The sequence below is a fragment of the Pseudomonas caspiana genome, assembly GCF_002158995.1.
Taxonomy (GTDB): domain Bacteria; phylum Pseudomonadota; class Gammaproteobacteria; order Pseudomonadales; family Pseudomonadaceae; genus Aquipseudomonas; species Aquipseudomonas caspiana.
Window position 1 is genome coordinate 57,672 of sequence record NZ_LOHF01000006.1, and the last position, 54,197, is coordinate 111,868.

At 58.5% G+C, this 54,197-nt stretch carries 49 protein-coding genes and 3 pseudogenes (1 of these 52 only partly in view); 18 read left to right on the top strand and 34 right to left on the bottom strand.

Going from position 1 to position 54,197, the window contains the following annotated elements:
- Together dusA and tal are read left to right on the top strand one after the other, a co-directional pair.
- Window positions 1–407, top strand: partial view of a tRNA dihydrouridine(20/20a) synthase DusA gene (gene dusA / locus AUC60_RS09560; RefSeq protein ID WP_087266132.1) — the 3' portion only. Its footprint begins 604 nt before the window's first position; the window shows 407 of its 1,011 coding nt (coding positions 605–1,011); its start codon lies beyond the left edge, outside the window; its stop codon occupies window positions 405–407.
- Between the two features lie 165 nt (window positions 408–572).
- Window positions 573–1,499, top strand: coding sequence for a transaldolase (tal, locus tag AUC60_RS09565; protein ID WP_087266134.1), 927 nt, complete (start codon window positions 573–575; stop codon window positions 1,497–1,499).
- 77 nt (window positions 1,500–1,576) lie between these two features.
- Here tal and rssC read toward each other — a convergent pair whose 3' ends face one another.
- A complete protein-coding gene (gene rssC / locus AUC60_RS09570) occupies window positions 1,577–2,059 on the bottom strand; it encodes an anti-sigma factor antagonist RssC (protein ID WP_087266136.1) in 483 nt (160 codons plus the stop codon).
- A complete protein-coding gene (gene rssB, locus AUC60_RS09575) occupies window positions 2,059–3,240 on the bottom strand; it encodes a two-component system response regulator RssB (protein ID WP_087266138.1) in 1,182 nt (393 codons plus the stop codon). The genes rssC and rssB overlap by 1 nt, the downstream gene beginning before the upstream one ends.
- Window positions 3,241–3,504: 264 nt before the next feature.
- On the opposite strand from rssB, the gene AUC60_RS09580 reads away from it, so the two are divergent.
- Window positions 3,505–3,804 (top strand): PilZ domain-containing protein, encoded by a 300-nt coding sequence (locus AUC60_RS09580; protein ID WP_087266140.1) that lies wholly within the window; start codon window positions 3,505–3,507, stop codon window positions 3,802–3,804.
- Between the two features lie 78 nt (window positions 3,805–3,882).
- Here the strand turns inward: AUC60_RS09580 and AUC60_RS09585 are convergent, their stop codons facing one another.
- Window positions 3,883–4,584, bottom strand: a complete 702-nt coding sequence (locus tag AUC60_RS09585; protein WP_087266141.1) for an MlaA family lipoprotein — start codon at window positions 4,582–4,584, stop codon at window positions 3,883–3,885.
- Window positions 4,585–4,793: 209 nt separating this feature from the next.
- Here AUC60_RS09585 and AUC60_RS09590 point away from each other — a divergent pair, with 209 nt between their 5' ends.
- The gene (locus tag AUC60_RS09590; protein WP_087266144.1) at window positions 4,794–5,402 is read left to right on the top strand and encodes an HAD superfamily inactivated hydrolase PcrP; all 609 of its coding nucleotides are present in this window, start codon (window positions 4,794–4,796) and stop codon (window positions 5,400–5,402) included.
- 223 nt (window positions 5,403–5,625) lie between these two features.
- Window positions 5,626–5,889, top strand: coding sequence for a DUF4404 family protein (locus tag AUC60_RS09595; RefSeq protein WP_087266146.1), 264 nt, complete (start codon window positions 5,626–5,628; stop codon window positions 5,887–5,889).
- Between the two features lie 93 nt (window positions 5,890–5,982).
- Here the strand turns inward: AUC60_RS09595 and AUC60_RS09600 are convergent, their stop codons facing one another.
- From AUC60_RS09600 to AUC60_RS09610, 3 genes are all read right to left on the bottom strand, one after another.
- A complete protein-coding gene (locus tag AUC60_RS09600) occupies window positions 5,983–6,951 on the bottom strand; it encodes a L,D-transpeptidase family protein (RefSeq protein ID WP_087266148.1) in 969 nt (322 codons plus the stop codon).
- 84 nt (window positions 6,952–7,035) lie between these two features.
- Window positions 7,036–7,329, bottom strand: a complete 294-nt coding sequence (locus tag AUC60_RS09605) for a hypothetical protein (protein WP_087266150.1) — start codon at window positions 7,327–7,329, stop codon at window positions 7,036–7,038.
- A 56-nt stretch (window positions 7,330–7,385) separates the two neighbouring features.
- Window positions 7,386–7,991, bottom strand: a complete 606-nt coding sequence (locus AUC60_RS09610; RefSeq protein WP_087266152.1) for an arylesterase — start codon at window positions 7,989–7,991, stop codon at window positions 7,386–7,388.
- A gap of 10 nt (window positions 7,992–8,001) precedes the next feature.
- On the opposite strand from AUC60_RS09610, the gene AUC60_RS09615 reads away from it, so the two are divergent.
- Genes AUC60_RS09615 through greB form a run of 3 tightly spaced genes read left to right on the top strand, consistent with a single transcriptional unit; the run spans window position 8,002 to window position 11,726 of the window.
- The gene (locus AUC60_RS09615) at window positions 8,002–8,685 is read left to right on the top strand and encodes an ABC transporter ATP-binding protein (RefSeq protein ID WP_087266154.1); all 684 of its coding nucleotides are present in this window, start codon (window positions 8,002–8,004) and stop codon (window positions 8,683–8,685) included.
- Entirely contained in the window at window positions 8,685–11,192 is a 2,508-nt protein-coding gene (locus AUC60_RS09620) for an ABC transporter permease (protein ID WP_087266156.1), read from the top strand. Before AUC60_RS09615 ends, AUC60_RS09620 begins: the two co-directional genes overlap by 1 nt.
- A 36-nt stretch (window positions 11,193–11,228) precedes the next feature.
- Window positions 11,229–11,726, top strand: coding sequence for a transcription elongation factor GreB (gene greB / locus AUC60_RS09625; protein ID WP_087266158.1), 498 nt, complete (start codon window positions 11,229–11,231; stop codon window positions 11,724–11,726).
- A 264-nt stretch (window positions 11,727–11,990) separates the two neighbouring features.
- Here the strand turns inward: greB and AUC60_RS09630 are convergent, their stop codons facing one another.
- The 3 genes from AUC60_RS09630 to AUC60_RS09640 form a co-directional block, all read right to left on the bottom strand.
- Complete coding sequence (locus AUC60_RS09630; protein ID WP_087266160.1) at window positions 11,991–12,293, bottom strand: hypothetical protein; 303 nt, start codon at window positions 12,291–12,293, stop codon at window positions 11,991–11,993.
- A 275-nt stretch (window positions 12,294–12,568) separates the two neighbouring features.
- Window positions 12,569–13,003 carry a DoxX family protein gene (locus tag AUC60_RS09635; protein WP_087266162.1) on the bottom strand — a complete coding sequence of 145 codons (435 nt, stop codon included), beginning with the start codon at window positions 13,001–13,003 and terminating at the stop codon, window positions 12,569–12,571.
- Between the two features lie 97 nt (window positions 13,004–13,100).
- Entirely contained in the window at window positions 13,101–14,525 is a 1,425-nt protein-coding gene (locus tag AUC60_RS09640) for an MltF family protein (protein ID WP_087266164.1), read from the bottom strand.
- A gap of 191 nt (window positions 14,526–14,716) precedes the next feature.
- Between AUC60_RS09640 and AUC60_RS09645 the strand changes: the two genes are divergently transcribed.
- The 4 genes and pseudogenes from AUC60_RS09645 to AUC60_RS09655 all read left to right on the top strand — a co-directional run.
- Complete coding sequence (locus AUC60_RS09645; RefSeq protein ID WP_087266166.1) at window positions 14,717–15,538, top strand: TatD family hydrolase; 822 nt, start codon at window positions 14,717–14,719, stop codon at window positions 15,536–15,538.
- Window positions 15,539–16,086: 548 nt separating this feature from the next.
- Window positions 16,087–16,239: pseudogene (locus AUC60_RS28490) on the top strand (HAMP domain-containing protein); the annotation flags it as partial.
- Between the two features lie 114 nt (window positions 16,240–16,353).
- Window positions 16,354–17,109, top strand: coding sequence for a methyl-accepting chemotaxis protein (locus tag AUC60_RS28495; protein WP_420800728.1), 756 nt, complete (start codon window positions 16,354–16,356; stop codon window positions 17,107–17,109).
- 285 nt (window positions 17,110–17,394) lie between these two features.
- A pseudogene (locus AUC60_RS09655) lies at window positions 17,395–17,619 on the top strand (terminase); the annotation flags it as partial.
- Window positions 17,620–17,636: 17 nt separating this feature from the next.
- Here the strand turns inward: AUC60_RS09655 and AUC60_RS09660 are convergent.
- The 6 genes from AUC60_RS09660 to AUC60_RS09685 all read right to left on the bottom strand — a co-directional run bounded on the left by AUC60_RS09660 (window position 17,637) and on the right by AUC60_RS09685 (window position 24,023).
- Window positions 17,637–18,431: an acyl-CoA thioesterase gene (locus AUC60_RS09660; RefSeq protein ID WP_087266170.1), complete on the bottom strand. Its 795-nt coding sequence runs from the start codon at window positions 18,429–18,431 to the stop codon at window positions 17,637–17,639.
- Window positions 18,432–18,846: 415 nt separating this feature from the next.
- Entirely contained in the window at window positions 18,847–19,611 is a 765-nt protein-coding gene (locus AUC60_RS09665; protein ID WP_087266172.1) for a CHAD domain-containing protein, read from the bottom strand.
- Between the two features lie 10 nt (window positions 19,612–19,621).
- On the bottom strand, window positions 19,622–21,634 hold the full coding sequence (locus AUC60_RS09670; protein ID WP_087266174.1) for a transglutaminase TgpA family protein: 2,013 nt from the start codon (window positions 21,632–21,634) through the stop codon (window positions 19,622–19,624).
- Complete coding sequence (locus tag AUC60_RS09675; protein ID WP_087266176.1) at window positions 21,631–22,587, bottom strand: DUF58 domain-containing protein; 957 nt, start codon at window positions 22,585–22,587, stop codon at window positions 21,631–21,633. The genes AUC60_RS09670 and AUC60_RS09675 overlap by 4 nt, the downstream gene beginning before the upstream one ends.
- Window positions 22,584–23,501 carry an AAA family ATPase gene (locus AUC60_RS09680; RefSeq protein ID WP_087266178.1) on the bottom strand — a complete coding sequence of 306 codons (918 nt, stop codon included), beginning with the start codon at window positions 23,499–23,501 and terminating at the stop codon, window positions 22,584–22,586. The genes AUC60_RS09675 and AUC60_RS09680 overlap by 4 nt, the downstream gene beginning before the upstream one ends.
- A gap of 243 nt (window positions 23,502–23,744) precedes the next feature.
- Window positions 23,745–24,023 carry a hypothetical protein gene (locus AUC60_RS09685; protein ID WP_027901763.1) on the bottom strand — a complete coding sequence of 93 codons (279 nt, stop codon included), beginning with the start codon at window positions 24,021–24,023 and terminating at the stop codon, window positions 23,745–23,747.
- 186 nt (window positions 24,024–24,209) lie between these two features.
- Here AUC60_RS09685 and AUC60_RS09690 point away from each other — a divergent pair, with 186 nt between their 5' ends.
- Window positions 24,210–25,268 carry a patatin-like phospholipase family protein gene (locus AUC60_RS09690; RefSeq protein ID WP_087266180.1) on the top strand — a complete coding sequence of 353 codons (1,059 nt, stop codon included), beginning with the start codon at window positions 24,210–24,212 and terminating at the stop codon, window positions 25,266–25,268.
- Window positions 25,269–25,446: 178 nt separating this feature from the next.
- Here the strand turns inward: AUC60_RS09690 and AUC60_RS09695 are convergent, their stop codons facing one another.
- The 6 genes from AUC60_RS09695 to kdpF all read right to left on the bottom strand — a co-directional run bounded on the left by AUC60_RS09695 (window position 25,447) and on the right by kdpF (window position 33,421).
- Window positions 25,447–26,136 carry a response regulator gene (locus tag AUC60_RS09695; protein ID WP_087266182.1) on the bottom strand — a complete coding sequence of 230 codons (690 nt, stop codon included), beginning with the start codon at window positions 26,134–26,136 and terminating at the stop codon, window positions 25,447–25,449.
- Between the two features lie 31 nt (window positions 26,137–26,167).
- Window positions 26,168–28,828 (bottom strand): sensor histidine kinase, encoded by a 2,661-nt coding sequence (locus tag AUC60_RS09700; protein WP_087266184.1) that lies wholly within the window; start codon window positions 28,826–28,828, stop codon window positions 26,168–26,170.
- Between the two features lie 9 nt (window positions 28,829–28,837).
- A complete protein-coding gene (gene kdpC, locus AUC60_RS09705; RefSeq protein ID WP_087266186.1) occupies window positions 28,838–29,410 on the bottom strand; it encodes a potassium-transporting ATPase subunit KdpC in 573 nt (190 codons plus the stop codon).
- A 121-nt stretch (window positions 29,411–29,531) separates the two neighbouring features.
- A complete protein-coding gene (kdpB, locus tag AUC60_RS09710) occupies window positions 29,532–31,613 on the bottom strand; it encodes a potassium-transporting ATPase subunit KdpB (RefSeq protein WP_405624386.1) in 2,082 nt (693 codons plus the stop codon).
- 10 nt (window positions 31,614–31,623) lie between these two features.
- Window positions 31,624–33,318, bottom strand: coding sequence for a potassium-transporting ATPase subunit KdpA (gene kdpA, locus AUC60_RS09715; RefSeq protein ID WP_087266188.1), 1,695 nt, complete (start codon window positions 33,316–33,318; stop codon window positions 31,624–31,626).
- A gap of 13 nt (window positions 33,319–33,331) precedes the next feature.
- A complete protein-coding gene (gene kdpF / locus AUC60_RS09720; protein WP_087266190.1) occupies window positions 33,332–33,421 on the bottom strand; it encodes a K(+)-transporting ATPase subunit F in 90 nt (29 codons plus the stop codon).
- A 448-nt stretch (window positions 33,422–33,869) separates the two neighbouring features.
- Here kdpF and AUC60_RS09725 point away from each other — a divergent pair, with 448 nt between their 5' ends.
- The 4 genes from AUC60_RS09725 to AUC60_RS09740 all read left to right on the top strand — a co-directional run bounded on the left by AUC60_RS09725 (window position 33,870) and on the right by AUC60_RS09740 (window position 38,103).
- Window positions 33,870–34,622: a response regulator gene (locus AUC60_RS09725; protein WP_144443247.1), complete on the top strand. Its 753-nt coding sequence runs from the start codon at window positions 33,870–33,872 to the stop codon at window positions 34,620–34,622.
- On the top strand, window positions 34,619–35,680 hold the full coding sequence (locus tag AUC60_RS09730) for a sensor histidine kinase (RefSeq protein ID WP_087266192.1): 1,062 nt from the start codon (window positions 34,619–34,621) through the stop codon (window positions 35,678–35,680). Before AUC60_RS09725 ends, AUC60_RS09730 begins: the two co-directional genes overlap by 4 nt.
- A 115-nt stretch (window positions 35,681–35,795) precedes the next feature.
- Entirely contained in the window at window positions 35,796–36,524 is a 729-nt protein-coding gene (gene xopAW, locus AUC60_RS09735) for a XopAW family type III secretion system calcium-binding effector (protein ID WP_087266194.1), read from the top strand.
- Between the two features lie 316 nt (window positions 36,525–36,840).
- Window positions 36,841–38,103 (top strand): arsenic transporter, encoded by a 1,263-nt coding sequence (locus AUC60_RS09740; protein WP_087266196.1) that lies wholly within the window; start codon window positions 36,841–36,843, stop codon window positions 38,101–38,103.
- Window positions 38,104–38,115: 12 nt separating this feature from the next.
- Here AUC60_RS09740 and AUC60_RS09745 read toward each other — a convergent pair whose 3' ends face one another.
- The 11 genes and pseudogenes from AUC60_RS09745 to AUC60_RS09790 form a co-directional block, all read right to left on the bottom strand.
- Entirely contained in the window at window positions 38,116–39,600 is a 1,485-nt protein-coding gene (locus AUC60_RS09745) for a chemotaxis protein CheW (protein ID WP_087266197.1), read from the bottom strand.
- On the bottom strand, window positions 39,597–40,205 hold the full coding sequence (locus AUC60_RS28500) for a methyl-accepting chemotaxis protein (RefSeq protein ID WP_420800729.1): 609 nt from the start codon (window positions 40,203–40,205) through the stop codon (window positions 39,597–39,599). Before AUC60_RS28500 ends, AUC60_RS09745 begins: the two co-directional genes overlap by 4 nt.
- A 33-nt stretch (window positions 40,206–40,238) precedes the next feature.
- Window positions 40,239–41,735, bottom strand: a pseudogene (locus tag AUC60_RS09750) (PAS domain-containing protein); the annotation flags it as partial.
- A 514-nt stretch (window positions 41,736–42,249) separates the two neighbouring features.
- On the bottom strand, window positions 42,250–42,648 hold the full coding sequence (gene pcaC / locus AUC60_RS09755) for a 4-carboxymuconolactone decarboxylase (protein WP_087266202.1): 399 nt from the start codon (window positions 42,646–42,648) through the stop codon (window positions 42,250–42,252).
- Window positions 42,649–42,668: 20 nt separating this feature from the next.
- Window positions 42,669–43,451, bottom strand: a complete 783-nt coding sequence (gene pcaD / locus AUC60_RS09760; protein WP_087266204.1) for a 3-oxoadipate enol-lactonase — start codon at window positions 43,449–43,451, stop codon at window positions 42,669–42,671.
- A gap of 135 nt (window positions 43,452–43,586) precedes the next feature.
- Window positions 43,587–44,951: a 3-carboxy-cis,cis-muconate cycloisomerase gene (locus tag AUC60_RS09765; protein WP_087266206.1), complete on the bottom strand. Its 1,365-nt coding sequence runs from the start codon at window positions 44,949–44,951 to the stop codon at window positions 43,587–43,589.
- 16 nt (window positions 44,952–44,967) lie between these two features.
- Window positions 44,968–46,317 carry a 4-hydroxybenzoate transporter PcaK gene (gene pcaK, locus AUC60_RS09770; protein WP_087266208.1) on the bottom strand — a complete coding sequence of 450 codons (1,350 nt, stop codon included), beginning with the start codon at window positions 46,315–46,317 and terminating at the stop codon, window positions 44,968–44,970.
- A gap of 164 nt (window positions 46,318–46,481) precedes the next feature.
- On the bottom strand, window positions 46,482–47,084 hold the full coding sequence (gene pcaG, locus AUC60_RS09775; protein WP_087266210.1) for a protocatechuate 3,4-dioxygenase subunit alpha: 603 nt from the start codon (window positions 47,082–47,084) through the stop codon (window positions 46,482–46,484).
- Between the two features lie 12 nt (window positions 47,085–47,096).
- Window positions 47,097–47,816, bottom strand: coding sequence for a protocatechuate 3,4-dioxygenase subunit beta (pcaH, locus tag AUC60_RS09780; protein WP_027898127.1), 720 nt, complete (start codon window positions 47,814–47,816; stop codon window positions 47,097–47,099).
- Window positions 47,817–47,927: 111 nt separating this feature from the next.
- Window positions 47,928–48,857, bottom strand: coding sequence for a pca operon transcription factor PcaQ (gene pcaQ / locus AUC60_RS09785; protein WP_087266398.1), 930 nt, complete (start codon window positions 48,855–48,857; stop codon window positions 47,928–47,930).
- A gap of 126 nt (window positions 48,858–48,983) precedes the next feature.
- Window positions 48,984–49,853, bottom strand: coding sequence for a helix-turn-helix domain-containing protein (locus AUC60_RS09790; RefSeq protein WP_087266212.1), 870 nt, complete (start codon window positions 49,851–49,853; stop codon window positions 48,984–48,986).
- A 121-nt stretch (window positions 49,854–49,974) separates the two neighbouring features.
- On the opposite strand from AUC60_RS09790, the gene pobA reads away from it, so the two are divergent.
- Window positions 49,975–51,159, top strand: a complete 1,185-nt coding sequence (gene pobA / locus AUC60_RS09795; protein ID WP_087266214.1) for a 4-hydroxybenzoate 3-monooxygenase — start codon at window positions 49,975–49,977, stop codon at window positions 51,157–51,159.
- Window positions 51,160–51,495: 336 nt separating this feature from the next.
- Here pobA and fahA read toward each other — a convergent pair whose 3' ends face one another.
- Complete coding sequence (gene fahA, locus AUC60_RS09800; RefSeq protein WP_087266216.1) at window positions 51,496–52,794, bottom strand: fumarylacetoacetase; 1,299 nt, start codon at window positions 52,792–52,794, stop codon at window positions 51,496–51,498.
- Window positions 52,791–54,110 (bottom strand): homogentisate 1,2-dioxygenase, encoded by a 1,320-nt coding sequence (hmgA, locus tag AUC60_RS09805; protein ID WP_087266218.1) that lies wholly within the window; start codon window positions 54,108–54,110, stop codon window positions 52,791–52,793. Before hmgA ends, fahA begins: the two co-directional genes overlap by 4 nt.
- Window positions 54,111–54,197: the final 87 nt, after the last annotated feature.

A 54,197-nucleotide genomic window follows, 5' to 3' on the forward strand; every position in this document is an offset into this window, starting at 1 on the left:
TGGCCGCTCAGTTGAAGCGGGATTTTCCTGATCTGGAAATCATCCTTAATGGCGGTATCAAGACTCTGGAGCAATGCCAGGAGCACTTACAGGTATTCGACGGCGTGATGCTGGGCCGCGAGGCGTATCACAACCCTTACCTGCTGGCCGAAGTTGATCAGCAACTGTTCGGCAGTGATGCACCGGTGATTTCCCGTGCCGAAGCGCTGGCGGCGATGCGTCCATACATTGCGGCGCATATTCAGAGTGGTGGCTCCATGCATCACGTCACCCGCCACGTACTAGGGCTTGGCACAGGTTTCCCGGGGGCGCGACGCTTCAGGCAGTTGCTGTCGGTGGATATCCACAAAACTCAGGATCCGCTGGCTCTTCTGGATCAGGCTGCCGGACTGCTGGAAGGTCGCTGACCGTACGGAACAACACAGGCGGATCGCGCTCCAACCAGTCTGGATCGAGTTTTCGCCCACCCGGCAGCAAGCCGCCCCGTTCTGGCGCAGCGTTATACTTTGCGCCCTTGAGTGGGCGGCGGCGCTCGGGTAATGTCATCTAACCGCACAGGACAGAGCACACTCATGACTTCCAAGCTGGATCAACTCAAAGCATTCACTACCGTTGTTGCCGATACCGGCGATTTCGCAGCCATCGAAAAGCTCAAGCCGGTCGATGCGACTACTAACCCTTCTCTGCTGCTCAAGGCCGGCTCAAGCGACAGCAATGCTGATCGCCTCAAGGCTGCCTTCAGCGGTGCCAATGGCGATATCGGTCTGGCATCTGATCGTTTTGCGGTCGCCATCTGCCAGGAAATCCTCAAGGTTGTGCCGGGCCGTGTTTCCACTGAAGTCGACGCCCGCCTCTCTTTCGACACCAACGGCTGCATCGAACGCGCCCAGCGTCTGATTGACATGTATGACCAGGCAGGCATCAGCAAGGATCGTATCCTGATCAAGCTGGCGTCGACGTGGGAAGGTATTCGCGCTGCCGAAGTACTGGAAAAGAAAGGCATCCAGTGCAACCTGACCCTGCTGTTTTCCTTCGCCCAGGCCCAGGCCTGTGCCGATGCTGGCGTGTTCCTGATCTCGCCGTTCGTGGGCCGGATCTACGACTGGTACAAAAAGGCCGAGGGCAAAGACTACGTTGGCGCGGAAGACCCAGGCGTAAAGTCTGTAACCCGCATCTACAACTACTACAAGGCCAATGACTACAAGACTGTGGTCATGGGTGCCAGCTTCCGAAACCTGAGCCAGATTGAGCAGTTGGCCGGTTGTGACCGCCTGACTATCAGCCCGGATCTGCTGCAAAAACTGGCGGAAGATAACGGCACACTGGAACGCAAGCTGTCGCCAGGCAATGCCGGCGAGCCACGCGTGACGTTGAATGAAAGCCAGTTCCGCTGGGCATCGAACGAAGATGCCATGGCAACCGAGAAACTGGCCGAAGGCATTCGCCAGTTCGCTCGTGATCAGGAAAAACTGGAAGCGCTGCTTAGCGCAAAAGTCTGATCGGTAACTCTGAAAGACTAAAAGGGCGGCATCCTAACGGGTGCCGCCCTTTTTGCTGCCAGCGAATCAGGGAGTGATCAGTGACGCTCGAGGGCATTGACCAGGTCATGGAAGGCTTCGCGATTGGAGTCATTGAGCCCCATGAGGATCTTGTGCGCTTCCAGCACCTTAGACTTGACCACTTCTTCGCACTGATCCTGGGACGGCAGGTCCGTCAGGCACTCAGGGCACGGTATCGGTCGGTCAACGATGTTGAATACCTGATCGAAACCCATCGACTGCAAGAGCCGGGTGATGTCTTCATGGGTGGTGACCAGCGTTGGCAACAATCCAACTTTTTGACGCGACAGGATCGACAACTTGGCCAGCAAGCCGAGTGTCGTACTGTCGATGCTTCGGGTTTCGGTCAGATCGATCACAACTGCTGAAAAATTCAGTGCAGTGAAAATCCGCTCAATAGTCGCATCCAAAGCCGAACATAAGGTCAACCGCACTTCCCCAACAAACTTGAGGACAAACGTGCCTTCCTGCTCGGCGAACTGGATTCTACCGGTACTCATTAAAGGTTCCTGCTCAGCACTAACAAGGCGATATCATCCGGCATCTCCCCTAGCGTGGCCAATCCAAAACTCTGGCGCAGACCATCCAGGCTGCCACCCGCCGCCTTTACCAGTTCAGGTAGTGCGGCCTCTTTCTCTTTGAGTGTATCACCGGGAAGAAGATCCAGAATGCCATCAGACAACAGGGTCAGACTAAACGACTCAGGCAAGTCGATCACATGATCCTGATAGGTGGCTTCGTTGAACAGCCCTACCGGCAAGCCACGCCCCTCAAGATAACGCGCTTCACCTGGCGTATACAGCACAGGCAACGGCAGATGACCGCCGACAGCGTACGTTAGTTGACCCGATTCTTCATCAATCACACCGCCGACCATGGTTACATGCTTGCCCAGCTTGCAGCTGATCAAACCGCGATTGATGTGGCCCAGAACATCCGAGGGCTTGAATTCCGGCAGCGTACCACCGCGCTTTGACTCGAACAGCAAGCGCGTGGTCATGAACTTGAGCAGCACCGTAATGAATGCCGACGACGCGCCATGCCCGGAAACATCCGCCAGATAAAACGCTACCCGGCGCTCATCGACGCGGAAGTAATCAACAAAATCACCCGACAGGTAGAGCGACGGAATGATTTCATGGGCGAAATTGAACTGATCAATCGACCACGGGCTGGTCGGCAGCATGTTCATCTGCACCTGGCGCCCGGCATCCTGGTCTTCCTGAAGCAGATGCAGACTGGCCTCCAGCTCGCGATTCGCCGTTTCAAGCTTCTTGCGATAGAGCTGGTTTTCCTGAAGCAGACGCGCACGATCCAGAGCCCGACGCACTGAATGCTCAAGCACTGCGAGGTCTTCAAGCGGCTTTATAAGATAATCGGCGGCCCCCAGACGAAGTGCCTCGACGGCGTCGTTCATGACGCCCGCCCCCGACACAACGATTACCGGGGTCTCGGGCGCTATGGCCGTTACCTGACGAATAACCTCAAGCCCACCCATCTGCGGCATGCGCAAGTCGCAGATCACCAGATCGGGCTTGTCTTGCTCGAATATCTGTATGCCCTGCAAGCCATTGTTAGCTTGCAGGACGCTGAAGCCACTGTCTTCCAAATAGGCGGCAAGACTCGCTCGCACTACTTCGTCGTCATCGATTATCAGCAGCGTGGCACTGGTTTTCTGCATGTGGGCAAACGGCGCCAGATTAGGTTGGCGTAGGCAACCCGGTTCTCGGGTCTGCGTACTGGATTCGCTTCTAGCCTCTCTGACCGCTCGACTGGACTTTTGATCCTGTGGGAAGCGTTTCAGAGGTGCCCTTCAAGGCGCAGACGGTACTCCCATCCGACGGGCGTTTCAAGCACGCGCCAGCGCCCACTTTGCGTCTTTACACGGCAAATCGCTCAGAGTTATAAGAACTGTGAATTCAGCAACGAAAACGAAGGACTGGACATGAGTCTAAATGATCGAAGCTACGAGGAGAAACGAGACTACATCCGCATGCGCGTGGAAGCCGACGTCAGCTTGATCTACGCAGGCCAGATCATTCCGGCTGTATGCATTGATTTATCGAGCTCCGGGATGCAGGTACAGGCACCCAGAACGTTCAAGGTAGGCGATAAGCTGAGCGTACGTATCGATTCAGACCATGCTGCACTCAAGGGGCTTGAAGCAGACACAGAGGTTGTCTGGGTGACTGACGAAGCCGATGGCGGACAGAAACTGGGCCTGACAATCGTCAAGATGAACTGATCTTCGACGGAACTGGTTCACAAACGGTAAAAAAATAAAGGCGACCACAGGTCGCCTTTATTCATTAAGCCCGGCTAATCAGAAATCGTCAGTGACCTGACCGTCCTTGACCCGGAACTCACGGTTCTGCAGATACGCGTTGCGGATGAAGATGTACTTGTCACCGTTGATCAAGCGCTCCGCCGACAACAGGCTAGCGCGGGTATCGACCAGGTTGATGCCCAGTGCCGTGTTACGGGTGGGTACGTGATCAATGTAGCGGTACGGCGAGGTATAGGTGTCCGGGTACTTGGCAACGGCGTCACGCACGGTGCTCGGGCCAAACAAAGGCAGCACCACATACGGACCGCTTTGCACACCCCAGTAGCCCAGCGTCTGACCGAAGTCTTCGTCGCTGCGTTGCAGGCCCATTTTGGTGCCTACGTCGATGAAGCCCAACAGGCCAAAAGTGGTATTGAAAATCAAGCGAGCGGTATCAACACCGGCAGCGGCAGGTTTGGCCTGCAGCACGTTGTTGGCGAAATTGCCGACATCGCCGATGTTGTTGAAGAAATTATGAACGCCATCTTCAACAAACTGCGGAGCAACGAATTGATAACCCTGCGCGATAGGTTTCAAAGCATAGGTATCGATGGTGTCGTTGAAGCGAAAAATCACCCGGTTAACGCTTTCCCACGGATCTTCTTCAGCGGCCTGTGCAGCCATTGGCGCCAGCGCCATACCGGCACAGACACACAGCTGAGCAAGACGATTGAACACACCTGCACCGGTCACGGGCATAGCTGAAACTCCTGGCAAAAGTAATGAAGCGGGCGCTACGCCCCCATACGTCAAGGCTGGGAGTATAAGGCCATATGACAGGAATTAGGCAGCACCTTGGCTATTGAAGTCCGTAAGACCCGCGAAACGCCTTTAAACATCATCACCAGATATTCATCTTACTGTCACAAATGCTCAGTAGCGTTCAGCGTTATTTCAGAGATATCGCCATGCTCGCGCCTGTGACAGCCCCACTGCCCGCCTTTACTGCCGTCCTTTTTGGCCTGAGCGGCTGTCTGGTGGATTTCGGCGCGCAAGCGCGTAACGCTCGCGAACCGAGTGATGAACACTCGCTGATCACCCCAGGGGCGCTAAAAGCCTTACAGCGACTGCATCAACAAGGCATACCTTGCGCCTGGCTGGATGAGTTGCCAGAGAACGTCGCCACTCGAATAGCTCAATCAGTCAGCCATTTGATCAGAGCCTCCAGGACTACCGAGACACGCTGGCCTGCCCCAGATGCATGCTGGCAAGCGCTGATGACCTTGAATGTCAGCCAACTGGACGGCTGCGTACTCGTCAGCGGCGAGCCAGACCTTCTGAAAGCCGGCCTTAACGCTGGCCTCTGGACCGTAGGCCTTGCGTCATGTGGATCGCTGTGCGGCCTGTCTCCCTCACAATGGCAAGCACTGACCGATGCCGAACGTGAACACCGCAGGGGGCAGGCGACATTGCAGCTTTACGCACTGGGGGTGCACTCAGCGATTGATCATCTGGGCGAACTGGAGTCGTGCCTGGCAGATATCGCGCTACGCAGGACCAAGGGCGAGAAACCCTAGCATCTGCTGATGTGCCTCTTGCGCAGACTTGGGTTTGCCTGTGAGTTCTCTGCTTTGTCTTTGCCCTGCAGGAACCCCTTTAGCCAGTCCTGCAGCAATGCTCCTGTTTGATCAGAGTCATGCAACCCGCGCCGCGTTGGATTAGTCTTGATACAGGCTCATGACGAACCTTTGGCATTGCGCCGGGGTCCATGGGACAGACTTATCAAACAAGGAGCACCTCATGCCTGCCCGCGAACTGCAAGAACAACTCAATACCCTGCGCGAGCAACTGGAGCAGAATCCACCACTGAACGAAGCTGAGCGCGCCGACCTCGAAAACCTGGCACAGCAGATTCAATCCCAGATCGAACTGGAATCCGTGACGCAGGACCCAAGCCTGGCCGACGGGGTCAATCTGGCGGTGGAGCGCTTTGAACTTGACCATCCCGGCATCGCTGGCACGCTGCGTAACATCGTAGTGACTCTGGGCAACATCGGTATCTAGTTCCCCTATCTGAAACACCGGCCACAAAAAAGCCTGCTCCGCTCGCCTGAAGTACATTCTGAACAGGCTGCGAAGCAGGCTTTGGCTTGACGCTTACTGCAGTGGCACTTGAACGTCTGTGCTGGCCGCGACCGCAGCACTCGGCACCGCGATTTCTACCGGCATGCCGTCTTCAGCAGCGACTACGTCGCGAACCAGATCCCAGTTCATCCGCAGGTTGTTGGCCAGGTCTTCACGCTTGAGCAAAGCGTTGATCACCGCCGTATGCTTGTCGACCACCGAAGGGTTGCCGTTGTCATCCACCGGCGTATGCGCCTCCAGATACACCTTGCCGCCGCTCAAACCAAACTTGTACGGCTCGGCGATGATGCGCACCGTGGTACCCACTGGAGCCATGCCAGCCAGTTCCAGCACGTTGTTGTTGTACATGCGGAAGCAACCGTGACTGGTGCGCATGCCGATACCGAACTTCTTGTTCGAGCCGTGGATCAGGTAACCGGACATGCCCAGGCCGAATTTGAATGGCCCCAGTGGATTATCCGGACCTGCAGGCACCACGTTCGGCAGTGGATCGCCATCAGCAGCGTGCTCGGCACGGATCGACGCCGGTGGAGTCCAGGTCGGATTAGGCGTTTTGGCAATCACCTTGGTGACGCCGATAGGGGAGCCCCATCCCTCACGACCAATACCCAGTGGGTAGGTGTGAACCACGTTCTCACCTTTGGGGTAGTAGTACATGCGGTATTCGGAAAGGTTGATCACGATGCCTTCGCGCGGACCGGCTGGCAGTATGAAACGGGTCGGCAACACGATCTGAGTACCAGCGCCCGGCAGCCACGGGTCGACGCCCGGGTTGGCGGCGATCATTTCCAGATAGCCCAGATCGTATTTGGTGCCCAGGTCGGCGAAAGTGTCTTCGTATTTGGCGGTGACGGTCTGCACCTGACCAATGATGTCTTCACCCGGAGGTGGCAGAGGGAATTCCAAAGCGGAAACGGAGCCCGCCGCACACAGTGCAGCAAGCGACAGGCAGCGGGTAACGGCTGGAATGCGCAACAACATCCGGGAATCCTTGGGCAATACGGCGGGTAGTGAAGATGGCGAATTGTACACCCAGTCCTGCTGGACCGGGAATCACCCCGCAATCTACTCCATGAAGCGCAATTCCGGCCAGATTGGCCGGGTGCCGCGCTTCTGTGCTTCTACAATAGCGCGACACAACGAGCATAGCCGCTCGTCACGAAAAACCTCCCTCGCCACCAGTGACCAGCGCGGCTGCGCAGGCAATAAGGTGCCACACAGCGTGCGGTCGACGGTCCCGCCCAGTTCCAGTTGACGGGCAACCAGATGCACTTTGACTTCCTGGCACGCGAACAGATCGAGCTGCTCATCGGGCTCGATCATTTGGTAGGCATACAGGGACCAGGCAGGACGTGGCATGGAGGGCTCCAGATTGGGGGCGCCACCTTAGCCGAAAGCCCCCGCCTAGAAAAGCCTCAAAGCAGCGGTTTTAGCGTCGGCCAGACATTTTCCAGCAACTTTTGCTGAGCATTAGCCGCCGGATGCAAGCCATCAGCCTGCATCAACTCGGGAACACCGCCTACACCCTCCAGAAAGAACGGCACCAAAGGTACTTTTTTCTCTTCGGCCAGGTTGCTGTAAACCGCCTTGAACGCGTTGGTGTAGCGTGGTCCATAGTTAGGCGGGATCTGCATACCCAGCAAAAGTACCTTGGCGCCAGCGTCCCGCGAGCCATCAATCATCGATGCAAGGTTTTGTTGCAATTGAGTTGGCTGCTGACCACGAAGGCCATCATTGCCGCCCAGCTCTAGAATCACCAGTTCCGGCTTATGCTCTGCAAGCAGCGCAGGCAGCCGCGCCCGTCCTCCGGCACTGGTATCGCCACTGATGGAGGCATTGATCACTTTGTCGGTGAATCCCTCCTGCTTCATACGCTGCTCAAGCAAGGCAACCCAGCCAATGCGGGTATCCAGGCCGAAAGCCGCGCTGATACTATCCCCAACGATCAATACTGTGCCCGCCGCTGCGGCTTGTGACAGCAACAGCAAACCCAGGCCAGCACTTAAAAACCACGCACGCATCGGATTCTCCATGAGTGAAAGTATTCTCAGTGCTCTGAGCCTCAACAAAGTGGTCCCCAGCACCGAAGGTGACCTGACCATCCTGCACGAACTCTCTCTGGAACTAAACAAGGGCGACAGTCTGGCCATCGTCGGCGCGTCCGGCTCCGGTAAATCCACCCTGCTCGGCCTGCTCGCCGGTCTCGACCTGCCAAGCTCCGGCGCGGTGGTCCTGGCGGGACGCAACCTCAGTGAGCTGGACGAGGATCAGCGGGCGCGGGTTCGAGCGGAACATGTCGGCTTTGTATTCCAGTCATTCCAGTTGCTGGATAGCCTCAATGCGCTGGAAAACGTCATGCTGCCCATGGAACTGGAAGGTCGCAAGGACGCCCGCGATCAAGCAAGAGTCCTCCTTGAGCGCGTCGGGCTGGGCAAGCGTCTGACCCACACGCCGCGCCAACTGTCGGGCGGTGAACAGCAACGAGTCGCCATTGCCCGCGCGTTTGCGGCTGATCCGTCAGTGCTGTTCGCCGACGAGCCCACTGGCAACCTGGACAGTCAGACCGGTGAGCGCATCAGTGACCTGCTGTTCGAGCTGAACAAGGAACGCGGCACGACGCTGGTACTGGTTACCCACGACGAGCGCCTGGCACATCGTTGCCGACGCCTGATCCGTCTTGAAGGTGGCCGCCTGGTCGCCCCACTGGAGCCTTGATGGTACGCCTGCCGTTTTCGCGCCTGCTCGCCCTCGCCACTCGCCAACTGCTGCGCGATGCCCGCGCCGGGGAGTTGCGAGTCCTGTTCTTTGCCTTGCTGGTCGCGGTAGCCGCCAGCACCGCTATCGGTTATTTCGGTGCTCGCCTAAATGGCGCGATGCTGTTGCGCGCCACCGAGTTTCTCGGTGCTGATCTGGTCGTAGAAGGCTCAAGCCCGGCCAAGCCTGAGCAGATTCAGGCGGGCGAAGCACTCAAGCTCGACCATGCGCAAATCGTCGTATTTTCTACGGTTATCGCCACCGATGCCGGTATTCAGCTTTCCAGCATCAAGGCTGTCGACAGTGTTTACCCGCTGCGCGGAGAACTGAAAAGCGCGGCCGACCTGTATCAGCCTGAAGAAGTCAGCCGCGGCCCGAAACCCGGTGAGGCCTGGGCGGAGTCGCGCCTGTTCCCGGCTGTGGACCTTAAAGTGGGTGACGACATCGATGTTGGCTCCAAGACACTCAAGCTGACTCGGGTTCTGACATATGAGCCCGATCGTGCCGGTAACTTCTACAGCCTGACGCCTCGCGTCATGATCAACATGGCTGACCTGCAGGCCACCGGCGTTGTACAACCGGGCAGCCGTGTCAGCTATCGGGACATGTGGAGCGGCCCACCTGAAGCACTGGCCGCGTATCGCAAGGCCATCGAGCCGGGCATGGAGCCTCACCAGGAAATAAAAGACGCTCGCGACGGCAGTCAGCAGATTGGCGGTGCGCTGGGCAAGGCCGAACGTTATCTGAATATGGCCAGTCTGGTTGCGGTGCTGCTGGCCGGTGTGGCCGTTGCACTTTCTGCTGCACGTTTCGCCGTGCGCCGATTCGACGCCAGTGCGCTGATGCGCTGTCTGGGTCTATCCAGAAATGAAGCACTGGTGCTGTTCAGCCTGCAATTGGCCATGCTCGGCCTGCTTGCCGCATTGAGCGGTGCGTTGCTGGGCTGGCTCGCGCAGTTGGCGCTGTTCGGTCTCTTGCATGATCTGTTACCCGCCACCGTACCTCCCGGCGGCGTGATGCCTGCTCTGGCGGGTATCGGCACCGGGCTGGTCGCACTGGCCGGGTTTGCTCTGCCGCCGCTTGCAGCGTTGGGCCGCGTACCGCCGCTTCGCGTGTTACGCCGTGACATGCTGCCGATCCCGGCCAGCTCATGGCTGGTATACGGTGCCGCCCTGGTCGCTCTGGGTTTGATCATGTGGCGTTTGAGCCTCGATCTGGTGTTGACCTTTGCCTTGCTGGGCGGCGGCGTGATTGCCGCGGTGGTGTTGGGCGGTTTGCTGTTACTGGCCTTGAAAAGCCTGCGTCGCATGTTGGCCCGTGCATCCCTGCCGTGGCGCCTGGGTCTGGGTCAACTGCTGCGATATCCCATGGCTGCTGCCGGGCAATCACTGGCGTTCGGCCTGATTCTGCTGTCCATGGGTTTGATCGCGCTACTGCGTGGCGAACTGCTGGACACCTGGCAAAACCAGTTGCCCAAAGACGCGCCAAACTACTTTGTGCTCAACGTGCTGCCAGATCAAAAAGACGCCTTCAGCCAGCAGATCAGCAAACTCTCACCCCACGCTGCACCGCTCTACCCGGTAGTGCCCGGTCGCCTGCTGAACATCAACGACAAGCCGGTGAGCGACTTCGTGACCAAGGATTCGCGCGGTGAAAATGCTACACGCCGCGACCTGAACCTGACCTGGTCGGCAAACATGCCGGAAGGCAACACCCTGACCGCAGGCAACTGGTGGCCAGCCAACGGCGAAACAAGCGCAACCCCCGGGGTTTCGGTAGAGGCCAAGCTGGCTGACAGCCTGCAGATCAAACTGGGCGACCGCTTGAACTTCATGGTCGGCGGGATGAGTCGTGATGCCGTGGTTACCAGTCTGCGGGACGTCAATTGGGACACCTTCCAGCCAAACTTCTTCATCATCTTCCAGCCAGGCACCTTGCAGGATCTGCCGACCACCTACATGACCAGTTTCTATCTGCCTGCTGAAAACGACAAACAGATCGTCGAGCTGTCGCGCACCTTCCCGGCCATCAGCATTCTGGGCGTCGAAGCATTACTGGCGCAGGTGCGCAGTATTCTGGATCAGGTCACGCTAGCGGTGCAGTTCGTGCTGCTGTTCGTCCTGGCGGCGGGCATTGCAGTGCTGTTTTCCGGCTTGCAAGCGACCCTTGATGAGCGCATTCGCCAAGGCGCTCTGGTGCGGGCTTTGGGTGCAGAACGGGCATTACTGATCAAAGCGCGACGCATCGAGTTCGGCCTGCTGGGTGCCGTCAGCGGCTTGCTGGCTGCACTGGGCTGCGAACTGGTGACATTCGCGCTGTATCGCTACGCCTTTAACCTTGACTGGGCGCCGCATGCGTCGCTGTTGCTGTTGCCTGTCGTTGGCGCGTTGCTGGTCGGTGGCGCGGGCGTGTTTGGTACTCGTCGTGCGTTGAACGTCAGCCCGCTGACGGTTTTGCGTGATGGCTGATAAACTTCGCGCCCCTGCCCAACACAACGACAAGCCATGAGTCGCTACCGCCCTCCCCGTACCGCCGGCACCGCGCTGATCACCCCCGAGGGTGAAGCGCGGATGCGTGCCGAACTCCATGAGCTTTGGCACGTACGCCGTCCGCAAGTGACTCAGTCGGTGAGCGAAGCAGCGGCTCAGGGGGACCGCTCGGAGAATGCGGAATACACCTACGGCAAAAAGATGCTGCGCGAAATCGACAGTCGCGTGCGCTTTTTAACCAAACGACTGGAAAGCCTCAAAGTCGTCGACGCGCACCCAAGCGATGTCAACAAAGTCTACTTCGGCGCCTGGGTGACCATTGAGGACGAAGATGGCAAAGAGTCGCGCTACCGGATCGTCGGCCCTGACGAGCTGGACCTGAAACTGAACCTGATCAGCATCGACTCACCGCTCGCCCGCGCCCTGATCGGCAAAGCGCTGGATGCCGAAGTGAAGGTTCAGACCCCTACCGGTGAGCAGCTCTGCTACATCGTGGCGATTGATTACCCCTGACAACGCTGCATTTGCACGGGCGGCCACCGGCCCTGTGGGAGATTCTATGTTTGCCTAAAGGCTTGATCTTGAAGGACTAGCCGGGCGGCGCGATCTATGTGGGAGCAGGGCTTGCCCGCGATAAACGATAACTCGGTATGCCTTATGGCTGCATCTCATGCATCGCGGGCAAGCCCTGCTCCCACATAAATGGCATTCCATAATGTGTATGCGGTGTTTTTTATGATCGCCAGGGGATCGGACATGCACCTGGGATAGAAGCCCTCAACAGCGAGTAATCAACCCCTGCCGGGCAATCCGCGTCAGGTTACGTACCACTTCCTCCACACGATCGGCAGACGGCGCCTGAACCACCGCGAGGTCGAACTGATCATCCTTGAAGTTGGCCAGTGACTGCTGCGGATCGACAAACTGGATCAGAAACGCGTGAGGACCACCGTTGCGTCGCGGACGACCATCGAGGAAGCGCAGCAAGGTTGGCTGGTGTGAACCGCACAGCAGGATTTTCGGGTTACGACGGGAAAATTGTGTGGCAATCGGGGAAATACGAACGACGGGATGGCTCATGATGTTTTGTCTCAGCCTCAAGATCTCCGCTGGGCAGCGGTGAGAGGCAACACCGAACCAACGCTTTAGCGGTATTTCGAAGGCCCTGAGGACTTCTATCGACAAGCTTCATGCCTGTCTGGCGCCCCGCAAGTAGTTGTTTAAATCGGCGCATGGGCAGCATCGTAGAGAAGCGGCCGGTTGATTGTCAATTGCCATTAACGCATCTCAGCTTCGCCCTTAAATAAAAAAGGCCCGCAGCAGGCGGGCCTTTCAGGCGATATTTCTATCGTCGATCAGTTGCCGATAGCACGGTCGACGGACAGCTTGCCCGCACCTTCAATCAACACGGCGACCACACCGCCCAGCAGCGCCAGAGCGAATTCGTAACCGTTGTTAGACATGAACAGGCCGTTGTGGATGTGCACCGAGAAGATCGCCACAACCAAGGTCGCCGCCAGTACCAATGCCGCTGGACGTGCCAGCAAGCCCACCACCAGACCCAGACCACCGAAGAATTCTGCGCTGCCGGACAGCAGCGCCATCAGGTAACCCGGCGTCAGACCCAGGCTGGCCATGTACTGGCCGGTGCCTTCCAGACCATAACCGCCAAAAGCGCCAAACAGTTTCTGGCTACCGTGGGCAACAAAGATGATGCCGACCAGAATACGTACAACCGTCAGGCCGTAGCCAGCGCGAGTGGTGAAGAGCGATTTGATCTGAGTGTTCATGACGTGCGTTCCGTGAATGAAGTTGATGGCGCCATATTAATCGACTCAGCAAATGTGACAATCGCAAAAAACTCGCCATAAACATCTATTTATTCGATCACTTCCTGACTGTCACTTTGCCGGTTGGTGTGCTCTCCAGCGAATCACGCTCGCGATCAAACGCAAGGTAGTACTTGTTGACGCTGTTGACGTAACTCACCACGCCCATCCCTGCCTGATCCATGGCAACCCGTTCGGTCTGAAAGAACCACTGATCAGGGTTGAGCCCGCGTCGTTTGGCTTCCTTGCGCATGCCTTGAACGCGCTCGGGGCCAAGGTTGTAAGCCGCCAGCGTAAACGCCATCCGCTCACGCTCGTTGAATCTGGAGCTGGCGAAAAACTTGCGCCGGATCAGCGCCAGGTACTTCGCCCCGGCCTGAACGTTGTTATCGGTGGACTGGATGTCTCCCACGCCCACTCGCTTGGCGGCCGACGGGGTGATTTGCAGCAAACCAGTAGCACCGCCGCTGCCTTGCGCCTGCGGCTCAAGCCCTGACTCCTTGAACGCGAGCGCAGCCAGGTTCAACCAGTCCATGCCTTGAGCGTCCGCATGGCGTTGCAAGGTGGGGCGCAGTTGTTCAAGCCGCTGGCGATCAGCGCGAGCCAACGGGTTGTGCACCTTGTAGAGATTCTTGTAGGCCTTCTGGAACGTCAGATCCTGATTGGCTGGCGCCTTGTAGGTTTTCAGAAAACCGTCAATGGTAGCTCGCAACAGCGTCGCGTCCTGACGCACAAACCAGTTCATGTCGCTATTGGTACTGAGCGTCAGTGAACGGTCCACGCGCAGTTTGGGCATGACTTTGGCCCAGCGCTCAGCAATGGGCTGCTCGACAACGGTGAGGTGAAAGATGCCCGCCTGGACCATTTCCAGCACATCCTCTACGGCAAGACTGGGGTCCACCCACTCGATCTTCACTGGTGCCAGTTTGCGCAATGCCAGTCGCTGATTCAGAAGATGCACCGCTTCGTCAGCCGCGCTGCCTGCCGACAAACTCAAGGTTCGCCCGGAAAGCTGCTCGATGTGCCTCAAACTGCGCGCACCTCTGACACCCACGACAACCAATGGCACATGCCGGATGATCGGCTGACTGGCCTCTATGCCCTTGGTTTCCCGTGTGTCGAGCAGTTCACCGGGGGCAACCAGATCACCCTCCCCACGCTGCAACGCACTGAGCAATTGGTTCTTGGCTTTGGGAATGATCTTGAACGTTACCTGTTGGCCATCACGGGAGTGGCCGTTTAGGTATTTTTCGAACGCCTGCAGTCGATGGTACTCGACGCCTATTTCCTCACCTTTTGCGTCCCCCGAACTATTGCGGCTCTGATTGACGAGCACGCGCAACACTTTGCTGCTGCGAATCGACGGCAGGTCACGCACAGCCGTCTTATGCTCGGCAACTTGTGGCCCGGCTTGTCGGGCAGTGACCGAAAACGGCAGCAGTGCCAGCGCAAAAACAATGAGGTAGCGGGAGGCTCGGATCATTCACTCTCCAGGGAAATGCCGTTCTAAAAACATGAAAAAAGAAGTCGATAGCGCCGCGCAGATAGCGTTTGCGCCAGCCGCGTCCTGCGAAAACCAATCAGGAAGACCGTACAAGGGCCTGATTGTATTGCCTTTTATTATTAGAACCGAAGCTCTGATATCCTCAGCGGTCTTCGGCCTGAGGTAGCACCATGCAACTCATCGACATCGGCGTCAATCTGACAAATGCCAGCTTCGACTCGCAACGACAAGCGGTGCTTGATCGTGCCTATGCCGCCGGGGTCTGTCAGTTATTGCTTACCGGCACCAGCGTCGAGGGTAGTGAACAGGCGTCGCAGCTATGCCAGGAGCTGGACGAAAGCGCTCTGCGCCTATTCAGCACCGCAGGCATTCACCCACATTCGGCGGTTGACTGGAACGCTGACAGCGAGCGCCAACTACGCGCACTGCTTCAGGAGGATCGTGTAAAGGCCGTGGGCGAATGCGGGCTCGATTTCAATCGCGACTTCTCCCCCCGCCCGCAGCAGGAAAAAGTCCTGGAAGCACACCTGGCACTGGCCGTAGAGCTGCAAATGCCGGTGTTTCTTCACGAAAGGGATGCTAACCAGCGCCTGCTGGAAATCCTCCGCGATTATCGTGACCGTCTACCGGCTGCGGTCGTGCACTGCTTCACCGGCGAACAGCGAGCGCTCTATAGCTATCTGGACCTGGACCTGCACATCGGCATTACCGGGTGGATCTGCGATGAGCGCCGTGGCAGCCACTTGCATCCACTGGTGCGCGATATACCTCGCGGCCGATTGATGCTGGAAAGCGATGCGCCGTATCTGCTACCTCGCACCCTGCGGCCCAAGCCGAAGAACGGTCGCAACGAACCCGGTTTCCTTCCGGAAGTCCTGCGTGAAGTCGCGCTGCACCGCGACGAAACCCTGTCGGACCTGGCAAGCCACACCAGCGCCGCCGCCCGGAATTTTTTCGCACTGCCACAAATACCTGTCACCGACCAAGGATAGGTTGACCCACGTCAAGGAACGCTTTGTTCAGTGGGAGATGATGATGGCACCTTGCTGCATTTCTCCTGACTAACCAAAGAAGACCTCCTATGGGCACCTGGATTAGCAACCTTTCCTTGAAGTACAAATTCTGGGCCGTCAACGCGGTGGCCTTTTTCACCACGCTGATGCTGGTCATCTACGCGCTGCAACTGGAACAACAGGCGCGCTTCGACGGGGCCCGTGAATCCGCGCAGGCTCAGGCGCGACTGCTCGGCAGTTGGCCCGTATCGCAGGCGCTGCCCGCGAATCCACAACTGTTGATTCTGAGTGCAGGACAACCCCCCACATTCCAGAACCAGCCATTGCCGGAGCTCGCCACCGCCAAGGACTGGGTCGCACTGAGCTCACAACCCCTGACGGGCGAGCATGCTTTGATTGGCGCTCAGGTCACGGCGCGCCCTGACGGGCAGCGTATCGCGGTGCTGGCTTTCGGTCCGAGTCTGATGCAAGTGCTGGAGGAGCGTTTCGCCAACTACGCCATTGCTGTGTTCGTGCTGATGCTGGCGATGCTGGGAGCCTCTCAGTTGCTGATCCGCTTCCTGCTGAGTCAACTCAATACCCTCAAGGACGTGATGCTGCACGTGGAAAAAACTGGCGACCTGTCAGCCCGCGTACCCTTGACCGGCGAAGATGAGGTGGGCCAGATGGCCAAGGCATTCAACGCCATGCAGGCCGGCTACCAACGGGTGGTCACGACGGTCTCGCAGACTGCGGCACGCCTTGATCAGGGCGCCGCACATCTGGCCGCAGGCATGAACGACGTGCGTCACGGCATGCTCGGCCAGCAAAGTGAGACCGATCAGGTCGCTACCGCTATCAATGAAATGTCCGCCACGGTTTTCCACATCGCCCAACACGCCAGCACCACGCGGGACCAATCCCAGACGGCCGATGGGCTGGCCGGTGGCGGCAAGGCTGTGGTTGATCGGGTTCAAACCTCCATTGCAGGCCTGTCCACTGGCGTACAGCAGACCGCCGTGATGATTCAGCGTCTGGCCGAAGACAGCCAGAAGATCAACGGGGTGGTCAGCGTGATCCACAGCATCGCTGAGCAGACCAACCTGTTGGCCTTGAACGCGGCAATCGAAGCGGCGCGGGCCGGAGAAATGGGTCGCGGCTTTGCTGTGGTAGCTGACGAGGTTCGCAATCTGGCAAAACGCGTACAAGTCTCCACCGATGAAATCACCACGATGGTTTCAGCCTTGCAATCGGGCACTCGCGATGCCGTGGACTTCATGCAGGACAGCTCGTTCAAGGCTGATGAGTGCGTGCAGCAGGCACACGAAGCGGGTGAAGCCTTGGCGGCCATCGCCGGTGCGGTAGCGCAAATGCGCGAAAGCAATACTCAGATTGCAGTCGCCGCCCAACAACAAAGTCAGGTCGCAGAAGAAATGAACCGCGCCGTGGTGAGCATCCGCGACGTGACCGAACGCACCGTCAACCAGACTATGGATTCCGCCAGCACCAGCGATGAGCTCGCCACCCTGGCAGGTGAGCTGAGCAAGGCGATCGGGCAGCTTAAGCTTTAAAGCGGAACTGGCTAGACCTTCATTTGCCCGTTCCTTTGCCATACAAGGTTCTGTGGGAGCGAGGCTTGCCCGCGATAAGAACACCGCAACAGGTCAGATAGACCGAGTCGCCTGCATCGCGGGCAAGCCTCGCTCCCACAGGAAATCGTATTTCATTCCGCAAGTGGAGTTTCGAGGCTGACGTGTTTAGGCCCTATTACACCGATAGTCAGGCTTGATTCGCCGCCACGGTGAGTCAGGCCTACTCTTCAGGCATTCGCATAGTGTTTGTAGAGGAATGCAGTCATGGGCAAGCGGTTACCCAATCTTCATACGTGGCAGTGGCGTGGTTATGCCGACAATCACCGTCATCCGACCAATCTCGTCCTGCATCTGATCGCCGTGCCGTTGTTTATCCTGGCTGCGCTGCTGATTCTAGATGGGCTGTTTTCGCTAAGCTTCTCTTCGCTGGCCATCGGCATCATTGGCCTGATCGCGGCGCTGGGTGTTCAGCGCCATGGTCATTCGCTCGCGATTTAACAGTAGCCTCACCCAAACACCGTCACCGTCTGCCGACTGATCGCAATCAACTCCCCCCTCAGCGACCAGAGCATTGCAGCCGTGTGCCCGTAACCATCGCGGGCATGCTCGATCACCGCCTTGTAAGAACACCAGTCATGAGTGCTCAACACAGGCATCGGCTGGACGAATTCGATGGTCCAGGTCAACGAGCTGCCCGGTGCAGGCTTGCTCAGGTGTGGCAACAGCGCAGGTGGCCAGGTGTCGACCAGTGCCAGCACATGCGCCTCACTGGAAGGCCCCTCTTCGATATCGCGAAACCGTACGTAACCACCAATCGCCGGTGACGGTGTGTTGCTGAAAGGCAGGCCCCCCAACGCCCACCGTAGCTCCATGAACCTCAGGTACTCGGGCATCATGCCGCTGACGAAAGGTAATTGCGGGCATTCCTCCAACGGTTTGAGCGTGGGTGCCGGGTCGGCCTTGACCGAAATCACCGACTCACGCGCTGCACCGAAGCTGCCCTGAATCAGCGTCATAACCTGACCATTTTGCGTTGCACGTCCGAGCACCTGGCTGACGGCTTTACCGTCGCGTAACACTTCCACTTCGAAGACGATCGGTACGCCGGGCTCGGCAGGACCGACAAACGTGATGGCCAGGGAGCGTACGGGGCGATCAGCAGGTACCCTGGCACGCATCGCTTCATATTGCAGCGCCGCCATCAAGCCACCAAAACTGGCGCGGCCCTGCGCCCATTCAGCCGGAATAGTCACGGCCAGCGGATTGCTGCGCACCGCGTCGATCAGCTCGGAAAACTTCATGTATACCCCGCAGTTCCGATAATAAAAGACCCGCGCCGTGGCGAGTCAGCAAACAGGCGTTGATCTTAACCAGCTATCTTGTGATGCGCGCACGGCATATCGGCCTTTTCTACGGACTGACAAGAGCAGCCTTGTGGCCAAAGCGCCGCGCTTTTCCCGGCAAGCAACTGTTCCTGTAAAAAGTACAACTACCTGATTTGGAGCGATTTTCTGTAGGAGCGCACGAGCACCGCGAGGCCGCGATGGGGTCCTGTCTGATACACCGCCATCGCGGTCTCACGGTGCTCGTGCGCTCCTACAGCTCGGTATTTGCTTCGCGACAGCGCGGTGTCAGGGATACAGGACGATCTCATTCAGAAAATACATCTGGCTTCAGTTAATTAATCTTTCCCCGGAGCCATCAACCTAATGCGTTTCAGCCGAAACAGGTCTTGCTCAAACGCACCAGCGCCACATCGGCTTTCTTCTCGGCACGCACGATTCCGGTTTGCCAGGCGGCGATGCATGGCGCCAGATCATGTTCGCGTCCGGCTTGAGCCAGCCATTGCAGATGGTCGTGCCAATCACCCAACGCGCCTTGGGCAGCTTTCAAGCGCGACTGCATTTTTTTCGGTTGATGGCTCAACTCCGGATAAGCATCCGCAGCGTAGCGCACGCGCTTGATCAGCAAGCGCAGACGGTGACGATCATGAGCGGGGTCGGCGATGGCTTCGCGGAGTTTTTTCCACTGTTTGTCCATGCCTTTCTCGACAGTCTTGCGCAGCCCCCGGAGCAATTGCTGGCGCTGTTGCACACGCAAAAACCCTGGGAATTGATCCAGAGTGGTGAACAGACGAGCGAGTTCGGCAGAGCTCGCAACCTGCCCGTAAGCCTTACTGACTTTAGTGATACGCACGGCCGCAGCGTCGGTTAGCCCCTGTTCGGCCAAGTGGGCAGCCAGTACTTCCATGTCTCGTAGCGGCGTGGTCAGCTCCCCTACCGCTTTGGCCGCCACCTCCAGCTGTTCGACGCCCGCCACACCGCGCAAAGGACGTAACAGGCTGCGCAAGCGGCGCACAGTGGTGCGCAGGTCATGTAAGGCTTCAGGGTCGGTGGACGCCGCAAGACGCGCCTGACAAGCCAGCAATTTTATGTGCAAGCCCAGGACTTGCGCGACCAGATGGTCGACCATCGATGACATGAATTCATCCTTATCGTGAATCGTGGGTTTCTTTGGCCGCAGACAAACGCCACGGCAAGCGACGACGCAGTTGCTTCAAACGCCTGCGCAGTTCAGCCGGTGAAGGCGGACTTCCGGCGTAACGCTGCGCCTGAAATTCTCTGACAAACGCGTCGATAGCTTCGGCATGCGCCGGTAACAACAACGCGGCGCGGCGCGAAAACTCCTCGGCGCCCTCACCCCGCAATCGCCGCAGGCCATGACGGGCCAGCACTCTTTCGAACGCGTTGAACAGACGAAGTTGCGAGTCACTTTCCCTCTGCCAGGGTTTGAACACCCACAACGCAAACAGCCCCAGAATCAAACCCAGCCCTGCGATGAAAGCAGGTGCTTGCAGACCGGAAAACCAGCGATTGAGTACCCGCAACTGCTCCTGCCCCTGATAGCCGAGTACCCAACGCTGCCAACCGTAGTTGAGGTTGTCCCAACTCAGACGCAATGAGTTGATCCAGGCAACATTGCGGTACCGCAGTGCCGACATGGGGGAGTCTTCGAGAAACGCTTCATCCGCTGCCAGTGCCTGCTCAAGCCCCTGCTCGATACGTTGCGGCGCGACCGCAGCGGTAGGGTCAACACTGCGCCAGCCGACACCCGGCTGCCAATATTCAACCCAGGCGTGAGCATCAAACTGGCGAACGGTGAGGTATTGGCCGTCCGGGTTCAATTCACCGCCCTGATAGCCGGCCACTACCCGGGCCGGGATTCCCGCAGCGCGCAACACAAAGGTCATGGCCCCGGCGTAATGCGCGCAAAAGCCACGACGGCTGTCGAAAAGGAAGTCATCGATGCTGTCAGGACCCAGCGTCGGAGGCTTGAGGGTGTAGTGATAGGCTTCGCGGGCAAAGTAATCGAGCGTGGCTTGCACCAGCGCATCCGGCCTGGGGTAACGTCGCGCCAGATCACTGGCCCACTGCCGCGCCTGAGGGTTACCTTTGGCGGGGAGTTGCAGGTCCTGACGCTGAATGTTCTCGTTGAGTTGCGCCTCACGGGTCGCGTCCGGCCAGGACGTCACGCTGTAGAGCAACGACTGTTCGACAGGCCGCCGTCGCTGCAAGCGAAAATCGTTCATCTGGCGCACATCTGCCAGCGTGCTTTCACCTACGTCCAGACTCGATAACCAGGGCCGACCACTGGGCTCCATCACGATGCTGTAACTCAGCGGATCACCGCGCTTCTGCCATTGCGGCATCTGTACCGTCTGCGCCCGCAGCGACTGTGACCAGCGCCGACCGTCAAACTGCTCAAGGGTCAGAGAGCGCCAGTACAACTGGTTGCGCGCCGGAATAGGCCCTTCAAAACTGGCGCGAAACACCAGTGCTGCCGACTTGCTCAACTCGGCCATGTCACCCGGCGCCATGCTGTCGGAAAGCCCGGTAAGCCCCCTGTTGCTAGGCTGCGGCAACGACCAGAGCGGCTCCAGTCGCGGAAAGAACAAAAACAGCAAGAGCATGAGCGGCACTGCTTGCAACAGCAGCTTGAGTGCCAGCTTCAGACTGCTGCCTTGGCCACTGGCTTGAGCGGAGGATTGCAAGCCAATGAGTGCCGCCAACAGCATGCTGACCGGCAGCAGAGTAAACGCGGCCCATAGCAAGTTATTTTCAAACAGATAGCCGATCACAACGCAAAAGAAACCGAGAAAGATCAGCACCAGCGCGTCACGTCGACTCTGCATTTCGAGCATTTTGAGAACGAATGCCGACACCAGCAAAGCAGCGCCGGCTTCCAGCCCGACCAGACTGCCGCGAGCCAGAAACACCCCGCCTGCGGTGCCCACCAGCAGGCCGCCTTTGATCCACGAGCCGGGATGACGGGCGCGCATGCGAAAGATTTGCACACGCCAAAGCGTACAGGCCAGCCACAGAGCAATGATGATTCCGGGTATGTGCTGAATGAACGGCACGACGACCAGCGCCTGCGCCAGCAGCAACCAGATCAGACTGGTACGCGGGATCGGCAGGCTCAGGCCGGATGCGGCACCGCTCATTGCCGCACGCCATACAGCGCCAACGCGCGCAGGCAGGTTTCACGATGTTGATTGCCGCTGTCGACCGCCGACAGAAAACCCGGCAGACGCAACGCGAAAGGCTGCTGCCGCTGGGACAAAACCACCACCCAATAACACAAACGCGACAGCCGCTCTTCGATGTCACCGCCCAGTGCCATGAAATCCAGACATAAATCGTGGCCGCTCAGATCAGTGAAATCCTTAAGCAGCAGCCCTTGGCCCCGGGAATAAGCCTTCCAGTGCAGACGACGTCGATTGTCACCGGGTTGATAAGTGCGCAAGCCTTGGTAATCGTCGACACCCGGCCCCTGAGTCGCGAGCCCCTGATCCTCGGCGTGGGGTTGAACGCCTTCGAGCAGTGGCATGGCCCCCGCCACGGGTCGAGGATAAATCAGCGCATTCTGCTCCAGATCCAGCCAGCTCCAGGTACGCAGAATGCTCAAGGGGAAGACGCTTTCGACCCGCAGCCGAGGCGCTCGCAACCAGCCGCGATTTTGCGCGGGCAAGCTCAGTTCGACCTCGACCCGCTCCTCCAAGGCAATATCGATTTGCTGCAGTTGCTCGGCGTCCCACCCCAATGAAATGGCCTGATGAGTATGGCCAGCGCTTTCAAGGCGCAGCTTCAATTGCACGGTCTCGCCGACGAAAACCGAACGCGCAACGCCAGCACTGATCACTAGGCCGCTCAGGTTACGGTAGGTGTGCAAGATCCCCAGAAACGCCATCGACAGCAGCAGGAACGTCAGGCCATAAGCCAGGCTGTTCTGATAATTGATCGCCACCAGCAACATTAAAAACAGCACCAACGCGAAGCTGCCACCGGTACGAGTGGGCAGGATAAAAATGCGCCGATGGTCGAGCTGGACCCGCGAAGCCGGCGGGATACGACGCGCCAGCCAGCGCTGCCAGAACGGTTTGAACTGTTCGATCAAAGTGCCGGCACCTCACGCAACAGCCATTGGACCAGCGCTCCTGAGCCATGCCCGGTGGGGTCAGTGCGCTCGCGCAAACGGTGGCCGACCACCGAGGGCAAAATCGCCTGCACGTCTTCCGGAATCACGTACTCGCGTCCGGCCAACAGCGCCCAGGCCCGTGCAGCACTCAGGATCGCCAGACTGGCGCGTGGCGACAGCCCGTATGCGAACTGTGGCTGAGCACGGGTCGCGTCCACCAGGCGCAGCACATAATCAACCAACGCGTCGCTCACCCGCACTTGCCGGACCAGTTCCTGAAGCACTCGCAGTTCGGCGTGGTTTAGCAGTGGTTGCAGACGAGGCACGAGATCCCGACGCGATTCACCCAGCAGCAAGGCTTTTTCTGCCGAACGTGCCGGATACCCCAACGAAAGACGCATCAGGAAGCGGTCCAGTTGCGACTCGGGCAACGCGAAGGTGCCGCCCTGGCTAAACGGATTCTGAGTGGCAATCACGAAGAATGGATCAGGCAGCAAGCGCGTCGTGCCTTCGATAGTGACCTGCCCCTCCTCCATGGCTTCGAGCAACGCGCTCTGACTTTTGGGCGTGGCACGATTGATCTCGTCGGCCAGTACCAGCTCAGCGAAGATCGGCCCTGGGTGGAAGGTGAACTGCCCGGTTTCCCGATCGAATACCGAGGTGCCCAGAATGTCCCCCGGCAACAGATCCGAGGTGAACTGAATTCGCTGAAAACTCAGGCCCAATACTTTGGCCAGAGTGTGACTGAGGGTGGTTTTGCCCATGCCGGGCAAGTCTTCGATCAATAAATGGCCACCGCCGAGCAAGCAAGTCATTGCCAGTCGGATTTGCGGCTCCTTACCCAGCACCACCTCGTTGATGGCGTTAAGGCACTCATCAAGTTTTCTGCCCATCGAAAACACTCTCCAGGCGACTGCCTATGGCTAAAAACGGGACTGCTGTGCAGTCACAATAAAGTTAGCGTAGGTGTTTTCGCCAGAGAGAAGAGGAAATTGGTACGGGAGGATGGGAATGTTGACCGAAAAACAATTGTGGGAGCAGTGCTTGTGCGCGATAAACGATAACGCGCTATGCCTTCTGGCTGCGTCTCATGTATCGCGGGCAAGCACCGCTCCCACAGGCGCGACCTACTCGACTTACCTGCCTGCGCGGGATTCACGGATGTAGAAGCGGGCTTTTTCGGCTTTTTCGGTGCAACCTTCAAATGCTTCGAATTGTTGCTGGGTCTTGGCACCGGTCAACAAGGACAAGGCCTTGGAGTAGCTGACCGTACCGGCGAAGCCTTCAGCCTTGGCCAGATCAAGTTCCTTCCAGGCCGAATCCAGTTGCGTCCCGCAACTTTCGCGATAACCGGTTTTACCCGCGCAACCAGTGAGAACCAGAGCAAACAAGGGCAGGACAATCCAGGCTTTCATCGGTGTTACCTCAAGAAGAACTATCAATGGTGCAGCTTTGACGGTGACACGAACTGAAAGTGCCATTACCGGGGCCGCAAGCGTAACTGTTTTTTACTGAAATAGAGCCTTCACACCACGCAAATGAACGATAAAAATAGCCCGATTCAAGCGTATGGTGGATCAATCTGACTTGAGGGGCCTTTCATGAAAAAACGTATAGCACTGGTGCTGGGTTCTGGAGGCGCTCGGGGTTATGCGCATATCGGTGTCATTGAGGAATTGGAGCGCCGCGGCTACGAGATAGCCTGCATTGCGGGTTGCTCCATGGGCGCAGTAGTCGGCGGTGTCTATGCGGCAGGTAAACTCAGGCAATACCGGGAGTGGATCGAAAGCCTGGACTATCTGGATGTACTGCGCCTGGTAGACGTCAGTTTCCGCCTTGGGGCGATTCGGGGTGAGAAAGTATTCGGGCAGATCCGCGAGATCGTCGGTGAAATCAATATCGAAGACCTGCGCATTCCCTACACAGCAGTGGCTACCGACCTGACCCATCAGCAGGAAATCTGGTTTCAGGAGGGCTGCCTGCATCAGGCCATGCGCGCCTCGGCGGCCATTCCCAGCTTGTTCACGCCAGTGATGCAAGGTAATCGCATGCTGGTAGATGGCGGCCTGCTCAATCCCCTGCCCATCGTGCCGGTGGTGTCCAGCCATTGCGACCTGATCGTCGCGGTCAATCTCAACTCGACCACCCAAGGGCATTATCAATTGCCGGTGATCGAGCGCCCGCCAGCGGTTAAACGGCTCGTGGATCAAATGATCAGTTCGCTGGGTTCGCGCCTGCCGTTCCGACGCAAGCTGGACGCCGGTGCCAACGAGGTGTTGCACCTTTCTCAGAACACGCCCAAGGCAAGCGCTGCGACGATTGACAATCCCTGGCTGGAATCCGCCGACCCGCAAGGTCAGCAACCCGCCGCAGCCCCTCAAGGCGAGAGCGCGCCGAAGTCCGCTACGGGATCAGTCATCATCGACAACGTCGGCCCGGCGTCGCTGCTGGACCTGATCAACCAGAGCTTTGAAGTGATGCAGACGTCACTGGCGCAGTACAAGATCGCCGGGTATCCGCCGGACATCCTGATCAATGTGCCAAAACGCGTGTGCCGGTTTTTCGAGTTTTACAAAGCCCCGGAACTCATCGCCCTGGGCCGGGAGATCGCCAGCGATACGCTGGATCGGTATGAGGCGGAGCATCGAGGCAATAGCTGAAGCGCTATTGGATGACTCATACCCTGTGGGAGATTCTATGTTCGCCCACGTCATCAGTTATTCCTGTGGGAGCAGAGCTTGCTCGCGATAGGCTGGAAGCGTTCTAAAGTGAATCGCGTACCGCTTTATCGCGAGCAAGCTTTACTCCCACAGGTATGCATTCAGTCACAAAAAGTGTTCAGGCCTCCCGCAACCGGTACCCCACCCCCGCCTCGGTCACGATAAACCTTGGCGCGGCAGGGTCATCCGCGAGTTTCTGGCGCAAATGACCGACCACAATTCGCAGGTAATGGCTGTCTTCGGTGTGGGTCGGGCCCCAGATGTCCTTGAGCAGTTGCTGCTGGGTGATGACTCGTCCTGGATGCCGTGCCAACTGGGCCAGGACCGCGTATTCCTTGCGGGTCAAAGCCACTTCAACCCCATCCAGCAGCACCCGGCGATACGCCAGATCCACGGTCAATGGACCGAATACCAGCGCCGCCCCCTGTTGTTCGCCCGTGGGAGCCTGACGCAACAGCGCGCGAATCCGGGCCAGAAACTCCTGAATGCCAAACGGCTTGGTCACGTAGTCATTGGCGCCACCATCGAGCGCCTCGACCTTCTGTGCTTCGCTGGCTCGCACCGAAAGCACCAGTACCGGGACGCTGGACCACTCGCGAAAATCGCGCAGCACCTGCTGGCCGTCCATGTCCGGCAAACCCAGATCCAGCACCAATAAATCGGGCTTGCTCAGCGCGGCCTGGTTCAAGCCCTCAGCACCGGTCCCGGCCTCCAGCACTTTGTAGCCTTGGGACGCGAGGCTGATGCGCAGAAACTTGCGAATCTGTGGCTCGTCGTCGATTACCAGAATGGTTGCGGTCTGACTCATGATTACCCTGATTCTTTAACGTAAAACCGGCTCAAGACAGCAGTTCCGCTTCGCTTTCGCCCTGAGGCTGAGCCTGCAGCGGCAAATATAAAGTGATGCACGTGCCATGACCATCGATGCCCTGACCAACGCTTATCCGGCCGCCATGCGCGCCGACCATACCCTGACAGATGGCCAGACCCAAACCTGTGCCCTGCCCGCCGCGATCACCCCGTGCAGCCGTATAGAACATGTCGAAGATCTTTGCCCGTTCCTCTTCTGGAATGCCCGGCCCTTCATCACTGACCGCAAAGAACAGCTCGCCATCAATAGCACCGGCTTCAAGTTCAAGACGGCCATTCACCGGCGAAAAACGTGCAGCGTTTTCCAGCACGTTGACCAGTGCCTGTTCGATCAATGCCGCATGGACATACAGCAGCGGCAGCTCGCTGGGGAGCAAGGTTTTGACCTGCAATGGCGCCAGCACCGCCCGCAGGCGATTCAGCGCACTGCCGACAATATCCCCCGGCGATACCCAGTCCCGCGCCAGCTTCAACGCGCCGTGACCAAGACGGGTCATGTCCAGCAGGTTCTGAATATAGCGATCCAGACGCTCGGCCTCGTCGCGCGTGCCCTCGAGCAATTCCCGCCGATCTTCAAGAGGGATGGCTTCGCCCAGCGCCAGTAGACTGTCGATGCTGCCACGCATGGCTGTCAGGGGCGTGCGCAGATCATGGGACACCGACGCCAGCAAAGCACTGCGTAACTGCTCGGTTTCGCCGTGCAAACGCGCCGCCTCCAGGTCATCCGCCAGTTGCGCGCGCGCCAGCGCCTGAGCCAGCGGTTGGCTCAGCGCAATCAACAGTCGACGCCGTTGCGCAGTGAAATCCTGCCCCGTACGCGCACTGACACCCAACAACGCCAACGGTCCGTCTTCGCCGGATAACGGCCACCACCACCAGCGACTGGACGGCAACGTGCCAGTGCCATAACCGGCAGGTTGATCATGCTGCCAAGCCCAGTCAGCGGCAGCGCGCTCAGACTCAGACAGTTGGGCGCTGCCGCCTTGCACCTTCCAGCCGTTCGGGCCGTCACGCTCTATCAAGCAGATTTCCAGCTCCTGCCAGCCGCTCAAATGCTGCACGGCAGCGCTGAACACCGCCTGGCGATCCGTGGCGGCCGTCAGTTTGCGCGACAGGTCGAGCAACTCGCTGGTTTCTTCCTGCGTTTCACGCAAGGCTTGCATCTGGCGACGCTGACGGGCCGCAAGGTTGCCGGTTAACGCCGACATCAGCAGGAAAAACAGTAAGGTCAGCACGTCTTCTTCGCGCTGGATACTCAGGGAGAAACTCGGGGTGATGAACAGAAAGTCATAGGCCAGAAACGACAGAATCGAACAGGCCAGTGCCGGTCCCGTGCTGGTCCGCACGGCCACCAGCAGCACCGCGGCCAGAAACACCAGCGAGATGTTCGGCAAATCCAGCACGCTGGACACGGCCCAGGCAAAGGCGCTGGCCAATACCGTGGCGATCACCGCTGATAAATAGTCCTGCCAGCGGGCGGGACGCGAAGAACGCACCCGGGGTTGATCGGGTAAAGGTTCGCTGTCCAGCACGCTGATTTCCAGCCCGTGAGCTTCGCGCAGCAGACGTTCAGCCACCCCGCCACCGAACCAGCGACGGCGCAGTCGTGGCTGCGACTGACCAACCAGCACCACGCTGGCGCGGCGTTCACTCGCGTGCTGGATCAAGGTTCTCGCCACTTCCCCGGCCCGTAACAACACCACTTCACCGCCCAGCCGTTCGGCCAGTTGCTGCGCACTCTGCAGACGGGCACGATTTTGTTCATCGAACGGTCGGCCATTGTCGACATGCACCAGGCTCCACGGCAGGTGCCGCCGCTGAGCGACACGACTGGCGTGGCGCACCAGTCGATCAGCATGCACATCGCCATCGACGGCGACCAACAGGCGACCACGAACGGCCGGTGCAGCCTGCCCCAACTGGCGATACCCCTGAGCCAGATCGTCGTCGACCTGAGCCGCAGCCGTCTGCATTGCCAGCTCACGCAAGGCGGTCAGATTGGTCTGGGTAAAGAACGCGTCGATGGCTGCGCGAGCCTGCTCCGGCACGTACACCTTGCCGTCGCGCAGACGCTCGAGCAGTTCACGCGGAGGCAAGTCGATCAGCACCAGCTCATAAGCTTCCTGCAACACCCAGTCCGGCAAGGTTTCCCGGACCTGCACGCCGGTAATGCCGCGGACCTGATCGTTGAGGCTTTCCAGATGCTGAACGTTGACCGTGGTGTACACGTCGATGCCAGCGGCCAGCAGTTCTTGAATGTCCTGCCAGCGTTTGGCATGGCGACTGCCGGGGGCGTTGCTGTGCGCCAGTTCGTCGACCAGCACCAGTTTCGGTTTGAGCCTGAGCAGACCGTCGAGGTCCATTTCTTCAAGCGTCACGCCGCGATATTCCGAACGAACCATCGGCTGCTGCGGTAAACCGCTCAGCAGCGCCTCGGTCTCGGCCCGGCCGTGGGTTTCCACGACCCCGGCGATCAGCGCCACACCCTGGCGCAACTGAGTGTGGGCGGCCTGCAACATGGCGTAGGTCTTGCCCACACCCGGCGCAGCGCCGAGAAATACCTTGAGCCGACCGCGCCCGTCTCCGGGCATCTGGGCTAGTAACGCATCGGCACGGCCGGAATCACTCATATTGCTCACTCAAAGCTGTGCTTGTTGTTGCGCAGACGGTAACTCATTCAGGCTGCGATTCAAGTTCAAAACGTTGACCACTGGCGGACCGATCAGCGGCCGCGAGGTATTAGCCTCGATCAAGCTCTGGACTTTCTCCAGAGACAACTTGCGCGCTGCGGCGACCCTTGCAGTCTGGTACGCCACTGCCTCAGGTGAAAGGTGCGGATCAAGACCGCTGCCGGAAGTCGTCAGCAATGCCAACGGCACCGGCCCCTGAGCTGCAATGAGTTCTTTTGCGGCATCTTCGCTGATCCGCGTGGCCAATGCCGGATTGCTCGGAGAAAGGTTGCTGGCACCACTGGCGACCGTGGCAAAAGCACCTGCAGAAGGCCGCGAGTGGAACCACTCGTCTCCGGTGAAGGACTGGGCGATCAACTGCGAGCCACGGACCTTGCCGTCGGCGTCATGGATCAAGCTGCCGTTGGCCTGGTCCGGGAAAGCGAATTGGGCAATGCCGGTGACGGCCAACGGGTAAACGACGCCGGTGATGAGGGTCATCAAAACCAGAAGGCTCAGGGCGGGACGGATGATGGTGGACATGGTGAGAATCCTCATAAATTGATTTTGAAATGCAACCTCTTGTGGGAGCAGAGCTTGCTCGCGATCGGGTTCACAAATAATCGCGGGCAAGCCCAGTTCCCACAGGCCCGTTTGCCTTCAGTTAAACCAGGTGAAGCCCAACCAGAATCAAATCAATCAACTTGATCCCCACGAACGGCACGACAATCCCGCCCAACCCGTAGATCAGCAGGTTTCGGCGTAACAGTTGCGCAGCATTCGCGGCCTGAACACGCACGCCGCGCAGGGCCAGCGGGATCAGCACCACAATGATCAAGGCGTTGAAGACGATGGCCGAGAGAATCGCGCTCTGCGGGCTGGCCAGTTGCATGATGTTCAGCACGCCCAGTTGCGGATAGATAGCCGCGAACAGCGCAGGCAATATCGCGAAGTATTTGGCGATGTCGTTGGCAATCGAAAAGGTTGTCAGCGCGCCACGAGTCACCAGCAATTCCTTGCCGATCTGCACCACGTCCAGCAGCTTGGTCGGGTCGCTGTCGAGGTCGACCATGTTGGCCGCTTCCCGTGCGGCTTGCGTGCCGTCATTCATCGCCATGCCGACATCGGCCTGCGCCAGTGCCGGGGCATCGTTGGCACCGTCACCACACATCGCGACCAGACGACCGTCGTTCTGCTCGGCACGAATACGCTCAAGCTTTTTCTCCGGCGTGGCTTCGGCCAGCACATCATCGACGCCCGCTTCAGCAGCAATCGCCGCAGCGGTCAGCGGGTTGTCACCGGTGACCATCACGGTGCGAATGCCCAGTTTGCGCAGCTCGGCAAACCGTTCGCGAATGCCTGGCTTGACCACGTCCTTGAGGTGAATCGCGCCGATCAACTTCTTGTCGACACACACCAGCAACGGGGTGCCACCGGTCTTGGCAATGCCGTCTATTTCCCGGGCCAGCGACGCGGGCAAATCACTGCGCTGCATGTCGACAAAAGCCAACAGCGAATCCACCGCGCCTTTGCGATACACCCGGTTCTGATAGTCCACACCCGACAACCGGGTTTCAGCGCTGAACGGCACGCCGGTGACGTCGGCAGGTTTTGGCTCGACCATCGGATGCAGGTTGCGCAGGTATTCGACGATGGATTTACCTTCCGCCGTGTCGTCAGCCAAAGAGGCCAGCAGCGCGGCTTCGCTCAGCTCTTTCGGGGTCACACCCGGTGCAGCATAGAGTGCACTGCAACGGCGGTTACCAAAGGTGATGGTGCCGGTCTTGTCCAGCAGCAGCACGTGCACATCCCCCGCCGCTTCCACTGCACGGCCGGATTTGGCGATCACATTGAGACGCACCAGGCGGTCCATCCCGGCAATCCCGATGGCCGAGAGCAAGCCGCCAATCGTCGTCGGAATCAACGTCACCAGCAGCGCCACCAGAAACACCAGCGGCAAACTCCCGCCCGCGAAGTGCGCGAAGGGTTGCAGCGTGACCACCACCAACAGGAAGATCAGCGTCAGACCGATCAGCAGGATATCCAGCGCCACTTCGTTGGGCGTTTTCTGCCGCTTGGCGCCTTCCACCAGAGCAATCATCCGGTCCAGCGTGGATTCACCGGGGTTGTTGCTGATGCGCACCAGCAACCAGTCGGAGACCAGCCGGGTATTGCCGGTCACCGCCGAACGATCACCACCGGATTCACGAATCACCGGCGCGGATTCACCGGTAATCGCCGCTTCGTTGACCGCCGCAATACCTTCAATGACCTCGCCATCGCCGGGAATCATTTCCCCGCCCTCGACTCGCACCACATCGCCTTTACGCAGGATGCTGGCGTTGACCACGCTGAAACGGCCCGACTCGTCACGACGACGCGCCGTCAGGCCTTCGCTGCCTGCTTTGAGGCTATCGGCCCGCGCCTTGCCGCGCCCTTCCGCCAAAGCTTCGGCGAAGTTGGCGAACAGCACGGTGAACCACAGCCACAGGGCGATCTGTACCGCAACGCCAGTGGACACTGCCGGATCGGGAATCAGGCACAGCACGGTGGTGAGGATTGCAGTCAGTTCCACCACCAGCATGACCGGTGAACGTGCTAACTGACGAGGATCGAGTTTAACGAACGCCTGGATCAGCGCCGGGCGCCACAAGGCGGCGAAGCCGGTTTTCACAGCCTCGGTTGCAGGCTGCGCTTGCACTGGTTTTGGTTCGGGAGATGCGGGTTTGGCAATGTGCATATTCATGGTCGGCTCCTCAGAAACCCAGACTCAAATGTTCGGCAATCGGCCCTAGAGCCAGGGTTGGCAGGAACGTCAGGCCGCCGACAATCAGGATCGTCATGGTCAGCAAGGTGACGAACAGCGGGCCGTGGGTCGGGAAGCTGTTCAGGCCCAGCGGCGCACTCTTCTTCATCGCCAGACTGCCAGCCAGCGCCAGCACCGGCAGGATGTAGCCGAAGCGACCGATGAACATCGCGAGACTGAGCATCAAATTGTGGAATACGGTGTTGGCGCTGAAGCCACCAAATGCCGAACCGTTATTGGCTGTGGCCGAGGTATAGGCGTACAGCAACTGACTGAAACCATGCGGGCCGGGGTTACTGACCGACGCTATCGAGCCAGGCAGACTCGCGGCGATGGCGCCCAGTACCAGCACGCCCACCGGCATTACCAGCAAGGTAGCGACCAACAGCTTGACCTCTTGTGCTTGCAGCTTTTTACCGAGGTATTCGGGGGTACGGCCGATCATCAACCCAGCCAGAAACACGGCGATCAGCACATTGAGCAGCATGCCGTTCAGGCCCACGCCGACGCCGCCGAAGATCACTTCGCCAACCATCATGTTGGCCAGCGCAACCATGCCGCTCAGCGGGTTGAGGCTGTCATGCATGCCATTCACCGAGCCGTTGGACGCCGCCGTGGTCGCCGTCGCCCACAACACCGTGCCGGTTGTGCCAAAACGGCTTTCCTTGCCTTCCAGAGGTGCGGTCTGCTCCACGTTGGCGACATTCAACGTCGGATTAGGCTGATATTCGGCCCACATCGACACGGCACCGCCGATCAGCAGCAGGGTCAGCATGCAGGCCATGATCGCCCGGCTCTGGCGCATATCTTTGACGTAGTGGCCGAAGGTGAACACCAGCGCCGCCGGAATCATCAGAATCGACGCCAGCTGAAACAGGTTGCTCCACGCGGTCGGGTTCTCGAACGGATGCGCCGAGTTGACGCCGAAGAAGCCGCCGCCGTTGGTGCCGAGTTGTTTGATCGCGATCTGGCTGGCAGCCGGCCCCATCGGCAGGCTTTGATCAGCGCCCTGCAGAGTCAGCGCATCAATGTAGTGAGCGAAGCTTTGCGGCACGCCCTGCCAGACCAGCAACAACGCCAACACGATGCACAATGGCAGCAAGCCGTAGAGTGTGACGCGGGTCATGTCGGTCCAGAAGTTGCCGAGATTCTGCGTCGAGCGACGGCTGATACCCCGGCAGAACGCCAACAACACGGCGATACCGGTGGCAGCGCTGACGAAGTTCTGCACGGTCAGGCCAGCCATCTGGCTCAGGTAACTCAACGACGCTTCGCCGCTGTAGGCCTGCCAGTTGGTGTTGGTGACGAAACTCATGGCGGTGTTGAACGCCAGTGACCATTCCATGCCTGGCAATTGCTGCGGGTTAAGCGGCAAAGCGCCCTGCCCCAACAGCATCGCGAACAGCAGGATGAAACCGGCAAGGTTGAAGGCCAACAAGGCCCAGAGATAGGTTTTCCAGTTCTGCTCGACAGCCGTATCAACTCCCGACAGGCGATAGCAGAGGTTTTCAACCGGTCGCAGAACCGGCGTCAGCCAGGTGCGTTCGCCCTCCACCACTCGGTAATAGAAGCGCCCCAACAATGGCGCGGGCAGCAGAACCAGTGCGAGGAAGGCCAGAATCAATAGATAGTCATAACTGTGCATGGCGACTCGACTCCTAGTTCTGGCCAGCGCGTAGTAGCGCGACCAGTAGGTAGATGAATAATCCAGCAGCCAATAACAGCGATACCCCGTCCACAACGCTCATCGAATTACTCCGTCTCTACGGCGATTGCCGCGTGTGGTTAATTGTCGGGAGAGTGGGTGTAAAGGAACGAGAGCGAGGGGTGGGGAGTGGCGTAAAGATGCCGTAAAGAAGAGGGATTGGAACCGCCGAGAGCGGACTTGCACATATCCATTACCGCGGTCTTGCTGATATTGGTTGCGCTTTTACAGCGCCTCACTTTTGAACAGCGTGTATGGACCGGCTTCCGGAACCAAAAGTGACGCGCCGTAAGGACGCAACCAATAGAAGCCATGACCGTGGCAACGGATATGTACACACATTTTGTACCAACCCCGATACATTCCAGACACGCCCCCGACACCCCCTCACGTCACCCTTTCGCCGCGCCTCCCGGCGAAGTAGCATGGCGGGTAGCGTTGATCTTCAATAGCGGCCAGTGATGGCGGCATCACCAGGCAGCAGTCGCATCATGCAACCAACTCCCGACACTTCAGCTCCAGCCCCACAGAACACCGAACAACGCTGGAACACCCGCGCCCTGATCGTCGACGACGACGTCCCCATCCGTGAACTGCTTTGCGACTACCTGGCACGCTTCAACATCCAGTGCCGGGGCGTGACCGACGGTACCGAAATGCGCCTGGCTCTCGAGGAAGAAAATTTCGACGTCATCGTCCTCGACCTGATGCTGCCTGGCGAAGATGGCCTGTCACTGTGCCGCTGGCTGCGCAGCACCTCGGACATCCCGATTCTGATGCTCACTGCCCGTTGCGAGCCCACCGACCGGATTATCGGCCTGGAGCTGGGTGCCGACGACTACATGGCCAAGCCTTTTGAACCACGGGAACTGGTGGCACGCATCCAGACGGTGTTGCGCCGTGTACGCGACGACCGCAACGATGAACGATCTACCGTGCGTTTCGATGCCTGGCGTCTTAACAGCGTGCTGCGCCAGTTGATCGCTGCCGATGGTCTGGTGGTGCCCCTGTCCAACGCCGAGTTCCGTTTGCTACGCGTGTTTCTGGAACGTCCGCGCCGGGTACTGAGCCGCGAACAACTACTCGACGCCGCACGCGGTCGCTCCATTGAGGCCTTTGACCGCAGCATCGATCTGCTGGTCTCGCGCCTTCGTCAGAAGCTCGGCGATGATCCGAAAAATCCACAGTTGATCAAGACCGTTCGCGGTGAGGGTTACCTGTTCGACGCAAGGGATATTGGTTGATCCGTTCTGCTGACACACTCTTCGCCCGCCTGTTCGGGGGAGCGTTGATTGCTATTTTACTTGCGCACCTGCTGGCGTTCATGTGGTTCAGATTCTATGGATTCCCGCCACCGCCGCCTCCGCCCATGTCCGAACAGTCAGGGCAACATATCGACGGGGCTAATTTTCAGCGTCCGGAAGATGGTCCACCGCACGACCGCCGACCACCGTTTCTTCGGGGCCCTGTGGTGCCGCTCATCTTCCAGCTGATTACTCTGGTGATCGCTGCATGGTATGGCGCCAAGGCATTGAGCAGGCCTATTCAGCGTTTGAGCAATGCCGCCGAAAGACTCAGCGAAAATCTCGACAGCTCGCCCATGGAAGTCAAAGGTCCGCTGGAAGCACGTCAGGCGGCACAGACGTTCAACCTGATGCAGCAACGTATACGCGAGCAGGTGCAGCAGCGCGGGCGCATGCTGGCAGCGGTTTCCCATGACCTGCGCACGCCACTCTCGCGCCTGAAACTGCGGGTCGAGCAGATCGACGAGCCAAAACTGCACGGGCAGATGACTCAGGATCTGAACGACATGATTGGCATGCTCGATGCCACCCTGACCTACCTGAATGAGCAGCGCACCAGTGAAATCGTGCAGTTATTCGACCTGCAGGCCCTGATCGAATCCTTGGCTGAGAACGCCCAGGACAATGGTGATGACGTTCAAGCCAGCGGACAGTGCCTGCCGCTCAAGACGCACCCCATGGCGCTGCGCTCGTGCATCAATAACCTGATCGACAATGCCCTGCGGTATGCGGGTCAGGCGCGGGTCGAGATTATTGATGGCGCGCAACACGTACGCGTCATGGTGATTGATCACGGCCCGGGGATTGGCGTCGAGCACCACGAAGCCGTGTTTGAGCCCTTCTACCGGCTGGAAGGCTCGCGTAATCGCAACTCCGGTGGCGTCGGCATGGGCATGACCATCGCCCGTGACGCAGCGCGACGGATGGGTGGCGAGCTGTCACTGGCACAGACGCCTGGCGGTGGCCTGACCGTATTACTCGTCTTGCCGCGCTTCTGAGCAGAACGGGTATCGGCGTCGATACAAACACTAAACACCCTCGACATGAGCGACCTAGAGGCTTGATAAGCCGGTGCACCATTACCGGATCAATCAACCTGAGGGAGTCAGCCCGATGATCAGTGGCGTCAGTAGTAACAGCTATTCGAGCTACACCAGCTCAAGCGCGAGTACCGCCGCGAGCAAGAAATTCCAGGAGCAATTGCTCGCCAAACTGGACACCGATGGCGACGGCAGTATCAGCGAGGACGAATTGAGTGCGGCCAATTCGTCGTCCGACAGCAAGGACGGTATTACCGTCAGCCTGAGCGAAGCGTTCAGCAGCCTGGACGCCAACGAAGATGACAGCCTCGACGCCGATGAGCTGGCTGCAATATCGGCACCGCCTCCGCCACCTCCAGGCGGCGCGCCAGCAACCGATGTTGCGGAGGACCTGCTCAGCGCGCTGGACACCGACGGCGACGGCACGATCAGCAGCGACGAACTGACCGCTGGTTTGAGCAGCGCCGACAGCGCGCAGGTGTTTGATGCACTGGACACCAACAAGGACGGCACCGTCAGCCTCGAAGAACTGACCGCCAGCCTGCAACCGCAACAGCCTCCTGCTCCGCAGGTTGCGGCCCAACAAGCCAGCGATGAGTTGTTTGGCTCCTTGGACACTGATGGCGATGGCAGCATCAGCGCTGACGAACTGACCAGTGCCCTGACCGCAACGTCAAACGGCAGTACCAGTTCCGCTAACAAAACCTCTGAAGCCCTGAACCGCATGGTCGCAGCGCTGACCGAGCGTTACGACACCAGCGGCAGCAAGCCCGTTGGCAAGTACCTCGACACGGCTGCTTGATGTGAGACCTTTGCCTGATAGACCTCTATCAGGCAAAGCACAAAACCTGTAGCGCCTCCGTCATCAAGGCGCCGCGCTGTCGCGCAGAAAACAAGCGCCCTGTAGGAGTGAGCTTGCTCGCGATAGCTGTCGATCTGTTAAGAAAATGTCGTCTGACCTGACGTGATCGCGAGCAAGCTCACTCCTACAAGTTCAATGTTTGCCACACAAGATCAGAGTTCCATCAACTTCAAAACGCATCCCGATTCTGCGCCACGGGACGAACTTGTCCCCGCCGTCACCGGTCTGACATTTGCCTGCCTATTGAGTACCGCAAATGCCCGCGTTCGACCCCGCAATGGTTATCTGGATTGTCGCCGCCTTAGCCATCTGCGGCGTCATCACGCGACCGTGGCGGGTGCCGGAATTTGTCTGGGCGATGGGGGCCGCGGCGCTGCTCACGGCGTTGGGATTCATCCCGCTGCACAAGGCACTTGGTGCGGTAGCGGAAGGCGGTGATGTCTACCTGTTTCTGATCGGCATGATGGTTCTGGCTGAGCTGGCCCGGCAACAGGGCCTCTTCGATTGGCTGGCCATGCTTGCCGCTAAACACGCGAAAGGCTCGGGACAACGACTGTTCGACCTGGTGTTTCTGGTCGGCACCCTGGTCACCGTGTTCCTGTCAAACGACGCAACCGCCGTTGTTCTGACGCCCGCCGTTTACGCAGCAGCCCGCGCCGCCAAAGCCGAGCCCCTGCCCTATCTGTTTATCTGCGCCTTCATCGCCAACGCGGCCAGTTTTGTCCTGCCGATTTCAAACCCCGCCAACCTAGTGATATTCGGCAGCAACATGCCGCCGCTGGCAACCTGGCTCTGGCACTTCAGCCTGCCTTCGATTGCGGCCATTGGCTTGACCTATCTGGTGCTGCGCCTCACGCAACGTAGCCACCTGCGCAAACCTCTGGAAACAGACATCACCCTGCAACCGCTGTCCGGCGGTGCACGTCTGACGGCGTTCGGAATTGTGCTGACGGGGATCGTATTGCTGAGCGCATCGGCGCTCGACGTACAACTCGGTCTACCGACGTTTTGTGCAGGCATCGCTACCGCTGCACTGATCCACATACGTCAGCGACTTAACCCGCTGCCGGTGCTCAAGGCGGTTTCCTGGAGTGTATTACCGCTGGTGGCCGGTTTGTTCGTGCTGGTCGAGGGTCTGGCACTGACCGGGGTTATCGATCATCTGGCCCACGCGCTGAAATCGCTGGCCGACCAATCGGCCACTCAGGCGACGTGGGCGTCGGGTGTGTTGGTGGCGATTGCCAGCAACCTGATCAACAATTTGCCGGCCGGTTTGATTGCAGGCTCTGTCGGCCATATCGCCCATCTGCCCACCGAAACCACCAGTGCGTTAGTAATAGGCGTGGATCTGGGTCCCAACCTCTCTATCACCGGCTCGCTGGCAACCTTGCTCTGGCTGATCGCCATCCGCCGCGAAGGCGAAAACGTCACCGCAATGGGCTTTCTACGGCTGGGAATTCTGGTCATGCCACCCGCGTTGATCGGCGCACTGGCGGCGTTGTCAATTACCACCGGCTGACAAAATAGCCTGTCAGGCCACGACACTGGCAGGTTGCAACAGCCTTGCCTCCAGTTGCCGGGCAATGCCCTGCAGGTCCATCAGCGTGGCCCGCCAGCTGTTTGCGCCACTGCCGATGCTCACCAGCGAGCGCGCCCGATCATTGACCGACACCACTTTGCCCGCATTGGTCTGCCAACCCTGAGCGAGCATCGTCGGGTCAAACTGGTTGAACGAATCAATGGCTTCCACCTGGGACACTGCAAAGCCAAACGTCAATGTTTCGCCCCTGACAACCAGCACCCGCGACAGCGGCGTATGGGGCTGGGGCAGCGATTCGATCAGGCTGCTCAGGCACACCAGCGGAAGCTGTTCGCCCCGCAGATTGAATTGCCCCAGCAAGTGATTTTCCGGCTGAGCAAGGCCGATCATGTGCGTCGGTATTGAAAGAATTTCGAGTACCTGACTGAGCGGAGCCACGAACTGGGTCGGCGACTTGAATAGCAGACACGCCTGACGCATGACCGCTTTCGCCCTGCTCGCCCGACTCTCGGATGATTGCGGCTGGGTCTGGTAAAGCGCGGCGTAGTTCTTGACCCCGGATCGCTCCAGCAGAGCCTGATGATTGATCAAGACAGCCTGCAATCCTTCACTGAGGTTCATTACACCGGCCAACAGCTCCGGCTCGCGCAAGCCATAGGCAGGCATCGGCAGCAGGCTGTGCGGGTCTCGACGCTCGATGGCAACCATTCGATCGTAACCGAAACCCGACACCCTGCCGTCGGTGGCCGTCAGCAACAGAAGCTGGCTCTTGACTTGCGCGTTATTGCAATCGAAACCCAACACGTGAGACAGGCTCAAAACCGGAATTTTGGTCTCGCGAATCACGGTTACGCCCAGGCAATAGCCATTGCCAAAATCGGTGGGCGCGACCTGCGGTTTGTCCACCAACTCGGTGACCACGCTGGCATCGATACTGAAATGTTGCCCGTCACACTCAAATACCAGGTAATGACGCAACTGGCTTTTCGCCTGCAACGTATCGCGACTGATCGCTCCCGCCGCCGTATCCGCAGCGAACAGCACGCCGGGCAAGCCTGCCAGAAAGGCCAGATCCAACATGTAAATCAAGCGGCTGTCATCAGCGCTCATGATCAGCGTGGGGATCAGCCCGCTGCCCTCGCCGCCCGGCCCCAAAGGACAGAGCTGGGAGTCAGCAGCCTTGACGATGTCGCACACGCCATCAATGGCAACGCCCAACAGACCGCCGTTGTACTTGAGGATGGCAACCAGCGGAGTTGGCGCATGCTCTGGCATGTCGTCACTGAGCAAAGGTCGCAGGTCCACCAGAGGAACCGGTCTGCCCCGCAAGGTGAAGACCCCGGCCAGTACACCGCGCGTGACGGGGTGGCGCTGCAGATTGGTCGGCCAGTGAACGGCCTCCATCAGCGAGGTGGCTTCGATACCCAGAAACGCACCATTTATCTGCACCACGCCGTAGGCGCGCAGGGTGTTCATACAGGCAGCCCGGAAGGCTTACTGGTACGGGCGCTGGTATTCACAACACCCTGCTCATTGCCAACCTTGGTCTGGTGCAATTCGAAAATGAGGGTTTCTACCTGACCCGCTGAATCCATTTGCTTGGCGGTTGCAGCGTTGATGCTGTCGATAGCCACGGTGGTCTCGTTGACCCCTTTGACGATCTGCTCGAACGCGCTGCCGGCACTCAAGGAAATCTCGCTGCCGGATTTAATCCGGCTGACGGTTTCCAGGATCAGTTTGTTGATTTCCTTGGTGGCCAGCGAAGACTTCTCGGCCAGCTTGCGCACCTCATCAGCAACCACCGAGAAGCCCAGGCCATGTTCACCGGCTCTGGCAGCTTCGATGGCCGCGTTGAACGCGAGCATGTTGGTCTGACTGGCGATTTCACTGATCACCTGAATGATGTCCTGGATATCTTCAGCAGACTTGCCAATCATGGTCATGGCCTCGGCAGCCTTGACCAGCGTTTGCGAACCAAGGCTTGCCTGTTCACGGGTCAGCCTGGCCAGATCAGTGGCTTGATCCGTGCTCTGCGCCACATAGGAAATGGCGCTCATCAGGTTTTGCACGGAAGCGCCCATGGCCCGGGTCTTGGCTTCGATGGCTTCTTCCAGTTCGACCTGTTGAGTGATATCCGTGGCGAACTTCACCACTTTGTAAGGTTTGCCATCGCTGTCGAAAACGGGGTTATAGGTCGCTTGAATCCAGATGTGCTGGCCAAACTTGCTCAAACGCATGAACCGTCCGGAGAAGAACTGTCCTTGAGACAGGTCATGCCAGAACTCCCGGTACGCGGTGCTGCGCACATATTCTTCATCGCAGAAGATACGGTGGTGCTGACCACGCAGCTCTTGCAGGCTGTAACCCAGCGACTTGAGGAAGTTGGCGTTGGCATCAAGGATATTGCCTGCCATGTCGAACTCGATCACAGCTTGCGCGCGATCAATTGCATTGACCTTGCCCTGACGCTCGGCGCTGCTTTCTTTTATTTCGGTGACATCCAGCGCGAACTTGACCACCTTGTAAGGCTGGCCGTGGGAATTGAGAATCGGGTTGTAAGTGGCTTGAATCCAGATTTCCTTACCGTCTTTGCGCTTGCGTCGATATTCATTGGTGTCGTATTCGCCGCGACCGAGTTTTTCCCAAAACTCGCGGTAGCCCATGCTGGAGCCAAACTCTTCGGTGCAGAACATCCGGTGCGGCTGGCCGATCACTTCGTCCAGCTCATAACCAAACACCGCGAGGAAATTAGGGTTGGCGGACAGGACTTTGCCGGTCAGATCAAATTCGATCACCGCCTGAGAGCGCTCGATGGCGGTGACCTTGCCGACGAACTCGGCATTGCGGGCACGCACTTCAGTGACGTCGTTGGCAAACTTCACGATTTTGTACGGACGGCCATCGGGGTCAAAAATTGGATTGTAGGTGGCGCTGATCCAGATCTCACGCCCGCCTTTGCCCAGCCGCATGTACTCGCCGGAATCGTATTCACCACGTTCAAGCTTGGCCCAGAAGGCCCGATAGGCCGGACTGTTGAGGTATTGATCATCGCAGAACATGCGATGGTGCTGGCCCAGCACTTCGTCCAGACGGTAGCCAAGAACCTTCAGAAAGTTTTCATTGGCCGCCAGCACGCGACCATTCAGATCAAACTCGATCACGCCTTGAGAACGCTGAATGGCTTCAACCTTGCCTTCGTACTCCGCATTGCGCATGCGCTGATCGGTAATGTCCGTGGCGAACTTCACCACTTTGAACGGCTCGCCGGCCTGATTCAGAATCGGGTTATACGTCGCCTGCATCCAGATTTCCTTGCCGCCCTTGCCCAGCCGTTTGTACTGCCCCTGATCAAACTGCCCGGCCGCCAGCTTTCGCCAGAAATCAGCATACTCGAGGCTGGAAGCGTATTCCGGGGTGCAGAACATCCGATGATGGCGGCCCTGAACCTCTTCGAGACGATAGCCCACCTTGTCGAGAAAATTGGCATTGGCCTGCAGTATGTTGCCTTCCAGATCAAACTCAATCATTGCCTGGGAATGATTGATGGCATTCATCAAAGAGTTCAGATCAATGGCAGATTCAACAGATGAGTTTGCAGAAGGAGTAGACATGGGCGGGTCTCGAAAAGGGGAGTAATCGTCGGATTCTTATTGTTGCGTTGTCGGCCCTGACTGAAACTTCCTTAATGAAACTTCACAACCATCCGATCAGCGGGTGGCTATGTGCCATTAACGATGGATTGAGCGTAACTTACGTTATTCCGCAGCCCTTGATAATCATTATTTTCAATCGACCCGATAATATTTTCCGGAACTTTTTCACTATCGCCAAGGTCGCGCCTGCCGAGGCATGCAGACAAAAACACTGCCTGAACGCCCTTCTTTGAATTCAAATATGGATCCAATAATCCTGACGTCAAAGTGCCTCTCAGGACAAAGACAATTAATAAGCTTTTGTAGCCCTCATACTGAAAAGGCATAACGACGGTAAGTCATATTGCAAAAAAAAGACCGCTCGACTCTTCAGTCATTAAACGGCCTCAACTTCTTCAATCACACGATCTACTAATGATTCAATACACGCTCTGCGAAATGCACCTTTATGCAGCGTTGTATTGAGCGGTCATCATGCCTTGTCGAGCGACTCGACCCCCATTTCATCCCAGACCTCTTCAGCCAGGTGAAACGTTGCGTTGGCCGCCGGAATACCGCAGTAGATTGCGCTCTGCATCAGCACTTCCTTGATCTCTTCGCGAGTGACACCGTTGTGCTTGGCGGCCTTGAGGTGCAGGCGCAGTTCGCCTTCACGGTTCATGCCGATCAGCATGGCGATTGTCACCAGGCTGCGGGTGTGACGTGGCAGACCGGGGCGAGTCCAGATATCCCCCCAGGCGTGCCGGGTGATCATTTCCTGAAATTCTTCGTTGAACGGCGTGAGTTTTTTCAGGCTGTTGTCCACATGGGCGTCGCCCAGGACAGCGCGGCGCACTTGCATACCGGCTTCGTAACGTTGCTTTTCGTCCATTGCTAACTCCGGATTCAGGCTTATAAAAAGGTGACGACGCGCTCACCAAATGCCCTTCCCGCTTCGATGCTGGAAAGGTGCGCAGCGTGAAATTCGACGTACTCGGCACCGGCGATGCGCTCGGTCAGAAAACGCCCGTCGGCAGGTGTGGTAACAGCGTCCTGAGTGCCACAGACCACCAACACCGGCAGCGTGATTGCGCTGATCTGCTCGCGGAAGTCCGCGTCGCGCACCGCTGCGCAGTTGGCGGCATAGCCCTGTGGTGAGGTCTGGGCCAGCATGTCCACTACAGGCTCCACCTGCCGCGGCTCGGCCTTGGCAAATTCAGGGGTGAACCATCGCGCAATCGACGCCTCGCGCAGGGCCTGCATGGCGGCTTTGCCGTCGCGCAGAACGGTATCAATACGCGGGTTCCAAATGTCGGGATTACCGATCTTCGCGGCGCTATTGCACACCACCAACCGTTGCAGACGCTGTGGCGCATTGATCGCCAACCACTGCCCAATCAGACCACCCATGGACAGACCGCAGAACGACACGCTCGGCAGTTGCAAGACATCCAGCAAGGCCAATACGTCGCGACCGTTCTGTTCGATGCTGTAAGGCCCTTCGGTGACCAACGATTGACCATGCCCGCGGGTGTCGTAGCGCAACACTTGGAAGTGCTCGGTGAACGCAGGCATTTGCGAATCCCACATGCTCAGATTCGTGCCCAGCGAGTTGGACAACAGCAAAACCGGCGCGCCTTGCGGGCCATCGAGTTGGTAATGCAGATCGCCGTCGGGGAGTTGGATGAAGGGCATTTTGGGCTCCTGAAAATTGAAGATTGAATCTGGTTCATGCGCATCAAGTGTTTTCTGTAGGAGCTGCCGAAGGCTGCGAAAGCGATATTTCTGTCACACCGCGGTTCGCAGCCTTCGGCAGCTCCTACAAGCTCATCATTCCAGAATAAACAACCCATGCTCCGCCACCGCCCTCTCCACCCACTGCTGCGCAAGGCCCAGGTAGTTGGCGGGATCAAGCAGATGGTCCAGCTCTGCGGCTGACAACTCGGCACTGACCTGCGGATCTGCGCCAAGCACTTCGCGCAGATGCAGGCCCTGCTGCACAGCTCGGCGGCAGCTTTGTTCAATCAGATGATGCGCCGCATCGCGACCGATGCGCTGGGCCAAAGCGATGCTGACCGCCTCGGCAAGCACCAGGCCTTGGGTGGAATCCAGATTGGTGAGCATTTGCTCTGCGTTAACTTCCAGCGCAGGAATCACTTGCAAAGCCTGCTGCAGCGATCCGGAGACCAGGCAGCACAGCTCAGGCAAGGTTTCCCACTCGGCGTGCCACAGACCCAGGCTGCGCTCGTGCTCCTGAGGCATGGCCGCGAACATCGTCGCAACCAGCCCCGGTGCGCGCACGGAAGCGCTGATCATCACCGCCGCGCCCACAGGATTGCGCTTGTGGGGCATGGTCGATGATCCGCCCTTGCCTGCTGCCGCCGGTTCGAAGACTTCGCCCACTTCAGTCTGCATCAACAGACTGATATCCCGACCGATCTTGCCCAGGCTACCGGCGATCAAGCCCAGCCAGCCGGCGAACTCCACCAGACGGTCACGCTGGGTATGCCACGGCTGCTCCGGCAAGCTCAGTTGCAGTTCGCGGGCCAGTGCTTCGGCCACGGGCAAAGCGTGATCGCCCAGTGCCGCGAGGGTGCCGGACGCGCCGCCAAACTGCAGGCTCAACAGCCGAGGCTTGAGTTCTTGCAGACGTTGCCGGTGACGGGTTATCGCCCCCAGCCAACCGGCGATTTTCATGCCGAGAGTGACCGGGGTCGCCTGCTGTAACCAGGTGCGTCCGGCCAATGGCGTCGCGGCATAGCGCTGGGCCTGCCCGCAAAGCGCTTCGGCCAGCTCAGCCAGATCTCGCTCCAGCAACGCAATGGCGGCGCGTAATTGCAGCACCAGTCCACTGTCCATCACGTCCTGACTGGTGGCGCCCATGTGCACGTAGCGTTCAGCCGTTGGATTGCGTGCAGCGATCTTCTTGCCCAGCGCCTTGACCAGCGGGATGGCTGAATTACCGGCGTTGCCAATCGAAACTGCCAACTCGGCAAAGTCGAACAGCTCAGCGCTGCAACTGGCCTGAATATCCTCGACCACCTCGGCGGGAATCAAACCCGTGCCGGCCTCCGCCCGGGCCAGCGCCGCTTCGAAGTCGAGCATGCCTTGCAGCCGACCGTGGTCAGAGAAGATCTCGCTTATCTGCGGCTGGCTGAAGTAAGCGTCGAAAAGTTGCTGACTCGATCTGTTCAAAACATGACTCCTGAATTCATGTGGCGTCCGAATGGCTGACCCAGCCTTTGATCAGCACCGCAATGGCCGCCAGTGCCGCAGGCACCACCAGCGCGGTCAGTACTTGCTCGAAATTCCAGCCCAGGCCCAGCAACGTAGCACCCGCCCAGGCACCGAGAATTGCACCGAAACGGCCGATGCCCAGCATCCATGAAACACCGGTGGCACGACCTTGAGTCGGATAGAACCGCGCCGCCAGCGAAGGCATCGCCGATTGCGCGCCGTTGATGCACATACCGGCCAACAGCACCAGGGTCGCCAACACGGCGACGTTACCCAGGCTTTGCCCCACCAGCCAGGCGAACACGCCAGCCAGGAAGTAGGCACAGCCAATCACTTTGTGCGGGTTGTACTTGTCCATGGCCCAGCCCACACCAACCGCGCTTAATACGCCGCCGAATTGAAACAGAGCGCCGATAAAGGCCGATTGTTCCATGCTCGCGCCGCTGTCGCGCATCAGGGTCGGCAACCAACTGGTCAGCAGGTAAACGATCACCAGGCCCATGAAATAGGTTAGCCACAGCAATAAGGTGCCAGCACTGTAAGTGCCGGAGAATATGACTTTCAGAACGTTACGGCTGCGCACGGTTTTCTGTTCCGGCACGCTGAAGTCCTTGGCGGCGTTGACTTCCTGACGGGAGATCGGTGCCAGCACCTTGCGAATGCGGTCCACTCCAAGATTGCGTACCACCAGAAAACGCGCCGACTCCGGCAGCCAGATCATCAACACCACGGTGAGGATCAGCGGCAGAATCCCGCCGAGCATCAACAGGCTGTGCCAACCCATGGCCGGAATCAGCTTGGCGGAAACAAATCCGCCGCAGGCCATGCCGAGGTTGAAGCCGCAGAACATGCTGGTCACCAGCAATGACTTGAGACGCTCCGGGGTGTATTCCGAGAGCAGTGTCGTGGCGTTGGGCATCGCCGCGCCAAGACCCAGACCAGTGAGCAGTCGCAGGATCAGCAGTTGACCGATGTTGCTGCTGTAAGCCGACAACAAGCTGAACAGGCCGAACAGAAACACCGCCACGACCAACACGACTTTACGCCCGAAGCGGTCAGCCAACGGACCGGAACCCAGCGCACCGAACACCATGCCGATCAGCGCGGCGCTCATCACCGGGCCAAGGCTTGCCCGGTCGATGCCCCACTCCGCACTCAATGCCGGGGCGATGAAGCCCATGGCAGCAGTGTCCAGACCATCAAGGAACACAATCAGGAAACACAGGATCACCACTCGCCACTGATAACGGGACAAGGGTTGAGCATTGATGAAGGCCTGCACATCCAGTGTGCCAGCCTCGGGCACGCGAGCCGAAAGCGTCATGGTGGTTCCTTGTTATTGTTTTTTGGGGGCGCTATTTGAATATAAACACTGTCTTTGTAGGAGTGCACGAGCAGCGCGAGGCCGCGATGGCGGTTTATCAGACAGACCGCCATCGCGGCCTCGCGCTGCTCGTGCGCTCCTACAGATTCGCGTGTATCTGTAAATCAAAAATCGAAAAACACCGTCTCGTCTTCACCCTGCACGCGGATGTCAAAACGGTATGCCAGCTTGCCGTCGACCGTGCAACGCTTGGCAACAAGGGTCTCACGGCGGATCGGCTGTTCGATCAGGTTCAGGACCGGATCTTTTGCGTTGGCTTCAGCTTCGTCGTCGAAATACAGCCGTGTCTGCAGATGGATATTGATGCCCCGAGCAAACAGCGACACGTTGATGTGCGCCGCCATGGGCACACCCGCAGCATTGCGCACGACGCCAGGCTTGATGGTGTTCAACAACCACTGGCCATCTTCGCCCGTAGCGGTACGACCAAAGCCGTTGAAGGGTTTTTGTGGATCGTAGATCGGGTCGTAATGACCTTCGTGGTCGGCTTGCCAGAACTCCAGAAAGGCGTCACGGATCAGGTGACCGTTACCATCGAAGACGTTACCCAGCAGCACGATGTGTTCGCCCGGTGCATTGGGCAGGACCATTTCGTGAGTGATTTCCAGATCACGGGGCGGATTGCCCGCAGCTTCCAGCGCCAGGCCGATATGCACGTAAGGGCCAGCCGTTTGTGAAGGCGTTTCAGGCAGCAATTGAACCGGCATGTTCTTCGCTCCTTAGCGGTTTTCGAAATGAGTCGCGCGTTGACCACGCAGGACGATGTCAAAGCGATAGGCCAGGCTGTCCATCGGATTGGCCATGCCCATATCGAGCCGGGCAATCAGACTTTGCACCGCGTCCGGGTTGGCGATCGACTTGACGATCGGGCACAACGGGATCAGCGGATCGCCTTCGAAATACAGTTGGGTGATCAACCGCGTGGCAATCGACGGACCACTGATCGACACATGGATATGCGCCGGACGCCAGTCATTGGGACCATTGCGCCATGGGTACGGACCAGGTTTGACGGTGCGGAAACTGTAGTTGCCATCGCGGTCGGTCAAGGCCCGACCAACACCGCCGAAGTTCGGATCGATGGGCGCCAGATAGGCATCGCGCTTGTGGCGATAACGGCCACCTGCGTTGGCCTGCCAGATCTCGACCAGCGTGTGCGGAATCGGCTTGCCATATTGGTCGCAAACCCGCCCGGCGAGAATGATCCGCTCGCCAATGGGCAGACCACCGTTGTTGAAGTTCAGCAACAGGTCGTTGTCGTGCTCGCCGAATTTCAGATGGGAAAAGTCCGGGCCGGTGGCTTCGGAGACCGATTGCGGAATGCTCACCAGCGCCTGACGCGGGGAGCGCAGGATCGAGGTTTTGTAATCGGGGGTCAGTGCTTTGGGGTGCCAGTTTCGGTCACGGACGACGAAACGGCTGCTGCTCGCATCAGACATGCGGTTCTCCCTGGTTTTTTATAATGAGGAGTCTTTGTTGATGTTCCGCAGTTTCTCTCGACTTAACCAAAACCTGAACTGAATAAATCAAACACATCCATATCCAAATGGTTATGGATGATCAGCCTGACCATACGCCTTGCCCACTTCTTGCAGAACATCGACACACCATTGCGCGGCTCTGGACAACGGCAGCGCCGGATTACTGCAAATGCCCACCGAGCCGCCGGGTTCACGAATGCCCAGCTCCAGCTCACGCAGCTCACCGGTGTGCAAATCCTGCTGGACCGCATCGAAGGGCGCGATCCAGATCGCATCGCTGCATTGCACGTAACGGCGGCTCAAGGTTAGCGACAGGGTTTCCAGGCGCTGTCGTGGCGGGCTGATCCCGCATTGCACAAACAGACTGTCGGCGAATTTACGGATGGTGGTACCCGCCAGTGGCAACACCATGGGGTAATTTTCAAGACTTTCACGACGCAGCTCGCCTGCCAGCAACGGATGATCACGCCGCACGACAAGCGTCATGGATTCGCTGTAAAGATGCTCAAACGTCAGGCCTTGAATCTGCGGGCTGTCGGTCATGCGCCCGACCACCAGATCGAGTTCGCCCACCCGCAACTGCGAAAGCAGATAAGCGCTGGGGCCGGTCATGACACTGACAATGAGTGCCGGATGACGCTCGTGCAGTCGACGCACCACTTCCGGGACCAACAGGCTTTCCACCGTCGATAACACCCCGAGCCGTGCGGTTACCGGCTCATGCTCGCCAGAACGCAGGCTGTTCACCCCTTCGCGCAACGACTGCACGCTAGGCCCGGCGAAACGCAGAAACGCGACACCCGCCTCGGTCAACGCCGCGCCGCTTTTACTGCGCGAGAATAGTTGAGTTTCCAGCAGGTTTTCCAACTCCTTGAGGGTTTTGGACAAGGCTGGCTGGCTGATCGCCAACTGATCCGACGCCCGCGCCAGGCTGCCCTGTCGGGCCACTTCGAGGAAGCACACCAGATGACGGAATTTGATTCGGGTATCGATGTTCAATTCGGTGGTCGCCTTACTTTTTACGAATTCGTGATGATTTTCTGTGGTGCTCATCAACAACACACAATTACTTGAGTTGGAACACTATCCCTGTGGGAGCATTCCAAACCCAGCCGCTGCGCACTCTCACCGCTGCCCCCGAAACTGCTTGGGCGACTGACCCGTGCAGCGTTTGAAGAATCGGGAAAAGTAAGCAGGTTCGGAAAACCCCAACCGGTCCGAAATCTGATTGATGGTCAAGGTGGTGTAAACCAGATCGCGCTTGGCTTCCAGCAAAAGGCGCTGGTTGATGATCTGCAACGCCGACTGATCGGTTAGCCGTCGACACAAGCTGTTCAGCCAGGCAGCGCTGATATTCAGTTGCTGCGCGTAATGCTCGATGGACCAGTGCTGCCGAAAATGTTCGCCTACCAGCCGGGTAAACGCCTGCAAGTGCTCGCGGCCGCGCTCGTGGACGGGCATTTCAGGCGACAACGCAGCGCTACGGCGATCTAGCCAGATCGACAGCATAGTGATCAGCGCATACAACATCGAATCACGACCAGACTTATGCTGCGCGTATTCATCGCTGATCGCAGCAAACAGCGGATCCAGCTGCCTGCGCTGCTCACTGTCCACCGTATGGCAATGGGCAGTGCTCAACGCCGGAGTTGCTAACGCCGCGCCCAACTGCTCAGCCAACGGTTGCGCCAGACTGAGGATGTAACCCTGAATATCCGGGGCAAAACTGAAGCGGTGCACGCTCAATGCAGGGATCACTTGCAAGGCAGCGTTTTCAAGCCGCCGGGTAACGCCTTCCACATGCAGGGTTGCCTCTCCGGACTGGACATAGAGCACCTGCACCAGATCGCTGTGGGAATGGGTTTGTATTTCCCAACCGTGGAGCTGACTGCGGTCCGGAATCGACTCGCAATGCAACAGATCCGGTGTTGGCCATAGTGTGGTTTCACCGTAGAGCTTGAACACCGGTACGGTTTCGGCACGAGAGGAACGCATGCCTGCCCTCCTTGCGAGTCATGAAAAGTCCAGAAATTGCAGCGAATAATGTCTTCTTCTTACCCTGTGAGCCACTAAAAATACAGGACACATAAAAACAACAAAACAAACAGGTCCTGATATGAAAACTCAAGTCGCCATTATTGGCTGCGGGCCGTCCGGCCTGTTGCTTGGCCAACTGCTCCAGCGTGCCGGTATCGACAACGTTATCGTCGAACGCAAAAACCCTGAGCACATCCTCTCCCGAATTCGCGCTGGCGTGCTGGAGCAAGGCACTGTCGACCTGCTCCGTGAAGCGGGCGTCAGTCAACGTCTGGACAGCGAAGGCCTTCCCCATGACGGCTTCGAACTGGCCTTCGACGGACGCACTGAACGCATCGACCTGCACGGGCTGACAGATGGCAAGCGAGTCACGGTTTACGGCCAGACCGAGGTCACCAGAGACCTGCTGCAAGCCCGCGCTGATGCAGGCGCACTGAGTTTTTTCGACGCAGAGAACGTTCAGCCCCATGACCTGAAAACCGATAATCCGTACCTGACGTTCGAACACAACGCAGAAAGCATTCGGCTTGATTGCGATTACATCGCCGGGTGCGACGGTTTTCATGGTGCATCGCGGCAATCCATCCCCGTCGAGGCGTTGAAGACATTCGAGAGGGTTTACCCGTTCGGCTGGCTTGGCGTGCTGGCGGATACTCCGCCGGTCAACGAGGAACTGATCTATGCCCGCCATGAGCGTGGTTTTGCCCTGTGCAGCATGCGTTCCACTACGCGTACTCGCTACTACGTGCAAGTGGATGCTGATGAGAAAGTCGAAGACTGGTCTGATGAGCGCTTTTGGGATGAGCTCAAGCAGCGCCTGCCAGCGTCGGTCGCGCAAAGACTGATCACGGGGCCCTCCATCGAAAAAAGCATCGCCCCGCTACGAAGCTTCGTGGTTGAACCCATGCAGTACGGTCGCTTGTTCCTGCTGGGTGACGCCGCGCATATCGTACCGCCCACCGGTGCCAAAGGTCTGAACCTGGCGGCCAGCGACGTCAACACCCTATATCGCATTCTGCTCAAAACCTATCGGGAGGGGCGTACGGATCTGTTGCAGCGCTACTCGGAAATTTGCCTGCGCCGAGTGTGGAAAGCCGAGCGGTTTTCCTGGTGGATGACCTCAATGCTGCATCGCTTCCCCGACAGCGATCCGTTCAGCCAACGCCTGCAACAGACCGAACTGGATTACTTTGTCAGCTCCGAAGCGGGCCGTCGCAGCATTGCAGAAAACTATGTGGGACTGCCGTTCGAGAATATCGAATGAGCTGCAGCGCCATGAACAGCCCGATATAGCGCGCTGCACCGCAAAGCAACTGAAAATCAAGGAAAAATTGCTATTTTTGTGGCTGTTCATTTCGTGATCATTGGCCAAAAACCGCAGCCCATATGGCTTTGGCAATGTTATCCACAGACATACCCCCACTTTTCGTGGACAACTTTTGTTGAGGTTTATCAGTCGACACAAGGTAAGCCAGTGATGGCGGGTTTAGCCGGGAAGCGGTTCAGACATTCAGCCCATTGATACCGTCAAATGCAGCGCCTTCCCGGCTTAAGCCGATAAAACGACCCGGTTTACGCCCAATATTCATCAATACCGGGCCTAACCGCAGATTACGCCCCGACACTCGCCAAATCCGATCGACACCTGCCCGTCACGTTTGCAGCGGGCGCGCAGGATGACTTCGTCGCCATCCTCCAGGAATCGCCGAGCTTCACCGCTTGCTAGCTCGATGCTGTTCTTACCCCCTTCGGTCACTTCCAGAAGACTGCCGAACTGCCCCGGTTGCGGGCCGGACAAGGTGCCCGTGCCGAGCAGATCGCCGGGCTGCAGTTTGCAGCCGTTGACACTGTGGTGGGTGATCATCTGCGCCACGGTCCAGTACATATTCAACGTGTTGCTGCTGGCCAGCACCTGGGCGGGTAAGCCCTGCTCTTTCATCTGCCGGGTCAGTAGCAGCACCTCCAGCTCGATATCCAAAGCACCACCCTGCTGATCCGCATCATCCAGCAAATAGGCCAACGGCTGTGGATCACCCTCGGGACGCGCAGGTTGTGCACAACGGAACGGCGCCAGTGCCTCGGCCGTGACTACCCAGGGAGAAACGGTCGTGGCAAAGCTTTTCGACAAGAAGGGTCCCAACGGCTGGTATTCCCAGGCTTGCAGATCGCGTGCTGACCAATCATTGAGCAGGCACAAACCGGCCATATGCTGAGCCGCGTCAGAAATCCCGATGGGCTCGCCATCGCTGTTGCCGGGCCCGACCCAGACGCCCATTTCCAGTTCGTAATCCAGTCGTTTACTGGGACCGAACTGTGGCACCTCCTGGCCTGGCGGTAATGTCTGGCCATTGGGGCGCTTGACCGGACTGCCGGAAACACACAGCGTCGAGGCGCGTCCGTGATAGGCAATCGGGACGTACTTGTAGTTAGGCAACAGCGGATTGTCTGGCCGGAACAGCTTGCCGACGTTCATGGCGTGATGAATACCGACGTAGAAATCGGTGTAGTCGCCGACACGCGCCGGCATGTGCAGTTGACATTCGCTCATCGGATGCAGCAGCGATTCGCTGGACGCTTGCAGACGCGCTCGCTGGGGGCTGTGCTCATCCAAAAGATGCAGCAACTCACTGCGCAAAGCTCGACGCCCTTGGGCACCCAAAGCAAAGAAATCATTCAACTGATCACGACTGGCGGCTTCAGCCGCGTCTTGCGCAGCACCCTTGAAAAAGCCCGCAGCCAGGGCGGCTGGAAGATCGAAAATAAAGTCCCCGATAGCCACACCGCCCCGCCGGGCTGGATCGCCGCGACTGAAGACGCCCAGGGGCAGATTCTGCAACGGGAAGTCAGCGTGGCCGTTGGCGGAGGTCACCCAGCTGCGGCTGTGTGCAGACATGTTCATTGCGGTGTTCCTCTATTCAAAGGCCGTTTAAAAGTCTTCGCCATGCCGGTCCAGCAGGCGTCGTAATCGGTTTGCAGGTGCGGACTTCGCAGGGCATGCAGGCTTGGGCGCAAGACTTTGCCGGTTTCGAACATGAAGGCCATGGTGTTATCGATCTTGTGGGGCTGCAATTGCGCGGCGGTCGCCTTTTCAGCCGTAGCGTTATCCGGGCCATGGGCGCTCATGCAATTGTGCAAAGACGCGCCACCAAGCATGAAACCCTCGGCTTTGGCGTCGTAAGCCCCCTCGATCAGCCCCATGAACTCGTTCATCAGATTGCGGTGAAACCAAGGCGGACGGAAGGTGTTTTCCGCCACCATCCAGCGAGGCGGAAAGATCACGAAATCGATATTGGCTTGGCCGTGTACAGCACCTGGAGAGGTCAACACGGTAAAAATCGAAGGATCCGGATGATCGTAACTGACCGTGCCGATGGTGTTGAAACGACGCAGATCGTACTTGTACGGCACGTTGTTGCCATGCCAGCCCACCACATCGAATGGCGAGTGATCCAATTGCGTAGCCCATAACTCGCCGAGGAATTTCTGCACCAGGGTCACCGGCTCATCGCGCTCTTCAAACCAGGCGCCAGGGACGAGAAAATCCCGTGGGTTCGCCAACCCATTGCTGCCAATCGGCCCCAGTTCCGGCAGGCGTAACGCGCAACCGTGGTTTTCACATACATAACCTCGGGCGGTCGCATCCAGTAACTGCACGCTGAAGCGCAGGCCGCGGGGCAACACGGCGATTTCTTGCGGTTCGATATCGAGCAGGCCCAGTTCAGTGACAAGGCGTAAACGGCCCAGTTGCGGCACGATCAGCCATTCCCCATCGGCGTTGAAAAAAGCTCGCTGCATCGAGGCCGTGGCAACGTAGTTATAGAGCGTTACGCCTTCGGCCTGATCGGCTGCACTGGTGCTGGCCATGACCTGCAGGCCATCAATGAAGTCCGTGGGATCGGAAGGCAATGCAAAGGCGTTCCAGCGCAGGCGATTAGGCGTGATGGGCCCCATTTGCTGGCCGATGATCTGTCGATCCAGCCGCTGATAATGCGGATGGCTGGCGGAGGGTTTGATGCGATAAAGCCAGGTTCGCCGGGCTTCAGCACGGGACACCGTAAATGCGGTGCCTGACAGCAACTCGGCGTACAAACCCAAGGCATGCTTCTGCGGTGAGTTCTGCCCTACCGGCAATGCACCGGGCAAGGCTTCACTGCTGAACTGATTACCGAAGCCGGATTGATAAACCAGCGGCCCGGAAGACTGATGAGAGAACATCGGAACCTCTTCTTGTTTTTATAAGTAATCGCGCTGTCGCACAGCAAACACAGACCCTGAGCTCACCGAGGTTACGAGGCCAGCGAT

Coding starts and splice junctions, on each gene's coding strand:
- AUC60_RS09745 (WP_087266197.1), bottom strand. CDS start 39,600: ATGAACACCCTGCGCGCCTACGGCGTGGTGCAGATAAATGGTGCGTTT.
- pcaG (WP_087266210.1), bottom strand. CDS start 47,084: ATGCCGGTTCAATTGCTGCCTGAAACGCCTTCACAAACGGCTGGCCCT.
- AUC60_RS28500 (WP_420800729.1), bottom strand. CDS start 40,205: ATGGGCGCTTCCGTGCAAAACCTGATGAGCGCCATTTCCTATGTGGCG.
- AUC60_RS09700 (WP_087266184.1), bottom strand. CDS start 28,828: ATGAGTGATTCCGGCCGTGCCGATGCGTTACTAGCCCAGATGCCCGGA.
- kdpB (WP_405624386.1), bottom strand. CDS start 31,613: ATGAATATGCACATTGCCAAACCCGCATCTCCCGAACCAAAACCAGTG.
- pcaH (WP_027898127.1), bottom strand. CDS start 47,816: ATGTCTGATGCGAGCAGCAGCCGTTTCGTCGTCCGTGACCGAAACTGG.
- pcaK (WP_087266208.1), bottom strand. CDS start 46,317: ATGACGCTTTCGGCTCGCGTGCCCGAGGCTGGCACACTGGATGTGCAG.
- rssB (WP_087266138.1), bottom strand. CDS start 3,240: ATGCAGAAAACCAGTGCCACGCTGCTGATAATCGATGACGACGAAGTA.
- AUC60_RS09670 (WP_087266174.1), bottom strand. CDS start 21,634: ATGAGCGGTGCCGCATCCGGCCTGAGCCTGCCGATCCCGCGTACCAGT.
- hmgA (WP_087266218.1), bottom strand. CDS start 54,110: ATGTTCTCTCATCAGTCTTCCGGGCCGCTGGTTTATCAATCCGGCTTC.
- AUC60_RS09790 (WP_087266212.1), bottom strand. CDS start 49,853: ATGCGTTCCTCTCGTGCCGAAACCGTACCGGTGTTCAAGCTCTACGGT.
- AUC60_RS09685 (WP_027901763.1), bottom strand. CDS start 24,023: ATGAAAGCCTGGATTGTCCTGCCCTTGTTTGCTCTGGTTCTCACTGGT.
- pobA (WP_087266214.1), top strand. CDS start 49,975: ATGAAAACTCAAGTCGCCATTATTGGCTGCGGGCCGTCCGGCCTGTTG.
- AUC60_RS09590 (WP_087266144.1), top strand. CDS start 4,794: ATGCTCGCGCCTGTGACAGCCCCACTGCCCGCCTTTACTGCCGTCCTT.
- greB (WP_087266158.1), top strand. CDS start 11,229: ATGAGTCGCTACCGCCCTCCCCGTACCGCCGGCACCGCGCTGATCACC.
- AUC60_RS09615 (WP_087266154.1), top strand. CDS start 8,002: ATGAGTGAAAGTATTCTCAGTGCTCTGAGCCTCAACAAAGTGGTCCCC.
- xopAW (WP_087266194.1), top strand. CDS start 35,796: ATGATCAGTGGCGTCAGTAGTAACAGCTATTCGAGCTACACCAGCTCA.
- kdpF (WP_087266190.1), bottom strand. CDS start 33,421: ATGAGCGTTGTGGACGGGGTATCGCTGTTATTGGCTGCTGGATTATTC.
- AUC60_RS09605 (WP_087266150.1), bottom strand. CDS start 7,329: ATGCCACGTCCTGCCTGGTCCCTGTATGCCTACCAAATGATCGAGCCC.
- AUC60_RS09630 (WP_087266160.1), bottom strand. CDS start 12,293: ATGAGCCATCCCGTCGTTCGTATTTCCCCGATTGCCACACAATTTTCC.
- AUC60_RS09640 (WP_087266164.1), bottom strand. CDS start 14,525: ATGATCCGAGCCTCCCGCTACCTCATTGTTTTTGCGCTGGCACTGCTG.
- AUC60_RS09660 (WP_087266170.1), bottom strand. CDS start 18,431: ATGAAGTTTTCCGAGCTGATCGACGCGGTGCGCAGCAATCCGCTGGCC.
- AUC60_RS09740 (WP_087266196.1), top strand. CDS start 36,841: ATGCCCGCGTTCGACCCCGCAATGGTTATCTGGATTGTCGCCGCCTTA.
- AUC60_RS09690 (WP_087266180.1), top strand. CDS start 24,210: ATGAAAAAACGTATAGCACTGGTGCTGGGTTCTGGAGGCGCTCGGGGT.
- AUC60_RS09695 (WP_087266182.1), bottom strand. CDS start 26,136: ATGAGTCAGACCGCAACCATTCTGGTAATCGACGACGAGCCACAGATT.
- AUC60_RS09580 (WP_087266140.1), top strand. CDS start 3,505: ATGAGTCTAAATGATCGAAGCTACGAGGAGAAACGAGACTACATCCGC.
- AUC60_RS09635 (WP_087266162.1), bottom strand. CDS start 13,003: ATGAACACTCAGATCAAATCGCTCTTCACCACTCGCGCTGGCTACGGC.
- pcaC (WP_087266202.1), bottom strand. CDS start 42,648: ATGGACGAAAAGCAACGTTACGAAGCCGGTATGCAAGTGCGCCGCGCT.
- AUC60_RS09725 (WP_144443247.1), top strand. CDS start 33,870: ATGCAACCAACTCCCGACACTTCAGCTCCAGCCCCACAGAACACCGAA.
- pcaD (WP_087266204.1), bottom strand. CDS start 43,451: ATGCCCTTCATCCAACTCCCCGACGGCGATCTGCATTACCAACTCGAT.
- AUC60_RS09610 (WP_087266152.1), bottom strand. CDS start 7,991: ATGCGTGCGTGGTTTTTAAGTGCTGGCCTGGGTTTGCTGTTGCTGTCA.
- AUC60_RS09665 (WP_087266172.1), bottom strand. CDS start 19,611: ATGTCATCGATGGTCGACCATCTGGTCGCGCAAGTCCTGGGCTTGCAC.
- AUC60_RS09600 (WP_087266148.1), bottom strand. CDS start 6,951: ATGTTGTTGCGCATTCCAGCCGTTACCCGCTGCCTGTCGCTTGCTGCA.
- kdpA (WP_087266188.1), bottom strand. CDS start 33,318: ATGCACAGTTATGACTATCTATTGATTCTGGCCTTCCTCGCACTGGTT.
- tal (WP_087266134.1), top strand. CDS start 573: ATGACTTCCAAGCTGGATCAACTCAAAGCATTCACTACCGTTGTTGCC.
- AUC60_RS09585 (WP_087266141.1), bottom strand. CDS start 4,584: ATGCCCGTGACCGGTGCAGGTGTGTTCAATCGTCTTGCTCAGCTGTGT.
- AUC60_RS09620 (WP_087266156.1), top strand. CDS start 8,685: ATGGTACGCCTGCCGTTTTCGCGCCTGCTCGCCCTCGCCACTCGCCAA.
- AUC60_RS09645 (WP_087266166.1), top strand. CDS start 14,717: ATGCAACTCATCGACATCGGCGTCAATCTGACAAATGCCAGCTTCGAC.
- AUC60_RS09595 (WP_087266146.1), top strand. CDS start 5,626: ATGCCTGCCCGCGAACTGCAAGAACAACTCAATACCCTGCGCGAGCAA.
- fahA (WP_087266216.1), bottom strand. CDS start 52,794: ATGAACATGTCTGCACACAGCCGCAGCTGGGTGACCTCCGCCAACGGC.
- AUC60_RS28495 (WP_420800728.1), top strand. CDS start 16,354: ATGCTCGGCCAGCAAAGTGAGACCGATCAGGTCGCTACCGCTATCAAT.
- AUC60_RS09680 (WP_087266178.1), bottom strand. CDS start 23,501: ATGGGCAGAAAACTTGATGAGTGCCTTAACGCCATCAACGAGGTGGTG.
- rssC (WP_087266136.1), bottom strand. CDS start 2,059: ATGAGTACCGGTAGAATCCAGTTCGCCGAGCAGGAAGGCACGTTTGTC.
- kdpC (WP_087266186.1), bottom strand. CDS start 29,410: ATGTCCACCATCATCCGTCCCGCCCTGAGCCTTCTGGTTTTGATGACC.